Source organism: Methylobacterium komagatae (assembly GCF_042661665.1).
GTDB classification, from domain to species: Bacteria; Pseudomonadota; Alphaproteobacteria; order Rhizobiales; family Beijerinckiaceae; genus Methylobacterium; species Methylobacterium komagatae.
The window spans coordinates 4,825,001-4,882,671 of sequence record NZ_JBHSWN010000001.1 but is presented as its reverse complement, the minus strand read 5'-3'; the positions used below and the strand labels follow the sequence as shown (position 1 = coordinate 4,882,671).

Annotated in this window: 38 protein-coding genes and 9 pseudogenes (2 of these 47 running past the window's edge); 28 read left to right on the top strand and 19 right to left on the bottom strand. The window is 68.6% G+C overall.

Annotated features, from left to right (window positions below):
* Nucleotides 1–1,164, bottom strand: the 5' end (the start) of a protein-coding gene (gene uvrA / locus ACFQE0_RS24025) for an excinuclease ABC subunit UvrA (RefSeq protein WP_378974114.1). It extends 1,911 nt beyond the left edge of the window; 1,164 of the gene's 3,075 nt are visible here — the first part of the coding sequence; it begins with the start codon at nucleotides 1,162–1,164; its stop codon lies beyond the left edge, outside the window.
* A gap of 282 nt (nucleotides 1,165–1,446) precedes the next feature.
* On the opposite strand from uvrA, the gene ACFQE0_RS24020 reads away from it, so the two are divergent.
* Nucleotides 1,447–2,610, top strand: a complete 1,164-nt coding sequence (locus ACFQE0_RS24020) for an MFS transporter (RefSeq protein ID WP_378974112.1) — start codon at nucleotides 1,447–1,449, stop codon at nucleotides 2,608–2,610.
* Between the two features lie 3 nt (nucleotides 2,611–2,613).
* Here the strand turns inward: ACFQE0_RS24020 and ACFQE0_RS24015 are convergent.
* Both ACFQE0_RS24015 and ACFQE0_RS24010 read right to left on the bottom strand, forming a co-directional pair.
* Nucleotides 2,614–3,041, bottom strand: a pseudogene (locus ACFQE0_RS24015) (cupin domain-containing protein).
* Between the two features lie 10 nt (nucleotides 3,042–3,051).
* Nucleotides 3,052–4,071 carry a zinc-binding alcohol dehydrogenase family protein gene (locus tag ACFQE0_RS24010; RefSeq protein WP_378974109.1) on the bottom strand — a complete coding sequence of 340 codons (1,020 nt, stop codon included), beginning with the start codon at nucleotides 4,069–4,071 and terminating at the stop codon, nucleotides 3,052–3,054.
* A gap of 97 nt (nucleotides 4,072–4,168) precedes the next feature.
* On the opposite strand from ACFQE0_RS24010, the gene ACFQE0_RS24005 reads away from it, so the two are divergent.
* The 5 genes from ACFQE0_RS24005 to ACFQE0_RS23985 all read left to right on the top strand — a co-directional run bounded on the left by ACFQE0_RS24005 (nucleotide 4,169) and on the right by ACFQE0_RS23985 (nucleotide 13,661).
* Nucleotides 4,169–4,528, top strand: coding sequence for a winged helix-turn-helix transcriptional regulator (locus ACFQE0_RS24005; protein ID WP_378974107.1), 360 nt, complete (start codon nucleotides 4,169–4,171; stop codon nucleotides 4,526–4,528).
* 97 nt (nucleotides 4,529–4,625) lie between these two features.
* Complete coding sequence (locus ACFQE0_RS24000) at nucleotides 4,626–6,683, top strand: methyl-accepting chemotaxis protein (protein ID WP_378974106.1); 2,058 nt, start codon at nucleotides 4,626–4,628, stop codon at nucleotides 6,681–6,683.
* 268 nt (nucleotides 6,684–6,951) lie between these two features.
* The gene (locus ACFQE0_RS23995; RefSeq protein WP_378975670.1) at nucleotides 6,952–8,868 is read left to right on the top strand and encodes an autotransporter assembly complex protein TamA; all 1,917 of its coding nucleotides are present in this window, start codon (nucleotides 6,952–6,954) and stop codon (nucleotides 8,866–8,868) included.
* On the top strand, nucleotides 8,868–13,250 hold the full coding sequence (locus ACFQE0_RS23990) for a translocation/assembly module TamB domain-containing protein (RefSeq protein WP_465264083.1): 4,383 nt from the start codon (nucleotides 8,868–8,870) through the stop codon (nucleotides 13,248–13,250). Before ACFQE0_RS23995 ends, ACFQE0_RS23990 begins: the two co-directional genes overlap by 1 nt.
* Before the next feature lie 93 nt (nucleotides 13,251–13,343).
* Nucleotides 13,344–13,661 (top strand): HPr family phosphocarrier protein, encoded by a 318-nt coding sequence (locus ACFQE0_RS23985; RefSeq protein WP_378974104.1) that lies wholly within the window; start codon nucleotides 13,344–13,346, stop codon nucleotides 13,659–13,661.
* Nucleotides 13,662–13,664: 3 nt separating this feature from the next.
* Here ACFQE0_RS23985 and ACFQE0_RS23980 read toward each other — a convergent pair whose 3' ends face one another.
* The 5 genes from ACFQE0_RS23980 to ACFQE0_RS23960 form a co-directional block, all read right to left on the bottom strand.
* Entirely contained in the window at nucleotides 13,665–13,769 is a 105-nt protein-coding gene (locus tag ACFQE0_RS23980; RefSeq protein WP_378975666.1) for a hypothetical protein, read from the bottom strand.
* A 21-nt stretch (nucleotides 13,770–13,790) separates the two neighbouring features.
* Nucleotides 13,791–14,372 carry an endonuclease III domain-containing protein gene (locus tag ACFQE0_RS23975; RefSeq protein ID WP_378974102.1) on the bottom strand — a complete coding sequence of 194 codons (582 nt, stop codon included), beginning with the start codon at nucleotides 14,370–14,372 and terminating at the stop codon, nucleotides 13,791–13,793.
* 33 nt (nucleotides 14,373–14,405) lie between these two features.
* Nucleotides 14,406–14,642 (bottom strand): hypothetical protein, encoded by a 237-nt coding sequence (locus tag ACFQE0_RS23970; protein ID WP_378974100.1) that lies wholly within the window; start codon nucleotides 14,640–14,642, stop codon nucleotides 14,406–14,408.
* A 96-nt stretch (nucleotides 14,643–14,738) separates the two neighbouring features.
* Nucleotides 14,739–15,830, bottom strand: a complete 1,092-nt coding sequence (locus ACFQE0_RS23965; RefSeq protein ID WP_378974098.1) for a CobW family GTP-binding protein — start codon at nucleotides 15,828–15,830, stop codon at nucleotides 14,739–14,741.
* A gap of 18 nt (nucleotides 15,831–15,848) precedes the next feature.
* Nucleotides 15,849–17,357: a D-alanyl-D-alanine carboxypeptidase family protein gene (locus ACFQE0_RS23960; RefSeq protein WP_378974096.1), complete on the bottom strand. Its 1,509-nt coding sequence runs from the start codon at nucleotides 17,355–17,357 to the stop codon at nucleotides 15,849–15,851.
* 286 nt (nucleotides 17,358–17,643) lie between these two features.
* On the opposite strand from ACFQE0_RS23960, the pseudogene queE reads away from it, so the two are divergent.
* From queE to rfbA, 5 genes and pseudogenes are all read left to right on the top strand, one after another.
* Nucleotides 17,644–18,275, top strand: a pseudogene (queE, locus tag ACFQE0_RS23955) (7-carboxy-7-deazaguanine synthase).
* Nucleotides 18,276–18,411: 136 nt separating this feature from the next.
* Nucleotides 18,412–18,963, top strand: a complete 552-nt coding sequence (rfbC, locus tag ACFQE0_RS23950) for a dTDP-4-dehydrorhamnose 3,5-epimerase (RefSeq protein ID WP_378974094.1) — start codon at nucleotides 18,412–18,414, stop codon at nucleotides 18,961–18,963.
* A 135-nt stretch (nucleotides 18,964–19,098) separates the two neighbouring features.
* Nucleotides 19,099–20,148 (top strand): dTDP-glucose 4,6-dehydratase, encoded by a 1,050-nt coding sequence (gene rfbB / locus ACFQE0_RS23945; RefSeq protein WP_378974092.1) that lies wholly within the window; start codon nucleotides 19,099–19,101, stop codon nucleotides 20,146–20,148.
* Nucleotides 20,148–21,038 (top strand): dTDP-4-dehydrorhamnose reductase, encoded by an 891-nt coding sequence (gene rfbD / locus ACFQE0_RS23940; protein ID WP_378974090.1) that lies wholly within the window; start codon nucleotides 20,148–20,150, stop codon nucleotides 21,036–21,038. Before rfbB ends, rfbD begins: the two co-directional genes overlap by 1 nt.
* Nucleotides 21,039–21,063: 25 nt before the next feature.
* The gene (gene rfbA / locus ACFQE0_RS23935; protein WP_378974088.1) at nucleotides 21,064–21,960 is read left to right on the top strand and encodes a glucose-1-phosphate thymidylyltransferase RfbA; all 897 of its coding nucleotides are present in this window, start codon (nucleotides 21,064–21,066) and stop codon (nucleotides 21,958–21,960) included.
* A gap of 9 nt (nucleotides 21,961–21,969) precedes the next feature.
* Here the strand turns inward: rfbA and ACFQE0_RS23930 are convergent, their stop codons facing one another.
* Nucleotides 21,970–22,242, bottom strand: a complete 273-nt coding sequence (locus ACFQE0_RS23930) for a hypothetical protein (protein WP_378974086.1) — start codon at nucleotides 22,240–22,242, stop codon at nucleotides 21,970–21,972.
* 251 nt (nucleotides 22,243–22,493) lie between these two features.
* Here ACFQE0_RS23930 and ACFQE0_RS23925 point away from each other — a divergent pair, with 251 nt between their 5' ends.
* Both ACFQE0_RS23925 and ACFQE0_RS23920 read left to right on the top strand, forming a co-directional pair.
* A complete protein-coding gene (locus tag ACFQE0_RS23925) occupies nucleotides 22,494–23,588 on the top strand; it encodes an OpgC family protein (protein ID WP_378974084.1) in 1,095 nt (364 codons plus the stop codon).
* The gene (locus ACFQE0_RS23920) at nucleotides 23,585–24,400 is read left to right on the top strand and encodes an SGNH/GDSL hydrolase family protein (RefSeq protein WP_378974082.1); all 816 of its coding nucleotides are present in this window, start codon (nucleotides 23,585–23,587) and stop codon (nucleotides 24,398–24,400) included. The genes ACFQE0_RS23925 and ACFQE0_RS23920 overlap by 4 nt, the downstream gene beginning before the upstream one ends.
* 88 nt (nucleotides 24,401–24,488) lie before the next feature.
* On the opposite strand, the gene ACFQE0_RS23915 is transcribed toward ACFQE0_RS23920, so the two are convergent.
* Nucleotides 24,489–26,795: a PAS domain-containing sensor histidine kinase gene (locus ACFQE0_RS23915; protein WP_378974080.1), complete on the bottom strand. Its 2,307-nt coding sequence runs from the start codon at nucleotides 26,793–26,795 to the stop codon at nucleotides 24,489–24,491.
* 177 nt (nucleotides 26,796–26,972) lie between these two features.
* Nucleotides 26,973–29,579, bottom strand: coding sequence for an aminopeptidase N (pepN, locus tag ACFQE0_RS23910; RefSeq protein WP_378974078.1), 2,607 nt, complete (start codon nucleotides 29,577–29,579; stop codon nucleotides 26,973–26,975).
* Between the two features lie 152 nt (nucleotides 29,580–29,731).
* On the opposite strand from pepN, the pseudogene ACFQE0_RS23905 reads away from it, so the two are divergent.
* Nucleotides 29,732–33,014 (top strand): annotated as a pseudogene (locus ACFQE0_RS23905) (DEAD/DEAH box helicase).
* 13 nt (nucleotides 33,015–33,027) lie between these two features.
* Here the strand turns inward: ACFQE0_RS23905 and ACFQE0_RS23900 are convergent.
* The 5 genes and pseudogenes from ACFQE0_RS23900 to ACFQE0_RS23880 all read right to left on the bottom strand — a co-directional run bounded on the left by ACFQE0_RS23900 (nucleotide 33,028) and on the right by ACFQE0_RS23880 (nucleotide 38,257).
* Nucleotides 33,028–33,276, bottom strand: coding sequence for a PilZ domain-containing protein (locus ACFQE0_RS23900; RefSeq protein ID WP_378974076.1), 249 nt, complete (start codon nucleotides 33,274–33,276; stop codon nucleotides 33,028–33,030).
* Nucleotides 33,277–33,363: 87 nt separating this feature from the next.
* Nucleotides 33,364–34,706, bottom strand: a pseudogene (locus tag ACFQE0_RS23895) (ATP-binding response regulator).
* Between the two features lie 11 nt (nucleotides 34,707–34,717).
* Nucleotides 34,718–35,887 (bottom strand): FIST N-terminal domain-containing protein, encoded by a 1,170-nt coding sequence (locus tag ACFQE0_RS23890; protein WP_378974074.1) that lies wholly within the window; start codon nucleotides 35,885–35,887, stop codon nucleotides 34,718–34,720.
* A 134-nt stretch (nucleotides 35,888–36,021) separates the two neighbouring features.
* Nucleotides 36,022–37,029, bottom strand: coding sequence for a PQQ-dependent catabolism-associated beta-propeller protein (locus ACFQE0_RS23885; RefSeq protein WP_378974072.1), 1,008 nt, complete (start codon nucleotides 37,027–37,029; stop codon nucleotides 36,022–36,024).
* Nucleotide 37,030: 1 nt separating this feature from the next.
* Entirely contained in the window at nucleotides 37,031–38,257 is a 1,227-nt protein-coding gene (locus ACFQE0_RS23880) for an ABC transporter substrate-binding protein (protein WP_378974070.1), read from the bottom strand.
* A gap of 217 nt (nucleotides 38,258–38,474) precedes the next feature.
* Here ACFQE0_RS23880 and pedF point away from each other — a divergent pair, with 217 nt between their 5' ends.
* The 4 genes from pedF to ACFQE0_RS23860 all read left to right on the top strand — a co-directional run bounded on the left by pedF (nucleotide 38,475) and on the right by ACFQE0_RS23860 (nucleotide 42,804).
* Nucleotides 38,475–38,900: a cytochrome c-550 PedF gene (gene pedF, locus ACFQE0_RS23875; RefSeq protein ID WP_378974068.1), complete on the top strand. Its 426-nt coding sequence runs from the start codon at nucleotides 38,475–38,477 to the stop codon at nucleotides 38,898–38,900.
* A gap of 11 nt (nucleotides 38,901–38,911) precedes the next feature.
* Nucleotides 38,912–39,772: a substrate-binding periplasmic protein gene (locus ACFQE0_RS23870; RefSeq protein ID WP_378974066.1), complete on the top strand. Its 861-nt coding sequence runs from the start codon at nucleotides 38,912–38,914 to the stop codon at nucleotides 39,770–39,772.
* A 225-nt stretch (nucleotides 39,773–39,997) separates the two neighbouring features.
* Nucleotides 39,998–41,803: a PQQ-dependent methanol/ethanol family dehydrogenase gene (locus tag ACFQE0_RS23865; protein WP_378974065.1), complete on the top strand. Its 1,806-nt coding sequence runs from the start codon at nucleotides 39,998–40,000 to the stop codon at nucleotides 41,801–41,803.
* A 341-nt stretch (nucleotides 41,804–42,144) separates the two neighbouring features.
* On the top strand, nucleotides 42,145–42,804 hold the full coding sequence (locus tag ACFQE0_RS23860; protein ID WP_378975664.1) for a response regulator: 660 nt from the start codon (nucleotides 42,145–42,147) through the stop codon (nucleotides 42,802–42,804).
* A gap of 155 nt (nucleotides 42,805–42,959) precedes the next feature.
* Here the strand turns inward: ACFQE0_RS23860 and ACFQE0_RS23855 are convergent.
* A pseudogene (locus ACFQE0_RS23855) lies at nucleotides 42,960–44,578 on the bottom strand (porin).
* Between the two features lie 536 nt (nucleotides 44,579–45,114).
* On the opposite strand from ACFQE0_RS23855, the pseudogene ACFQE0_RS23850 reads away from it, so the two are divergent.
* The 3 pseudogenes from ACFQE0_RS23850 to ACFQE0_RS23840 all read left to right on the top strand — a co-directional run bounded on the left by ACFQE0_RS23850 (nucleotide 45,115) and on the right by ACFQE0_RS23840 (nucleotide 48,960).
* Nucleotides 45,115–47,237, top strand: a pseudogene (locus ACFQE0_RS23850) (4Fe-4S binding protein).
* Nucleotides 47,234–48,201 (top strand): annotated as a pseudogene (locus ACFQE0_RS23845) (FAD:protein FMN transferase). Before ACFQE0_RS23850 ends, ACFQE0_RS23845 begins: the two co-directional pseudogenes overlap by 4 nt.
* A pseudogene (locus ACFQE0_RS23840) lies at nucleotides 48,198–48,960 on the top strand (DUF1194 domain-containing protein). Before ACFQE0_RS23845 ends, ACFQE0_RS23840 begins: the two co-directional pseudogenes overlap by 4 nt.
* Before the next feature lie 7 nt (nucleotides 48,961–48,967).
* Here ACFQE0_RS23840 and ACFQE0_RS23835 read toward each other — a convergent pair.
* Nucleotides 48,968–50,872, bottom strand: coding sequence for a TRAP transporter large permease (locus tag ACFQE0_RS23835; protein WP_378974063.1), 1,905 nt, complete (start codon nucleotides 50,870–50,872; stop codon nucleotides 48,968–48,970).
* 126 nt (nucleotides 50,873–50,998) lie between these two features.
* The gene (locus ACFQE0_RS23830) at nucleotides 50,999–51,931 is read right to left on the bottom strand and encodes an AEC family transporter (protein WP_378974061.1); all 933 of its coding nucleotides are present in this window, start codon (nucleotides 51,929–51,931) and stop codon (nucleotides 50,999–51,001) included.
* Nucleotides 51,932–52,103: 172 nt separating this feature from the next.
* Here ACFQE0_RS23830 and ACFQE0_RS23825 point away from each other — a divergent pair, with 172 nt between their 5' ends.
* The 7 genes and pseudogenes from ACFQE0_RS23825 to ACFQE0_RS23795 all read left to right on the top strand — a co-directional run.
* Entirely contained in the window at nucleotides 52,104–53,309 is a 1,206-nt protein-coding gene (locus ACFQE0_RS23825) for an acyl-CoA dehydrogenase family protein (RefSeq protein WP_378974058.1), read from the top strand.
* Nucleotides 53,310–53,389: 80 nt separating this feature from the next.
* Nucleotides 53,390–54,568: a beta-ketothiolase BktB gene (bktB, locus tag ACFQE0_RS23820; protein ID WP_378974056.1), complete on the top strand. Its 1,179-nt coding sequence runs from the start codon at nucleotides 53,390–53,392 to the stop codon at nucleotides 54,566–54,568.
* Nucleotides 54,569–54,575: 7 nt separating this feature from the next.
* Nucleotides 54,576–55,342: pseudogene (locus ACFQE0_RS23815) on the top strand (SDR family NAD(P)-dependent oxidoreductase).
* 3 nt (nucleotides 55,343–55,345) lie between these two features.
* Nucleotides 55,346–56,362: a phosphotransferase family protein gene (locus ACFQE0_RS23810; RefSeq protein WP_378974053.1), complete on the top strand. Its 1,017-nt coding sequence runs from the start codon at nucleotides 55,346–55,348 to the stop codon at nucleotides 56,360–56,362.
* A 12-nt stretch (nucleotides 56,363–56,374) separates the two neighbouring features.
* Nucleotides 56,375–56,692 carry a DUF6285 domain-containing protein gene (locus ACFQE0_RS23805; protein ID WP_378974050.1) on the top strand — a complete coding sequence of 106 codons (318 nt, stop codon included), beginning with the start codon at nucleotides 56,375–56,377 and terminating at the stop codon, nucleotides 56,690–56,692.
* A gap of 122 nt (nucleotides 56,693–56,814) precedes the next feature.
* Nucleotides 56,815–57,552, top strand: a complete 738-nt coding sequence (locus ACFQE0_RS23800) for a Crp/Fnr family transcriptional regulator (protein ID WP_378974048.1) — start codon at nucleotides 56,815–56,817, stop codon at nucleotides 57,550–57,552.
* 56 nt (nucleotides 57,553–57,608) lie between these two features.
* Nucleotides 57,609–57,671: the 5' portion of an HWE histidine kinase domain-containing protein gene (locus ACFQE0_RS23795; protein WP_378974046.1), read on the top strand. It continues 684 nt past the right edge of the window; the window shows 63 of its 747 coding nt (coding positions 1–63); it begins with the start codon at nucleotides 57,609–57,611; the stop codon falls past the right edge of the window.

The following is a 57,671-nucleotide window of genomic DNA, read 5'->3' as shown; positions in this document are numbered from 1 at the left end:
GGCCGAGAGCGCATCGAGCGTCTGCCCGTAATAGGGCGAGGTCGACTTCGCCCAGGGCGCCACCGCCCCGCGCTTCAGGCTCAAGCCGGGATCGGAGATGACGAGTTCGGGATCGATCCGCATCTCATGGCCGATGCCGCTACAGGTGGGGCAGGCGCCGAACGGGTTGTTGAACGAGAACAGGCGCGGCTCGATCTCGGCGATGGTGAAGCCGGAGACGGGGCAGGCGAAGCGCGAGGAGAAGGTGATCGACTGCGCCTCCTCGCCCTCCGCGACATCGGCGAAGACGATCTCCGCGATGCCGTCCGCGAGGTCGAGGGCGGTTTCAAAGGAATCCGCGAGACGCGAGGCGATGTCGTCCCGCACCACGATGCGGTCCACTACCACGTCGATGTCGTGCTTCAGTTTCTTGTCGAGCTTGGGCGCATCGTCGATGGCGTAGAACTCGCCGTCGATCCGAAGACGCTGGAAGCCCTTCTTCTGGAACTCCGCGATCTCCTTGCGATATTCGCCCTTACGACCGCGGACCACCGGAGCGAGCAGATAGAGGCGGGTCTTCTCCGGCAGGGCGAGAACCCGGTCGACCATCTGGCTGACGGTCTGGCTCTCGATGGGCAGGCCCGTGGCGGGAGAGTAGGGGATGCCGACCCGCGCCCAGAGCAGACGCATGTAGTCGTAGATCTCGGTGACAGTGCCGACCGTCGAGCGCGGATTCTTCGAGGTGGTCTTCTGCTCGATGGAGATGGCCGGAGACAGCCCGTCGATCTGATCGACATCGGGCTTGGCCATCATCTCGAGGAACTGACGGGCATAGGCCGACAGCGACTCGACATAGCGGCGCTGCCCCTCGGCATAGATCGTGTCGAAGGCCAGCGACGACTTGCCCGAGCCGGACAGGCCCGTGAACACCACCAGCCGGTCCCGGGGGATCGTCAGGTCGACGTTCTTCAGGTTGTGCTCGCGGGCACCGCGCACGGAGATGACCCGTGAGTCCCGCGCCGCGGGCCCGGCCGAGTCGAACAGCTTCTCCAGCTTGGCGTCGATCGCCGCCTCGGCCTTCACCGACTCGCGGGGAGGCGCCTTCACCGTGCTCTTCCGCGCCGCAGGGCGGGAAGTGTCGGTTTCGGCGGCCTGCTTCTGGGCTCCGGCACGGGCTCTGGCCATGAGGGCGGCGGTCTTTCGAGGCGTCGACGCGGAAGGGGACAGCGTCCGGCGAACCGGCCGCGACACCGGCTCATGTCGATCCCCGCAGGCCGATGGCAAGGTGCGGCGTTCCGATGGCGGACCCGTCCCCGCGGGAGCTTGCTAGAACGAAAAGGGTACGCGGGCAACCGTGAAAGCCGCATTCGTCGGCACGCAAGGCAGACGGGCGCGTGCCCGCATTGCCGGGAGTTTGGCCACGGCCCACCTAGGCCGGGTCTCTCCGAATCGCGAAAAACGGTGCCGATGCCCGCTCTCTCCGCGACCGACGCCCCTCCCGCCCATGTCCATCGTCATCGCGCGGAAGTCTGGTCCACCCGCTTTCTCTTCCTGATCGTCGGACTCGGCACCGCCGCCTGGGCGCCACTGGTGCCTCATGTGAAGGCGCAGGCGGCGTTGGGCGAGGCGCAACTCGGCCTGCTGCTCCTCTGCCTCGGCATCGGCTCGATCGCGGCGATGCCGCTAGCCGGGGCGGCTGCGGCGAAGATCGGGCTGCGCCCGGTGCTGATGGCCGGAACGGCGGCGATCAGCCTCGCCCTGCCGGTGCTCGCGCATGCCAATTCCGTGGCTGTGCTCGCACCCGTCTTGCTGCTGTTCGGCGCCGGGATGGGAGCGATCGATTGCGGCATGAACCTCCAGGCCGTCGCCGTCGAGAAGGCGAGCGGACGTCCCATGATGTCGGGCTTCCACGGGCTCTACAGCCTCGGCAGCCTCGTCGGGGCGCTGGCGGCCGGGGCGCTGCTCTTCGCAGGCCTCGGCATCGACTTGACGACATGGCTCGCGGTCGCGGCCATCGCGCTCCTGTTCGCCGCCTCCTGGCCCGGCATCCTGGCACGCACCACGACGGCGGGTGGCCCGGCCTTCGCCCTTCCACGCGGGACGGTACTGGTCATCGGCATCCTGTGCTGCATCGTGTTCCTGACCGAGGGCTCCGTTCTCGACTGGAGCGCCGTGTTCCTGGCGCAGGATCGCGGGCTCGACCCGGCGCGGGCGACCCTCGGCTACGCGGCCTTCTCGGTGACGATGACGGCGGGACGGCTGGCGGGAGACTGGATCGTCGCCCGGCTCGGGCGCTCGCCCGTCGTCGTGCTCGGCGGGCTTTGCGCCGCCGCCGGGCTCGCGCTTTCCGTCCTCGTCCCGGCCTGGGAGGCGGCGCTTGCGGGCTACGCCCTGATCGGCGCGGGCTGCGCCAACATCGTGCCGGTGCTCTTCACCGCAGCCGGTCGGCAGGACGCGATGCCGGCGAGCGTCGCCGTGCCCGCCGTCACGACCTTCGGTTATGCGGGCGTGCTGGCCGGGCCGGCGCTGATCGGCTTCATCGCGCAAGCGACGAGCCTGCCCTTCGCGTTCCTGACGGTCGCCGTGCTGCTTGTGGGCGTGGCAGCGGCCGGGCGGGTGCTCCGTTTCTGAGCCTCACCCGTCGGCGTTGCGAGCCATGAAGGTCGCCGGGCTGCCATCCTCCTCGTTGACGAAGACAATGTCGGTCGGCTCCCGGCGGGGGTATCGATCGACAGGAATACGACTGGCTCACCGGGCTCGATCTCCGGCATGGCATGAACGGTGCCCTTCTCGAAGAACAGCAACTGCCCCGCCGCGAAGGGCGCGACCGCTGCCGGGTCGCGCATCCAGAACGTGCCCCGGCCGGAGAGGCAATACAGGTACTCGTCGCAGGTCCGGTGAAAATGCGGCGGGGTCGGCCGGTACACCCGGAAGACCCGCGCGCTCGCGGCGGGACGGTCGGTCAGGTAGGTGTCGACCAGCAGGGTCGCCGCGCTCGGCGGCAGGGCGGCAGCGATGGCTGCCACGTCGAAGATGCCGGTCCCGTCCGCCGCCTCACCCATCGGCCCCTCCCTACGCGCCGAAGCCTTCGAGGACGATCTTGCCCTTGGCCCGGCCCGACTCGATCAGTGCATGGGCCCGCTGGAGGTTCCGGGCGTCGATCTGTCCGTAATGCTCACCAAGCGTCGTGCGCAGGCGCCTGGCATCGACGAGGCGCGAGACCTCGTTGAGCAACCGCCCCTGCTCGGCGATGTCGGCGGTGCCGAACATCGAGCGCGTGAACATCAGTTCCCAGTGCAGGGACAGGCTCTTTCGCTTGAGGAGCGAGACATCGAGGCTGGCCGGGTCGTCGATCAGGGCGAGCCGGCCCTGAGGGGCGATCAACGCGACGATCTCAGGCAGGTGCAGGTCGGTGTTCGTCGTCGAGAAGACGAGGCCCGGCGCGCCGATCCCGAGGGCCGCCACCTCGGTGGAGAGCGGCTTCGCATGGTCCACCACATGATGGGCGCCGAGGTCACGGCACCATTGCGCCGTCTCCGGCCGCGAGGCCGTGGCGATCACGGTCAAGTCTGTGAGCTGGCGGGCGAGCTGGATCGCGATCGAGCCGACGCCTCCGGCACCGCCGACGATGAGCAGGGCTGGGGGAGCACCCGGGATGGGCTTGGCCACATCCAGACGGTCGAACAGGGTTTCCCAGGCCGTGATCGCCGTGAGAGGCAGGGCGGCGGATTGCGCCCAATCCAGGCTCTGCGGCTTGCGCCCGACGATGCGGGAATCGACACAGTGATATTCGGCATTCGTCCCTGCCCGGGTGATGTCGCCCGCGTAGAAGACAGCCTCCCCCACGGCGAACTCCGTCACCTCCGGCCCGATGGCGATCACGGACCCGGCCGCGTCCCAGCCCAGGATCTTGGCGCCGCCCGCCTCCGGCTCGGCTCTCCGCCGGACCTTCGTATCGACGGGGTTCACCGAGATCGCCTCGACCTTCACAAGCAGGTCGTGCGGGCCGGGCTCCGGCTGCGGCAGATCGAGATCGATCAGAGCCTCCGCATCGGTGATCGGCAGGGACTTGCGATATCCAACGGCGCGCATCGCGACCTCTCAAAACGAATGGCGATGTGATGCCGCTCGCCTTTCCCCCACGCAAGTACGCACATAAAAGGCTCATAGTGTCGAAAAGGATACCGTTATGCCCCGCACTCGCCGTCACCAGGGCAATTGCAGCCCCGGCTGCGCCGTCGAAGCGACGCTCCAGCTCATCGACGGCAAGTGGAAGGGCGTCATCCTTTATCACCTGCTCGAGGGAACACTGCGCTTCAACGAGATCCGGCGGCGGCTGACGAGCGTCACGCAACGTATGCTGACGACGCAGCTGCGTGAGCTGGAGTCGGATGGGCTCATCGCGCGGAAGGTTTACGCACAAGTCCCGCCCAAGGTGGAGTATAGTCTGACCGAGCGGGGACGCTCCCTGAAACCAGTCATTTCAGCCCTGAAGGCCTGGGGAGACTTGCACGCCGGTTCGGCCGATGATGTCGAGGTTGCCGCTTAATCAAGCAGTTTGCATAAACTACAGCCTGCCCTTCGCAACGGTATGTTTATCAACTTAAGTCAGCAATTAAGGCGCTGATCTTACTTGCGATTGCGCCATGGCTCTTCTTTCGACACTGCATTCCCGCATCCTCGCCGTTGCGCTCGCACCCTGTCTCGCTTTCGCGGGGGCGGCCGGTGTCATGGTCTCGGAACAATGGACACGCCGCGCCGAGATGGTGCGGGTCGAGGATCTCGTCGGGCTGGCCTCCCGGATCAGCGCCTTCGCTCACGAGGCACAACGGGAACGGGGCGCGTCGAGCCTCTTTCTTGCGGCCAAGGGCGCGCAGTTCGGGCCGGAATTGCAGGCACAGCGGTCGCGGACCGATGTCGCCCTGTCGGGCTTGAGCGATGCCGTCAGAGCCGGGGACTTCACCGCCATGGGCGGCACCGCTGCCTCTACCGCCAAAGACTTCATCGAACGGCTCGACGGGCTCAAAGCCCAACGCAAGGCGGTGGACGGCCTGTCCATCCCCGCACCCCAGGCGGCTGCCAGCTATACCGGCCTGATCGGCGCGGGTCTTAGCCTGGTGCGCGCCATGGGCGGCGCCATGGACGACGCCGCCATCGCATCCAAGGCGCGCTCCTACGCCAACTTCCTCATGATGAAGGAGGCGGCGGGCCAGGAGCGCGCAGCGGCCTCGGCGGTCTTCGCCTCCGGCCAATACGACCTCGCAGCAGCCAAGCGGATCACGACGCTGGCGGCGGACCAATCCACCTATGCGAAGCTGTTTCGAGCGTCTGCCACGCCCGAAATGAGTGGCGCCCTGGACGCGACCGAAACGAGCGCGCCCGCCCGCGACGTCGCCAAGCTGCGCGAGTCGATCCTGTCCCTCACACCCGGCGAGGCGCCCGCCTTCCGCGATGCACCGGTCTGGTTCAAGCTCGCGAGCCAGCGCATCGACGGGCTGAAGGGTGTCGAGGATCAGCTGACCGGCGAACTCACCGCGCAGGCGAGGAGCTTGCGCAGCGGGGCCGAGCGATTGCTCTGGTGGTGGATCGGCGGCGCGCTCGCGCTGCTGTCGCTTTCGGCCGGGATCGCCGTGGCCTTGGGCACCGCGATCAGCCGTCCGCTCACCCGCGTGGCGGGGGCGCTCACGGCCATCGGGCGGGGTGAGGCGGACGCGGAAACGGTGGTGCTGCCGGTCGGTGGCCCCCGCGAGTTGCGAGCGATCACCGGCGCGGCGATCGCCTTCCGCGAGAGTGTCGCCGAGCGCCGGACGGCGCGGGCTGCGCAGGAACGCATGGCCTCCGAACACGCCGCCGCTCAGCATGAGGCGGCACTCCTCCTTGCGGACGATTTCGAAGGCAAGGTCGGCGGGATCGTCGAGGCGGTGTCCGCCGCCGCGAGCCAGCTCGAATCCTCCGCCAACGGAATGGCGCAGGCCGCCCGCGACACGACCAACCTGACCCGCGCAGTCACCAACGCCTCCGCCTCGGCGGCCGGCACGGCGGATGCGGTCGCTGCCGCCACGGAGGAATTGTCGGTCTCGGTGCGCGAGATCGCCTCGCAGGTCGGCGCCTCGGCGGATCTCGCCGCCAAGGCGCAACGCAATGCGGACGGCGTGACCGAGGAGGTCCGCCGCCTCGCGGAAGCCGCCTCCAGCATCGGCGAGATCGTCGGCATGATCTCCAACGTCGCCTCCCAGACGAACCTGCTGGCACTCAATGCCACCATCGAGGCCGCACGCGCGGGCGAGGCGGGGCGGGGCTTCGCCGTGGTCGCGGCGGAGGTGAAGGAACTCGCTGCCCAAACCACCCGCGCCACCGAGGACATCACCGCCAAGGTCGCGGAGATCTCGAGCGCAACGGACGCCTCGGTGCGCTCCATCGGAGGGATCGCGGCCATGGTCCGCGACCTCGCGCGGATCGGCTCCGACATTGCCGCCATGGTGGAAGAGCAGGGCGCGGCGACCGCCGAGATCGCACGCACCACGGTGCAGACATCGCAGGATACCCGCGCGGTCTCGGGCCATGTGGCGGGCGTCGATGCCGCTGCTGCCACGGCGAGCCACGGCTCGGATCAGGTGCTCGCCGCCGCGGGGGATCTTTCGCGTCAGGCAGGTGCCCTGCGCGGAGCGGTCGCAGGGTTTCTTTCACAGGTACGAGCGGCCTGAAACCAAGCTTTGCCACAGAGTCGACTCATTTCGGGCATGGTCTGTACGGCCGGGGCCATGCCGATCGGCAAGGCCGTGGACAAAGGAACAGACGCGCCCCGGCGAGGCGCAGGCGAGACGTGGGGGGCGTCGAGCATGAACCGGACCGGACTTTGCCGCGCCAGCGGCCTTCGGGGCTGACGGCGCGATCCGCTTGCTGCACCCTTTCCGACTGCTTTCTCTTCCGCAGGGGATTGCCCGCGCGATCCTGATCGCCTGGGCGGCGGGCATGGCCGGCATCGCCCTGCCGGAGCCCGCCCGCGCCTTCGACTTTTTCGGGCTATTCGGCTCGGAGCCCGAGCCGCCCGCTCCGAGCGCGACGGCCGTGCCTTATACGGCCAAAATCACCGGCACCGACGATTCCGACGTCCTGACCGCGATCCAGGATGCCTCCGCCCTGTACCGCCTGCGCCAGGAAGCGCCGCCGGACGGGGAGGGGCTGGTCCGCCGGGCTGAGATCGATCTCGCCAAGCTCGCGGACGTGCTCTCCGGCTACGGCTATTACCAGGGCCGGGTCGAGGTGCGCGTCGATGGCGTGCCCGTAGCGCCGGGGCGGACCGCGCCTGCGGTGCGCGCAGCGGAGAACTGGCGCAATCGCGGCCTCGTGCCTGTGAAGATCGCGATCGATCTCGGGCCGCTCTACACCCTGCGCCGGATCACCGTGCGCGATCCCGCCGGGCGGCCCTTCCCAGAGGAGATCCTCCCGCCGCGCCTGACCCGCGTGGATGACGACGTGCCCGCCCGGTCCGCGACGGTGCTCGCCCGCGAGGCGGCGATCGTGGACCGTTTCCGCGCGGAGGGGCATCCCTTTGCCAAGGTTGTGAACCGCGATCCCGTCGTGGACGACACCGCCCATGTCATGGACGTCACCTTCACGCTGAACCCTGGCCCCAAGGCCGGGATCGGCGAAGTGAGCGTCCGTGGCGCAGAGGGCATGGACCCGGCGACCATCCGCTCCTTCATCTATGCCGAACCGGGTGACCCTTATTCCCCCCAGGCCGTCGCCGCGATCCGCCGTTCGGTGGCGCGGCTGGAGGGCATCGGCTCCGTGCGGGTCCGCGAGGGCACCGAACTCGACGCGGAGGGCAACCTGCCGCTCTTCGTGGAGGTCACGGAGCGCGAGAAGAACCTGATCGGCGTCTCGGCGCGCTATTCCACCGTCGATGGGCCGGGGGTGCGGGCCTACTACGCCAACCGCAACCTGTTCGGCGGCGGAGAGACCTTCCGGGTCGATGCCGACCTCTACTATCTCGGTCTCGGCTACGATCCCTTCGCCCAACAGCGCAAGCAGGCGGGCATCGGGACGAACGGCCTCGGCGGGCGCCTCTCGGCGACTTACGTGCAGCCCGCCCTCTGGGGCACGCGCAACGACTTCCTGGCCAATGTCTTCTTCGCCCGCGAGGTCCAGCAGAGCTACCTCGTGGACGGCGGCGGCATCTCAGGTGCGATCCGCCACCGCTTCTCGGACACGTTCTCGGCCCAGATCGGCCTCGACGCGCAGGCCGGCCGCTCGCAGGACGCGCTCGGCAGGTTGAATTACCGGCTGATCGGCGTGCCCGCCTCCGTCACCTACGACTCCACGGACAGCTTGCTCGACCCGACCAAGGGGTTCCGGGCCATCGCCTCCGTGGCGGCGTATCCGGGCGCCATCTCAGATCCGGGCATCGTAGTCGCGAAGGCGCAGGGCTCGACCTATTACTCCCTGGACGACGAATCCCGTTTCATCCTCGCGGGACGTATCGGCTTCGGCTCGGTTTCGGGGGCGAAGCTCGGGGAGATCCCGGACAATTTCCGCTTCTTCGCGGGTGGCGGCGGCTCGGTGCGCGGCTATCCCTACCGGACGCTCGGCCCCATCGGGCCGTTCAACCTGCCGATCGGCGGACGCAGCCTGCTCGAAGCCTCGATCGAGGCGCGGATCAAGGTCACGGACACGATCGGCGTGGTGCCGTTCTTCGACGCGGGCACGGCCTTCGCCTCGTCCTTGCCGAATTTCGACGAGACCATCCGCAAGTCGGTGGGCATCGGCCTGCGCTACTATACCGGCATCGGCCCAATCCGCGCCGATCTCGCCTTCCCCCTCGACGCCTACAAGGGCGGACACGTCCGCCCCGCCGTCCTGTATCTCAGCCTCGGGCAGGCGTTCTGATGATCCTGACCAGGGAAGCTTTGCACATCACGCCGTCATTGCGAGCGCAGCGAAGCAATGATGGGCGGGGCAGGGGCATTCGGGGTGTGGCCGCCCTGCTCGTCGCATTGCTCCTCATCACCCTTACCCCCGTCATACTTCGCGCCGACGACGCGGAGAAATCCGTGCTGGGCGGATTGCTGTCGAAGGCCCTGTCCACCCCTGCGTCTCGCGTCTCCATCGGCGCCGTGGATGGAGCCCTGTCGGCGGACGCAACGATCCGCGACGTGGCGGTGAGCGACCGCGCGGGAGTGTGGTTGAAGCTCGACAAGGCGCGGATCTCCTGGCGCCGTCTGGCGCTGCTCTCGGGGCGGCTCGAGGTCGACACCCTGGAGATCGGCCGTCTGGAGGTTCTGCGCCGCCCCCTGCCGGGACCGACACCGGCGGAAGCCAAGCCTGACGGCAAGTTGTTGCCCGACCTTCCGGTGAAGGTCGAGATCAAGAGCTTCACCCTCGCCGACCTCGTGCTTGGAGAGGAGATCGCAGGCCAGCCCGCCCGGCTCTCGGCCAAGGGCAGCGCGAAGCTCGGCGCAGCGAGCGAAGGTCTGGATCTGCGGGCCGAGGCCAAGCGTCTCGACGCGGCCGGGCTGTTCTCCCTGACGCTCGCCTACGTGCCGAAGGGTGACAAGCTCGAACTGAAGGCGAACCTGATGGAGGAGGCCGGCGGCCTCCTGTCCAAGGCGGCGTCGATCCCCGGCACGCCCCCCATCGCCTTCGATCTCGAGGGCACGGGGACCCTCGACGCCTGGAACGCCAAGCTCGACTTCATCGCCGGTCCCGAGATCGGCGCCAAGGGTGGCGCGCGCATCTCGCGCATCGGCGCCGAGCGGCGGCTGTCGCTCGATCTCGCCGCCCGCATCGAAGGGCTGGTTCCGGGCCCGGCCGCCTCCGTCTTCGCGGGTACGACCAAGCTCGACGGCGCCCTGGGCTTCGCCGACAGCGGCGCCTTCCGCATCGACCGCCTGGAACTCGCCTCGCGCACCGCGCGGCTCGCGGCTTTGGGCGGCATCACCGCCGACCGCGTCGCCGACCTGACCCTTCAGGCCCGCGCTCTTCCCACCGAGGGCGAGGTGACGAAGGCGGGTGACTCCGAGATCGCCAAGCTCGTCTTCGACGGCAGCTTGAAAGGCCCGCTCGCGACGCCGACCGTTCGCGGCACCCTCGACGCGGCGGGTATCCGCAGCCGCGGCACCGACCTCGACCGGGTGGCCGCAACGCTCTCCGTCGTGCCGGAGGGCGATCCGAAGGCCGGGCGCTTCGCGATCACCGCCGATGGCGATGCCCAGGGCTTGCGCCTCGCCGATCCGGGTCTAAGCCGAGCCATCGGCTCCGAGGCGAAGCTGAGCCTGCGCGCCAGCGCCGGGTCAGACGGGGTGATCGATGTCTCGCGCCTCACTGCCCATTCCGAGACGGCGCAGGCCTCCTATGCCGGAAAGGTCGGCCAGAACCTGCTCGCCGGCACACTGCAAGCCTCGCTGCCTGACCTCGCGGCCTTCTCCGGTCTCGCCGGGCGCGGCCTCGCGGGGAGCATAGAGGCCAGGGCTCGCCTTTCGGGCGATCCGGCGCGCAAGGCACTCGCGGCCGACCTCACCGTCACTAGTTCGGGCCTCGTCACCGGCATCGGCCCCGCCGACCGGTTGCTCGGCCGCACCCCGAGCCTCACCGGACAGGTCTCGCAGACCTATGACGGATACGGCTTCGACCGGCTGCGGCTGGAAGGGGCAGGCATGCTGGCTGCACTTCAAGGACAGGCGACGGCGAGCGCGGCCGACGTCACCGCCCGCATCGACATCAAGAGCCTCACCGACCTCGAATCCCGCTTTACCGGACGCGCCGCCCTCGACGCGCGCCTGACGGGTTCGCTCGAGAAGCCTGATCTGACGGCGACGCTCACTGCGCCCGCCGCCACTGCGGATGGTCGGCCGATCCGCAATCTTGCCGTCTCGGCTGCCCTGCGCGACGCGACCGGCGCGGCGGATGGCACGCTGAGGCTTGCGGGCGATGTCGGCGGCAAGCCGCTGGCGGGTGACGCCCATCTCGCCCGCGTCGCTCTCTCGACCGGGACCGATTGGGTGCTCGATCGCCTCGCCCTGAGCCTCGGTTCGGTGGCGGTGGAGGGCAACGCCGCGATCGCAGAGGCGACGCGCCTCGCCGCCGGGACGCTCAGCGTCCGGGCCGGCAATCTCGATGACCTCTCACCCCTGAGCCCGGAAAACCTAGCCGGCCGGCTTGACGCCACAGTGACGCTCACCCGCGAAGGCGGGCGCCAGGGCGCAGCGATCCGCGCCATGGGCGCCGGCCTCCGCTACGGCGAAACCGCGCTTGCGCGCCTCGACGCCGACCTGCGCGGCGCCGATCTGCTCGCCCGGCCGGTGCTCGACGGGCATCTCGACGCCGACCGGGTCGTGGCGGGCGGCCAGTCCATCGACAGCCTCAAACTCGCGGCTACCGGCAGCCCCGCCGCCAGCGACGTGGTGCTCACCGCCCGCGCGCGGGGTTTCGCCCTAGACGGTGCCGCACGTCTCATCCCCTCGGACGCGACGCGGATCGAGATCGCCCGGCTCTCCGCCGCGCGCGGCAGCGACCGCTTCGCCCTGACCGGCCCGGCGACGATCACCCTCGCTGAAGGCGGCGCGGTGATCGACGGGCTGTCGATCGCGGCCGGATCAGGCCGGGTGCAGGTCTCCGGCAAGGCCGGACGGGACCTTGACCTGCGGGTCGCGATCAGCAGCCTGCCGCTGTCGCTGGCCCGCATCGCGTCCCCGGACCTCGCCCTGTCCGGCACCCTCGATGGCGACGCGGACCTGCACGGTCCCGCGAACCGGCCCGAGGGACGCTACGCTTTGAAAGTGGCTCGCCTCGTCGCTCCGCAGACCCGCAGCGCCGGTCTGCCGCCGATCGAAGCCGAAGCGCGCGGCACCCTTTCCGACGGGCAGGCAAGCCTCGACGGACGCGTGAGCGCGGGTCGCGGCATGGCCCTGACCCTCTCGGGCACCCTGCCCGTGGAGCCCGGCGGTCCCCTCAACCTTCGCGGCAAGGGCACCCTCGACGCATCGCTCGCCAACTCGCTCCTCAGTGCCACCGGCCAGAGCGTCGGCGGCAAGGTCGCCATCGACGGCGGCGTCACCGGCACGCTGGCCGCGCCCCGCGCCGAAGGCGTCGCCGTGCTCTCCGGCGGCAGCTTCAGCGATCCGCTCAACGGCATCCGTCTGACCGCCATCGAAGGCCGGGTGACGGGTCGGGGCGACAGCCTCGTCGTGGAGCGGCTCACCGCCGCCACCCGCAATGGCGGGCGCATCGGTGCCTCGGGCAAGGTCAGCCTCGACCCGGCAGGCGGTTTCCCCGGCAATTTCCGCCTCACCGCCGAGCGGGCGGAGCTCGTCTCCAGTTCGCTGATGACGGCAGTGGCCGGGCTCGACCTGTCGCTTTCCGGTCCGCTCGCCCGCACGCCCCGGATCACCGGACGGGTCGATGTCGCCTCCATCGACGTCGCCGTGCCGGATCGCCTGCCCGCCACGGCGCGGCCCCTGCCGGGCGTGCGCCACATCAACACACCGCCGGAGGTTCGCGCCCGTCTCGCCAAGCGCGCGAACGCCACCGTGAAGGGACGCGGGCGCGGAAAGGCGGCGGCGCCTTTCGACGCCACCCTCGACGTCGCGGTGAACGCACCGAACCGCATCTTCGTGCGCGGCCGGGGGATCGACGCGGAACTCGGCGGGGAACTTCGGGTCACGGGCTCGTCGCAGGATCCACGCGCCAACGGCGAGTTCTCCCTGCGGAGGGGCCGCTTCGACCTCGTGGGTCAGCGTCTTGATTTCGACCGGGGCCGGATCACCTTCGCAGGCAGCCTGACGACGCCGGACCTCGACTTTTCGGCTCAGACCAAGGCGGGCGACGTCACCGCCCGGGTGGCGGTGAGCGGCCCGGCCGACGCGCCGCAATTCGCGCTCACCTCGGACCCGGCGCTGCCGCAGGACGAAGTTCTCTCGCGCTTGCTGTTCAAGAAGGCGGCCGGGGGCCTCTCGCCGTTCCAGGCGCTCCAACTCGCCCAGGCCGTGGCGCAGCTCTCCGGCGGGTCGGCCGGGCCGGACGTATTCGAAGAAGCACGCAAGGGCCTCGGCCTCGACAGCCTCGACGTCTCCACGGGGGCGAGCGGGGGCCCGGCGCTCGGCGCCTCGCGATATATCTCGGACCGCGTGAGCATCGGGGTGAAGGCGGGGGCGAAACCCGCCGACACAGCTGTCGGCGTGGATGTCGACGTCACCCGCCGGATCAAGTTGAAGGGCGAGGCGGGCAGCGACGGCCGCACCAGCCTCGGCGTCGGTGCGGAATACGAATGGTAGCCCTTCTCCCGGCAATTTGCCTGTTCCGGGATCGACTTGGCCAGTTCCTGGTCTAGTCTTACCGCCACGCTGCCCGCCGCCAAAGCGAGACCGATGGACGACCTCTACGAGAGCGACGACGATCCCCCCGTCCCGGAGGGTGGCTTCCTGCGGAAGCTGCCGATCATCAACCGGCGCGGGCTGCATGCGCGGGCCTCGGCTAAATTCGTGCAGACGGTCGAGCGGTTCGATTCCACCGTGACCGTCACCCGCGCGGGCGAGACCGTGGGTGGGCGATCGATCATGGGCCTGCTGACCCTCGGCGCGGCCATGGGCACCAGCATCGTCGTCACGGCGGTCGGCAGCGACGCCCAGGATTGCATGGACGCAATCGACGCGCTGCTCGCCAATAAGTTCGGCGAGGACGAGTAAGGTTCAGGCCGGCACACTCTTCTCAGGCCACGTGCACAGGTCTGAGACCACGCATCGCTCGCAGGCGGGCTTGCGCGCCGTGCAGGTGTCTCGCCCATGGCGGAACAGCCAGAGATGGGCGCTATCCTTCTAAGCCTCCGGCACCAGCACCGCGAGGCCGTCCGCCACCGCATCGGCCGTACGTCCCGGCGCCAGGGGGATGCGGTTCGAGACCCGGAAGATGTGGGTGTCGACCGCAATCACCTTCTCTCCGAAGGCAAAGTTCAACGTCACCTCGGCGGTTTTCCGGCCGATGCCCGGCAGACGCCGGAGTTCGGCGGCCGTACGCGGCACTTTTCCGTCGAACGTGTCGTCGAGGGCGGCGCAAAGCCTCAGTATGGAGCGCGTCTTGGACGGCCCGAGGCCGACCGGGCGAATGATGTCGAGAATGCCATCCTCGCCGAGGGCCAGGAGTGCCTTCGGCGTCGCCGCTCGCGCAAACAGCGCATCGGAGATGCGGGAGACGGTCGGCCCGGTGGATTGCGCCGACAGGAGCACCGTCACCAGCAGGCGGAACGGATCCTCGATGATGAGTCCGGCCTTCGGCTCGGGATCGACGGCGGCCAAGCGGGCCATCACCGCCGCGACCCGTTTCGGTGAGCCCTCGGCCGGAGCCTTCCGGGCGCGCCCGGCGCGGGTGTTCTTCAGCCCATGGATCGTGTCGCTCGCCATGGGGCGAAGGTAGGGCGGTGGTTGACCTCTCGCTCAGGCTGCGACGTCGGGGCTCCAGCCCTCGGGCCGAACGCCGAGAAAGGCGGCATCGGGGATCGCGCCGCGGATCGGTGCAGCGCGCTCCACGCGGAACGGCTGGCGCTCGTTCTTGAGGTCGGCAAGGCGGCGGCGCAGCACCATGGCGACCGCTTCGAGCCGCAGGGGGCTGGGCTTACCACCCGCGACCGAGCCCTCGCGACCGCCCTGGATCACCGTGAAACGCCGCGTCATCGCCTATCCCGCTTTGGCTCATCCCGTCCCCTTCCGGGACGGCTCGGCGGCTCGAAAGCGCCGTTCGACCTATGAGGTTCAAGGATGATGCCGCGATCAGCCGCCCGGAATGGCGAGGGGGTTGTCGGTCAACGCGGCGGCATCAGGCGCATCGATCCGCGGCCGCCCGAGGAAGGCATCCCAGAGCCGCTGCACGAAAGCCGGGTCGAGGTCGTTGAGGATCAGAACGAGGCGTGAGGTCCTGTCAGGATCGGGCCAGGACGGCAGGGCCACCGGCGCGTGGACGACATGCTGAACGCCGTGGATGACGAGGGGCCGCTCGGGATCGTCGGCCAGGGCCACAAGGCCCTTGAGCCGCAGGATCTTCGGCCCGTGGCCGGAGCGCAGGAGATCGAGGAACATCTCGAAGGCCGGGCGCGGGACCGGAGCCTCGCTCGTCAAGCAAATGGCCTGGATCGATGCGTCGTGCCGATTCACGTCCCGCCCGTCTTCGGGCTCGTCGGCCATCGCGTCGGCTCCGAGCCAAGCGCGCACATCCTCGCCCTTGCCGTCCAGCCCGAACAGGCCGCCGAGCAGTTGTTCCGCCGGCGTATCGGCAGGCAGGATCGGCGCCACCGGATTGAGGGCGGCGAGCCTCGCGCGCAAAGCCACCGTCTCCCGGGCGACGTCTTCCTTGGTGAGGACGAGCCGGTCGGCCACTGCCGCCTGCCGCAGCGCCTCCAGATGAGCGTCGAGGGTCGCGGCGCCATGGACGGCATCCACCACCGTCACCACCGATTGGAGGCGGTACCGCATCACCAGATACGGGTGGTAGATCAGTGCGTGCAGGATCGGCGCGGGATCCGCGAGGCCGGTCGTCTCGATGACGACCCGACGAAACGGCGTGATGCGGCCGTTGTCGCGCTGACGCAGCAGATCTTCCAGCGTCGCGATGAGGTCGCCGCGCACGGTGCAGCACAGGCAACCCGCCCCGAGCAGCACCATGTCCTCGTCCACCCGCTCGATGAGCAGGTGGTCGAGACCGATCTCGCCGAACTCGTTGACAATGACGACCGTGTCCGACAGCGCCGGATCACCGAGCCACCGGTTCAGCAACGTGGTTTTCCCCGCCCCCAGGAAACCCGTCAGCACGGTGAGCGGAATCGGCTCGGGGCGACGGGAATCGGGCGGCGGGGGCGGCTGAACCATCGGTCTGACGCTGGTCGGCTATTCGTCGCTCTTGGCGGCGGCCTTCTTGGCCGGCTTCGGCGCGGGCTTCGCCGCCACCGGCTTTGCGACAGGCTTAGCGGCCACAGGCTTGTGCGCAGCGGGCTTGGCCGCGTCCTTGGCCTTGGTCAGCCCCTTGCCGGGCTTCGCTTCGGGCATGCTCGCCGACTCGGACGACGTGTAGGCACTGGCCGAACGCGGCACGCCGCCAGAAGCCTTGGCGGCCGCCTTCGCGGCCTGCTTCTGCGCTGCAGCTTCCTTGGCGGCGGCCTGCACAGCCTGCCGCTTGGCCAGGACAGCCTCGCGCCGGGCCTTGGCGGCTTCCAGCCGGGCGGCCCGGACATTCGCGGCGGCGGCCTGCGCCTCGGCCGCCTGCTGCGCCAGGATCTGCTGGCCCTCGGCCGGGCTACGGCCGATCCAGACAGCAACGGGCTGGAGCGGAGCGCGCGGCGGCAAAGTGCGAGCGCGCATACCGGGACTGGAGAAGGCAGCGAGCGCCAGGGACGGGGACGACGCCGCCGCGCCGCCGACGAGTTGGGCGGCGGTGGTGGCGGAGGCCGACACGGCGCCGGGGCCCTCATCGATCGCGGGCACTTTCTTGCCGCCGCAGACATAGGGGCGCATGTCCGGCGGGGCGGCCGACGAGGAACCCGGCAGGGCATCGAGCCCCGGTCCGTTTCCGCCATCCTGGGCGAAACCGTAATCGAACAGATCGGCCGTCTTCACGTCGCGCTCGCGGGCGCTCGGCTGGCCCATCACGATGGCGACGATCCGGCGACCGCCCCGGGTCGCGGTCGCCACCACGTTGAAGCCGCCGGAGCAGATGAAGCCGGTCTTCATCCCGTCCGTGCCGGGATAGCGTCCGAGCAGGCCGTTATGGTTCGGGATCACCGCTCCGCCGAACTGGATCGCCGAGATCGAGAACAGATCGTGGTCGTCCGGGAAGTCACGGATCAGGGCGCGGGCGAGGATCGCCATATCGCGGGCCGAGGTCCATTGCTGCGGATCGGGAAGGCCGTTGGCGTTGGTCCAGCGGCTGTCGCGCATGCCGATCCGCCGGGCGGAATCGTTCATCATCGCGGCGAAATTGTCGATGGAGCCGCCCAGGCTCTCGCCGATGGCGAAGGCCACGTCGTTCGCCGATTTCACCATGATGATCTTGAGGGCATTGCCGAGCGTGAGCTGCGTACCCGGCTTGAAACCCATCTTCGAGGGCGGCTCGGCGGCGGCGTTCGGCGAAATGGTGATCAGCGTGTCCATCGAGGCCCGCCCCTGACGGACGAGGTCGAGGGCCACGTAGGTGGTCATCAGCTTGGTGATCGAGGCCGGAAACCAGGGATCGGTCGGCGCCTGGGAATAGATCACCCGGCCGGAATCCACGTCCGCCACGAGGATTGGAACCGTCACGGCGCTCGCCGCGCCGCCAAAGGCCCCGAGAAGGGCGGCAGCGCTGACGGCGCGGGCCAAAAGGCCGCCGAGCGAGAGACGGCCAATTATGTGATTGAGCATCGGACCTGTCTCGTCGTGAAGCGGCCGGGACCGCTCACACCGGAGGGAAACGCGCGTCGAGCATGCCTTCAACGCACGCTCCATGGCGATACGATGGCGGCCGGGCCCCCTGTGTGAACCGGGGGGAAGTCGACGCGGGCGGCGTGGGGTAGGAAGGTCGCCCCCGCGTCGAGCGGGGTTGCGTGCGCCCGTCGCCGTGGCGCAACACGGATCTGGCGCCCGAACGGCGCCTGTCAAATCGCCGGCCACGGTTCGGCACGGGATTCAGGGGTTCGAGGACTCAAGGGTGCCTTACGCGGTCAAGGAAATCTTCCACACGCTTCAGGGGGAGGGGGCGCAGGCAGGCCGCGCGGCGGTCTTCTGCCGTTTCGCCGGATGCAACCTGTGGTCTGGTCGCGAAGAGGATCGTGCCGCCGCCGCCTGCCGGTTCTGCGACACGGATTTCGTCGGCATGGACGGGGAGGGCGGTGGCCGGTTCTCCGATGCGATCGCCCTTGCCGGGGCCATCGCGGCCGCCTGGGAGGGGGAGAGCATAACCGTTACGTCGTATTCACGGGTGGCGAGCCTCTCCTCCAACTCGATGCCGCACTGATCGAGGCGGTCCATGGACAGGGGTTCGAGATTGCCATCGAGACGAATGGCACCCTTCCGGCCCCAGACGGGATCGACTGGATCTGCGTCAGCCCGAAGGGCGCGAACACCCTGGCGCAGACACGGGGCGATGAGTTGAAGCTCGTCTACCCCCAGGCCGACGCGCCGCCCGAGACTTTCGCGGACCTGCCCTTCCGGCACCGCTTCCTTCAGCCCATGGACGGGCCGGACGCGAAAGCGAATACCCAAGCGGCGATCGCCTATTGCCGGGCCGACGCGCGGTGGCGCCTCTCGTTGCAGACGCACAAGATGATCGGGATTCCGTAAGCATTCACCATTCCGCACCGCACCCATTTCTCGGGTGCAAGACTTGACTCCCACTGGATTTGTTCGGCATCGCCGCTTGAAACCGCGCGGCGATTGCAGCGACGCGGGCCCATGATCTGATACGCCGAGGTATCCCGTGGACGTCATCGAGACGCGAATCCCGGACGTGAAGCGCATCGTGCCGAAGCGCTTCGGCGATGCGCGGGGATGGTTCTCCGAGACGTTCCGGGCGGATGCGCTCGAACGTGCTGGGATCACGGCGCCGTTCGTGCAGGACAACCAATCCTTTTCGGCGCCGCAGGGCACGGTGCGCGGCCTTCACTTCCAGATCCCGCCCCAGCCGCAGGCCAAGCTGATCCGCGTGCTGTCTGGCGCCATCCTTGATGTCGCCGTCGACATCCGGCCCGATTCGCCGACCTACCGGCAATACGTCGCCGTGCGCCTCGATGCCGAGGGCGGCGAGCAATTGTTCATCCCGCACGGTTTCGCGCACGGCTTCTGTACGCTGACCCCGGATGTGATGGTCGCGTACAAGGTCGATTCCTACTACAGCCCTGCCCATGACCGGGGCATCCGCTGGAACGACCCCGAGATCGGGATCGAATGGCCCGTGAGCGAGGCCGAGGCGGTGCTGTCGGACAAGGACCGAAAGGCGCCCTGTCTGAGCGAGGCCGGCAAGCTGTTCTGACCGGCCCTCAGTAATCCTGCCGCGCGCCGTCCACGCGGCATCACTGACGTCGAAGCGGCATGGCGCTTGGATGTCGCGATCTGGCCATGCATTGTAGGTTGGATCCGGCACGGATTCAGTCCGAGAGGGGTTTTCATGCGGATCCTCGTTACCGGCGGTTGCGGCTTCATCGGCTCCGCCCTCGTCCTGCACCTCGTGCAGGATCTCGGACACGAGGTCCTCACCCTCGACGCCCTGACCTACGCGGCCAATCCCATCTCCCTGAAGCCGCTCGAGAGCAGCGGGCGCCACCGCCTCGTCGAGGCCGACATCTGCGACCGCGACGCGGTGCGCGCCGCCTTCGGCGAGTTCAAGCCGCAGGCGGTGATGCATCTGGCCGCCGAGAGCCATGTCGACCGCTCGATCACCGATCCGGGCGCCTTCGTGCGCACCAACGTCATCGGCACGCAGACCATGCTCGATGCCGCCCGCGAGCTGTACGAGGGCCTGACCGGTCCCGACCGCGAGGGCTTCCGCTTCCTCCACGTCTCGACCGACGAGGTCTACGGCTCGCTGCCGCCCGGCGGCTTCTTCACCGAGGAGAGCCGCTACGACCCGCGCTCGCCCTACTCCGCCTCGAAGGCCGCCTCCGATCACCTCGCCCGCGCGTGGCACGAGACCTACGGCCTGCCGGTGCTGGTGACGAACTGCTCGAACAATTACGGCCCGCGTCACTTCCCCGAGAAGCTGATCCCGCTGATGATCCTCAACGCCCTGGAGGGCAAGAACCTGCCGGTCTACGGCGACGGCCTGAACGAGCGCGACTGGATCCATGTCGAGGATCACGCCAAGGGCCTCGTCGCCGTGCTGGAGCGCGGTCGCATCGGCGAGACCTACCTGCTCGGCGGGCGCGCCGTGCGCAACAACCTCGCCGTGGTCCACGGCCTGTGCGCCGCCTTCGACCGGCTGCGCCCGGAAGCCGGGCCGCACGAGCGGCTGATCACCTTCGTCGCCGACCGTCCGGGCCATGACCGGCGCTACGCGATCGACTGCACCAAGGCCGAGCGTGAGCTCGGCTGGGCCCCGAAGAAGACCTTCGAGGCGGCGCTGGAGGAGACCGTGGCGTGGTACCTCGCCAACGAGGCGTGGTGGCGCCCGATCCGCGAGGGCCGCTACAAGGGCGACCGGCTCGGGCTCGCCGGCTGATGGACATCCTCGTTCTCGGCGGCGCCGGTCAGGTCGGCACCGAGCTGCAGGCCCATGCCTGGCCCGACGGCGTGCGCGTCCATGCGCCGACGCGGGAGGCCCTCGACATCACCGATCCCGCAGCCGTGGCCTCGGTCCTGGCCGAGCGCGATTACGCGGCGGTGATCAACACGGCCGCCTACACGGCGGTCGACAAGGCCGAAGCCGACGCAATCGCGGCCTGGCGCCTCAACGCTCTCGCCCCCGCGATCCTGGCCAACGAGACAAGGGCGCGTGATATCCCCCTCGTCCATGTCTCGACGGATTACGTCTTCGCCGGCACCAAGCCCGAGGGCGCCTATGCCCCCGACGAGCCGGTTGATCCGCAAAGCGTCTACGGCGCCAGCAAGGCGGCGGGCGAGTTCGCCGTGCGCACCGGCAACCCGCGCCACGCGATCCTGCGCACGGCCTGGGTGGTCAGCCCGCACCGGGGCAACTTCGTGAAGACGATGCTGCGGCTGGCCGCCGAGCGCGACAGGCTGACCGTGGTCGATGACCAGCACGGCTGCCCGACCAGCGCGACCGACCTCGCCGCCGCGCTCGCCACCGTCGCCCTGCGCATGGCCGAAGACCCCGCCGCGCCGACGGGCACGTTCCACTGCGTCAACGACGGATCGACCACGTGGTGCGGCTTCGCGAAGGCGATCGTGGCCGGCGGCGCCAAGCGCGGCGGCCGGGAAGTACCCGTGGAGGGCATCCCGACCTCGGCCTACCCGACGCCGGCACGGCGGCCGTCGAACTCGCGCCTGTCCACCGGCAGCCTGCGCGAGGCCTACGGCATCCTTCCGCGTCCCTGGCAGGACGCCCTCGACGACATCCTCGACACGCTGGCCGGACCGGTCCGGCCCTGAGCCGGAAGACAAAGGAACCCACCCGATGAAGGGCATCATCCTCGCCGGAGGTTCCGGCACGCGGCTGCACCCGGCGACGCTGTCGATCAACAAGCAGCTCCTGCCCGTCTACGACAAGCCGATGATCTACTACCCGGTCTCGGTGCTGATGCTGGCCGGCATCCGTGAGATCCTGATCATCTCGTCGCCGGAGCACTTGGACAACTACAAGCGCCTGTTCGGCACCGGCGAGCAGTTCGGCCTGTCCTTCACCTACGCGGTGCAGCCCAAGCCCGAGGGCCTCGCCCAGGCCTTCATCATCGGCCGCGAGTTCGTCGGCGACGACGACGTGGCGTTGATCCTGGGCGACAACCTGTTCTTCGGCGCCGGCATGGCCGAGTTGCTGAAGCGCGCGGTGGCGCGCAAGCAGGGGGCGACGGTGTTCGCCTACCATGTCGACAACCCGCAGGCCTACGGCGTTGTCAGCCTGGACGCGACCGGCAAGGCGACGAAGATCGTCGAGAAGCCTGAGCAGCCGGAATCGACCTGGGCGGTCACGGGCCTGTACTTCTACGACAATCAGGTGCTCGACATCGCCGCCGCCGTGACGCCCTCGCCCCGGGGCGAGTTGGAAATCACCAGCGTCAACGAGGCGTATCTCGAGCGGGGCGAACTCTTCGTCGAGAAGATGAGCCGGGGCTATGCGTGGCTCGACACCGGCACGCATGACAGCCTGCTCGAGGCCTCGGAGTTCGTGCGCACGATCCAGCACCGGCAGGGGCTTCAGGTCGCCTGCCTGGAGGAGATCGCCTACCTCCAGGGGTTCATCAACCGCGACCAGCTGGTCGCGCGCGGCAAGCTGTTCTCCAAGACCGCCTACGGCAAGAACCTGCTGCGCCTCGCCGACGAGCCGAGGGCCCGGGACGAGGTCGCAGACCTCTGAGGCGGGGCGCTACTTCGGCCCGCAGCCGATACAGATCCCCTTGGTGATCTTGTCATCGACCTTTTGCTCCTGGGTGCGGTGCTCGCGGTCGTTGGCCGTCGCCGCGCTCGCGTCGCCGCCCGCCGGGGGCATGGTGCGGCCTACCGAACTGGTGTTCGGCGCCGTCGCCGTGCTGCCGGGACCGCCCCCGGTGCCGGTCGTGGCCTGGGCAAAGGCCGGAGCCGAGGCGCCCGCCCAGAGGGCGAGAGAAACGAGGATGGGGGACAGGGCGGCGTGACGCATGCGGGGGCTCCTTCGCGTCGGTAACGCGATCGTCGTCGCCGGGTTCGCGGACGGGTGATGTTAAATCACGTTAGCCACCGTTCGCCGCATATCCCTGTCATCCCATGCATTCCGCGCTCCAGAGGCGGTCGTGCAGGTAGGAAATAGCCTGGCTTTGCCCGCTTCGGATGGGTTTGCAGCGGCGCCCGCGCGCCGTACAGAGGCTCCGAACCGATCCGTTTCGCCCGTTCAGCCCCGGAGCCGCCGCCCCCATGCGGGAGCCCAATGCGATCGACTTCTGGCGCGGCTTCGCCCTGATCACGATCTTCATCAATCACATCCCGGGCAACACGTTCGAGCGCTACACCTTCTCGCAATACGGCATCTCGGACGCGGCCGAGCTGTTCGTATTCCTGGCGGGGTGGTCGATCGGCATCGCCACCCGGACGCGCGACGGTGCACCCGAGCCGCGCTGGCGCAGCGTGGTGCGCATGCTGGCGCGCACGGTCGAGGTCTATCGCGCCCAGATCACGGTGATGCTGCTGGCGCTCTCGATCATCGCGGGCGCGGCCCTGCTCCTCGACAACCCGCTGATCCTCGAATGGCACAACGCGGGCAACTTCTTCGCGGACCCGATCCAGTCGGTCTGCGGGATGGCGCTGCTCACCTACCAACTCGGCTTCTTCAACATCCTGCCGCTCTATGTGGTGCTGATCGGCATCGCGCCGATCATCGTGCTGATCGCACGGGTGAGCCGGGTGCTGGCGCTCGGGTTGTCGGTCGCCCTCTACCTTTCAAGCCTGATTCTCGACTGGAACCTGCCGTCCTGGCCGGGTGAGGGGACGTGGTTCTTCGATCCGCTGTGCTGGCAGTTGCTGCTCGTCCTCGGCTTCGTGCTTCAGGATTGGAGCCGGACCTCGCCCGCCTTCGTGCGGTGGACGCGGCGGCTGATGCCGCTCGGCGTCGTCATCGTCCTGATCGGCGTGGTCCTGTCTGTCTTCGGCATCAGGCCGGACCCGCTCATGGTGCCGGAGCCGCGTTTGTTATTCACGTTCGAGAAAAGCTACCTGACCCCGGCCCGTGTGGTGCACTTCATCGGGGTATTGTTGGCATTTTCGCCAATCTACGCATTGATTGCGCCGCGAATCGGCTGGATCGTCGGATTCCTGTCGGGCCTGGGCAGGAACTCCCTGGCCGTCTTCTCGATGGGGTCGCTGCTGAGCCTGATCGGCCAGCTCGTTCGCTTCCAGACCGGGGGCGGCCTGCTGGTGGACATGGTGGTCGCCGGCATCGGCCTCGTCGCGTTGGGAATCACCGCATGGTTCGTCGAATGGCGTTCCCGCAGAGCCCCGCGTCCGCGCACATGAACCGCAGCGTCCTCATCCTGTGTTTCGGCAGCCTGCTCGCCAGCGGCCTTCCGGCCGCCGGGCAGGAGACGACCATGCCCGTACCCTCCGTCGAGTGTCAGGTACCCGGCTCGCAACTCTACACCGTCGCGGGCCTCGCCGCGTCGAAGTCGGCGCTGTTGGAACGGAAGGTGCTGCGCATCCTGGCAATCGGCGGTTCTTCGGCACCGGGAGCCTCGGCCTCCTACCCCGTAAAGCTCGAATCGGCCCTCGAACACGCCATGCCGCATGTCGACGTGGTGATCGATCATCGCGGCCTGCCGGGTGAAATCGCGTCCGGCGCCGCCGAGCGCCTGCGCACCCTCGTGGCCGATGCCGAGCCCGATCTCGTGGTCTGGCAGGTCGGCACGCATGATGCCATCGCGCGGGTCGATCCCGCCGCCTTCGTCGAGGCCCTCGACGAGTCGGTGACGTGGTTGAAATCCCACGGGATCGACGTGGTGCTGGTCGATCCCCTCTACACAGCGAGCGTCGCAGCCGATGCCGATTACAACCGCATCGTCGATGGCGTCCGCGACGTGGCCACCCGCGAGTCGGTGCCCCTGGTTCGGCGGTTCGAGGCCCTGCGCTACCTCGCCGGGCGCAACGAGAAGGGCGAGAGCCATATCCTCGGGCGGCAATTCCGCCTGAACGATCTCGGCCTGCGCTGCATGGCCGAACACGTCGCTTTGACGATTTCGGTCTCCCTGGCCCGCACGCCGACGCCACCAGCGGCGCCCGTGCCGCCGCGCGAGACTCCCGCACAAAGCGGGGCGCAGCGGACGCCGGGTTAGCGGAACGTCATCGTCTCGAAGGACTCACGCCTTCGATCCCTAGCCGTCCCACCGTCTCGAGGCCGGCGGGAAGCAGATCGTCGCGGTGTTAGGCCGCCTTGCGCCGCTGCACCTTGCCGGCGGCCTGGGCGATCCTTTCCAGGCGCTGCGGGGTCGGACCGGGCAGGCGAAGCATCACGATAGTGCCGACATTCTCCTCGGACCGGATGCGCAGGGCACCGCCGTGCAGTTCGGCCGTGGACCGGGCGATGGCGAGGCCGAGGCCCGAACCCTTGTGACGGCTGGTGATCTGCGTCTCGACCTTGGTGAATGGCTGGCCTAGCCGCGGGACGGCGGCACGCGGAATGCCGATGCCGCTATCGGCCACGAAGACGTGGACGTGATCCCCGGCGGGACGAACGCGCACTTCGATCCGGCCGCCGCTCTTGGTGAACTTCACGGCATTCTCGAGGATACCGAGAAGGATGCGGTGGATGCCGCGCACGTCGGCCAGGAGGTCGGTGCCAGGGCGGACATCGACATGGATGCGCAGGTCCTTGCGCGCGGCCTCGGTGGAGACCGTCTCGATGGCGTCGGCCACGACCCGCTCGGCCGGAAGACTGCGCGGCTCCAGGCGCACGCGCCGGGCCTCGAGCCGGGCCATGTCGAGGATGTCGTCGATCATGGCGAGCAAGTGGCCGCCGCTGAGGCGGATGTCGCGGGCATATTCGCTGTATCGCGGCAGGCCGATGGGGCCGAGAACCTCGTTCTCCATCACGTCCGCGAAGCCGATGATGGCGTTGAGCGGAGTGCGCAGTTCGTGGCTCATATTGGCCAGGAACTCGGATTTCGACTGATTGGCCGATTCGGCCACCGCCTTCTGGTCGAGGTAGCGCTCGGCGAGGTCGGCGAGCTGCTGCGTCTGGACTTCGAGGGTCCGCCGCGACCGCTTCAGGTCGGTGACCGTATCGATCGGCTCGCGCTCTGAAGCGACGAGTTGCTCCTGCTGGCGCTTGAGGCTTGTGATGTCGGTGCCGACGGAAACGTAGCCGCCGTCGCGCGTCCGGCGCTCGCTGATCTGCAGCCACCGCCCATCAGCCAGTTCCGCCTCGAAGGTCCGGGCGGTGGCCATGCCGACCTCCGGCGTCTCCCGGCGGATCTGGGGCAGGGCGCCACGGCTCATCACATCGATGTAGCGGCGGCCGGGCTGTGCATCCTCGGCGCTGAGCGCGTGGAGATGACGGAACTTGGAATTGCACAGGACGAGGCGGTTGCCCTGGTCCCACAGCACGAAGGCCTCGGAGATCGCCTCGACCGCATCGCGCAAACGCATGTCGTTGGCGGCGCTGGTCTCTTCCAGGGCGCGCTGCTGGCTGATGTCGACGGCGATGCCAACGAGGTGGCGCCCGCCATCGAACCCGTCCGTCACCACCTCGGCGCGCGCACGCAGCCACACATACGCGCCGTCCGCTCCTCGCACCCGGAAGGCATGGTCCACGTGGGTCTGGTTGGCAGCCACGGCGCGGGCGAGGCTGTAGAGATCGCCGTCATCCGGATGAACGAGCGCGTTGACGGTGCCGAAGGCAAGGTAGGGCTGCTCCCGGCGATAGCCGAGGAGGGTGTACATCGAGTCCGACCAGTAGATCCGGCCCCGCGCGATGTCCCAGTCCCACAGGCCGCAATCGCTGCGGCGGAGCGCCGTTTCGAGGCGCAGACGGATCTGCTCGCAGGCCCGGTCGGCCAGCGTCGCCTGCCGCGTCTGCAAACCATAGGCGACGCCGACGCCGACGATCACGAGGATCGCGGCCCCGACGAGGACGATCTGGTCGCGGGTCCGCGCGCCCCAGCCGACCATGAGCGGATCGACCGGCTGAAGCACGGCCAGTTGGCCCCGTCCGCCGGGAAGGTTGTGTACTGCCGCCAGCACCCGCTCGCCGCCGGGCAAGCTCAGGAGCACAGCCCCGGCACGCTCACCGAGCGCCGAGAGCGGCTCGCTCGCCCCGAGGATGTCGGGCAGCGTCTTCATCTCCGCAGGGAGGGGCGGATGCGCCTCCGCGATCTGGGAATTGGGGGTGAGGAGGACGAGGCGGCGGCCCGAATGTCGGGCATCCTCCGGCAGCAGCCGGTACAGGTCGGCCCGGCCGCCGTCGAAACGGCTCAGGGCATGGGCGGCAAGGCGAGCGAAGCCCTCCACCTCGGCCTCCGCGCCGGAGAGGATCTCCGCGCGCTGGCCACGGATGTGGATCGCCGCCAGCGCGACGAGGCAGGCCAGGAAAATGGAGAGCGCGCCGGGTACGGCATAGCGCAACCAGCGCTCCGCTCTCTGCAAACGTGGATCCCGGCTGCGGACGGGCCAAACCGCCGACAGAGTCGAGTCCGCACGCGCGGAGAGGGAAGCGGAAACCGCCTCCGGCATGGCCGAACCTCACCCCTCGGAAATCGATCCGGCCGGGGCGGTGGCGCCCTGCGAATCTCAGTGAATACAATCACCCGGACGGGGTGTTTGTCCACCGAATTTTTACCATTCCGCCTTGACTCTGAGAGGGCACTTCGCGACTCGCCGAAACCGCGTTTATGCAACCACGGCAAGTGGTTAGCCGTCTTTAAGAGTCCTGCCGAGAATGTCCGCGACGTCGCGGGACAAACCCGGAACGGCCTTGATACGGTTCAGCATTTCGGCGGCTGCAACACGGCGATTTTTTTCGAGCCGACGCCACGATCCGAAGGCCGTCAGCAGGCGCGCTGCAACCTGCGGATTGGTGGAATCGAGGGCCTTCACGACATCGGCGACGAGGGCGAAGCCTGCTCCGTCCGCCCGTGCGAACTGAGTGGGGTTCGCCATGCTGAAGCTCCCGACCAGCGCGCGGACGCGATTCGGGTTGGTCATGGAGAAGGCGGGGTGAGCCTTGAGCCGCGCGATACGGTCCAGGGTTTCGGGCTCGGCGATGGTGGCCTGGATGGCGAACCACTTGTCGAGGACGAGGGGCTCCTGCGCGTAACGCTCACCGAAGGCGGTCAGGGCGGCCTCCCGTGCCTCGCCTGGGATCTGCGCGATGGTGGCGAGCGCCGCGAGACGGTCGGTCATGTTGGTGGCGGCGTCGAGCCGCTGCGTGGCAAGCGCCGCACCTGCTTGGGGATCGCCCGCCGCGATCAGGTCGAGGGCGGCATTGCGGAGCGCCCGCCGGCCCGCCGAGGCGGCATCGGGGCTGTAGGCCTCCTTGCCCGAGGACAGGGAGGCGTCGATCCGTTCCAGGCGCGGGCGCAGGGCCCGGCCGAGCCGCGCCCGCAGATCCCGCCGTGCTTGGTGGATCGCATCGGGATCCACGTCGGAGGGAAGCGAATCGGCGGCCTCGCCCTCTGTCGGCAGGGCGAGGACGAGGGCGGCGAAGGCCGGATCGGCCAGAGCCTCCCCGTCGAGGAAGGTGCCGAGCGCTTCGGCGAAGGCCTCGGCGCGGGCGGGATCGGGATCGAGGATCAGCCGCATCGCGACGTCCTGCGCCGCCTGCCAGCGGTTGAACGGATCACTGTCGCGGGCGAGCAGACGCAGGCGTTGCTCGTCGGTGAGGGAAAGGTCGAGACGCACCGGCGCGGAGAAATCCCGTAAGAGGGACGGCACCGGCTCCTCGGCCACGTTCTCGAAGACGAGTTCCGCCTCGTCCCGGTCGAGGATGAACACCCCATCCGTCACCGCGGCGCATGTCACATCGGTCATCGGGCCCTTCGCGCCGACGAGACCCAGGGCCACGGGGATGACGAGGGGCGGCCCCTCTACGGTGAGAATCTGGGCGAGGCGAAGGGTGTAGGTGCGCGCGGCCGGATCGTAGCGACCACTCGCCGAGAGCTTCGGCGTACCGGGACGCTCGTACCAGCGAGCGAAAGCCGAGAGATCGCGCCCGGTGACGGTTGCGAAGGCGGCAAGGAAATCCTCGACCGTCGCGGCGGTCCCGTCATTATCGGCGAAGTAGCGGTCCATGCCTGCGCGGAAGGCCGCCCCGCCGATCAGCGTGCGCAGCATCCGCACGATCTCGGCGCCTTTGTCGTAGACCGTCGCCGTGTAGAAGTTGTTGATCTCGGCATAGGCGTTGGGCCGCACCGGGTGCTTGAGCGGCCCTGCATCCTCCGGAAACTGGCGGGCGCGCAGCGAGCGCACCTCCCCGATCCGGTGAACCGGCCGGGAGCGCATGTCGGAGGAGAATTCCTGATCGCGGAAGACCGTCAGGCCCTCCTTCAGGCAAAGCTGGAACCAATCCCGGCAAGTGACGCGATTGCCTGACCAATTGTGGAAATACTCGTGGGCGATGATCGCCTCGATGGCGGCATAGTCGGCGTCCGTCGCCGTATCCGGCACGGCGAGCACGTATTTGTCGTTGAAGATGTTGAGGCCCTTGTTCTCCATGGCCCCCATGTTGAAGGCCGAGACGGCGACGACGTTGAACACGTCGAGGTCGTAGGCGCGGCCAAACGCGCGCTCGTCCCACTCCATCGAGCGGATCACGGCGTCGAGGGCGTAGCCCGCGCGGTCCTCGCGGCCGGGCTCGACATAGACGGCGCAGGTGACGTCGCGGCCCTCCATCGTGCGGAACGTCGTCTCAACCTTGCCGAGGCGCCCGCCGACGATGGCGAAGAGATAGGCGGGCTTGGGGTGCGGATCGTGCCAGACCGCATAGTGCCGATCCTCGCCCACCGGCCCCGCTTCCACCGGGTTACCGTTGCCGAGCAGGACCGGCGCCTCCTCGCGGTTCGCCTCGATCCGCGTGGTGTAGACCGACATCACGTCCGGCCGGTCGAGGAAGTAGGTGATGCGGCGGAAGCCATCCGCCTCGCACTGCGTGCAGTAGACGCCGTCCGTCCGGTACAGCCCCATCAGCTTGGTGTTGGCGGTAGGATCGACCTGCGTCACGAGGCGCAGGACGAAGGGACGCCGGGGCGGATTGCGCAGGGTCAGGCCGGAGGGCTCGACCGTAAGATCACCCGGCGCCACGCCAGCGCCGTCGAGGTCGATCGCGACCAGCGTCAGGTCGTCGCCGTCGAGATGGAGCGGGGCATCCGCATCGCCTTCCGGATTGGGCCGCAGGGCGAGTTCGGCCGTTATGCGGGCGGCATGGGGATCAAGCCGGATGTCGAGGTCGACGCGGTCGATCAGGAAGGCGCTCGGGCGGTAATCCTCCAGGCGGATCAGCGGCGGCGTCTCTGTTCGCATACGGGCTCTCCGGGCATCGACAGGCCCCCGTTCTGGCGCCTTGCAAGCCCCGGCGCAACGCATCACCGCGACGCCGCAGCCTGTGGATGGCGAGGGACCCGGAGGCGCCGTGCGGCGTTGCTGGGCCAAAGGGTACGAGTGCGGGACGGTTCATGGCAGGCTCACGGGTGCGGCGCCGGGCGAGTGTGGCGGAGCGCGGACAAGAGGATGTGCCCCTTGTTCCGACCGGCGCCCTCGCGGTCGCGCTGATCGATCTGGCGGAGGAGGGAGCCCCCTCGTCCATGTCGCCCGCGATGGGCGGCGCCTCGATGAACTCGCCGCGACCCTGCGGACGCTTCAGCCCGGCCTCGCGGTCGGTCTCTTCCCGGAATGGGATTGCCTGCCCTTCGATCACGCCTCGCCGTCGCGGGCGATGATGGGCGCCCGCACCGCGCTGCTGCGCTGGCTCACCGATGCACAGGCACGCCCCTCCATCGTCCTCACCACCGGCCCGGCCCTCGCCCAGCGCGTGCCCCCACCCGAGACGTGGTCGGGCGCGCGGGTCACTTTCGCCGTGGGCGATACGATCGACGTCGCCGCCGTCACCGTGGAACTGCAGCGGCTCGGCTACGTCCTCGATGAGCGGGTGGACGAACCGGGCGAGGTCGCCATGCGCGGGCGGACGCTCGAAGTGTTCCCCGCCGCCGCGCCGCTGCCCTGCCGGGTGGAGCACGAAAAGGGCCGCGTCACTGCGATTCGTTCGTACGATCCGATTTCGCAACGCTCCGTGGCGGAGAGCAACGACCTGCTGGTCGATCCGGCGACCGAGATCCTGTTGAAGCCGGGCTCCGAGGAGCGGCTGATGCCGTTCACCGGCCAGGAGCACGGCCTTCCGCGCTTCTACAAGTCGCTCGTGACGCTGCTCGATTACCTGCCCGACGCACGGCTCGTGGTGGAGGAGGGGACGGAGAGCCGCCTCCACGCCTTCTTCGAACAGGTCGATGAGGGGCGCGAGGCCGCGATGAAGGGCCGCCGCCCCGCCAAGGCTGCGGATGGCCTCTATCTCACGCCAAAGGAATGGACGGCCCTCACCAAGAGCCGCGCCTTAACCGGCGCCACCGAGGATGCCGCCGACAACGCGGCGATTCCGGTCTTCGCCCACGACAAACGCCCCGGCGCGGCCATGGCGAAGTTCCTGCGCGAGCGGCTGAAGGTGGGCGACCGCATCGTCCTCGCCGGACCGAAGTCACCCCTGCGCCGCCTCGTTCGCCGGGCCGCCGAGCCGGCCGGGCGGCCGATCCGCCTGATCGATGCCTGGAATGAGGCGGAGACGGCCGAGCCCGGCGCAGTCCTCGCCTTCGAGGCGCCACTGGCGGCGGGCTTCCGCCTGCCGGGGCTGACGGTCATCACGGCGGCCGATCTTCTGGGTCCGTCCGCCGCGCCGGTTGGCACGGCGGGGCCGACGCTGCCGCTCGGCGATGTCGAGTTGCGCCCTGGCGACGTGGCGGTGGATCGCGACCGGGGGCTCTGCGTCTTCGAGGGGCTGGAGCCGGTCTCGGCGACGGATGCGACGGAAGCCCTGCGGCTTCGCTTCGCGGACGATGCTGTGCTGATGGTGCCGGTGGATCAGGCCGAGCGGATCTGGCGCTATGGGTCGGAGCCCGAGGCGGTGACTCTCGACAAGCTCGACGGCAACACCTGGGCCCGCCGCCGCCTCGAAGCGGAAGCGACGCTCGCCCGCACCGCCCGCACCCTGCTCGACGCCGCCAAGGTCCGGCGCGAGGCGGGCGCCGCGAAGCTCGTGCCGCCGGCCCGCGATCTGGAGCGGTTTGCGGCGGGCTTCGGCTTCTCGCCCACGCCGGATCAGGCGCAGGCGGTCGATGCCATCCTCGCTGACCTCGCCTCGGGCGAGCCCATGGACCGGCTGGTCTGCGGCGATGTCGGCTTCGGCAAGACCGAGATCGCCCTGCGGGCGCTCGCCGCCGCGATCTTCGCGGGCAAGCAGGCGGTGCTGATCGCCCCGACTACCGTCCTCGCCCGGCAGCACGCCGCGACCCTGGAACGGCGCTTCGCCCGGTTCGGCATCGCGGTCGGCCACCTTTCGCGTCTCGTCTCACCAAGCGAGGCGAAACGCGTGAAACAGGGGCTGAAGGACGGCTCGATCCGCCTCGCGGTCGGGACTCATGCGCTCGCGGGCAAGGGCGTCGCCTATGCCGATCTCGGCCTCACGGTGATCGATGAGGAGCAGCGCTTCGGCGCCAAGATGAAGGCCGACCTGCGCCGCCTTGCGGCCGGAGGCCACGTGCTGACGCTCACCGCGACGCCGATCCCGCGCACGCTACAATCCGCCCTGGTTGGGCTGCAAAGTCTCAGCGTGCTGGCGACCCCGCCCGCCTTGCGCCAGCCGGTGCGCACCATCGTCACCGCCTTCGAGGACGAGACCCTGCGCGAGGCCCTGGTCCGGGAGCACCGCCGGGGCGGCCAGAGCTTCGTCGTATGCCCGCGCATCGAGGACATCACCCCCTCAAGGAGCGTCTCGCCAAGCTCGTGCCGGATCTCGACATCGCCGTCGCGCATGGCGAGTTGAAGGCCGCTGAGATGGACGAGACCATGGTCCGGTTCGCGGACGGCTCGGGCGACGTGCTCCTCGCCACGGCGATCATCGAGAGCGGGCTGGATGTGCCCCGCGCCAATACGATGCTCGTCTGGGATGCCGCCCGGTTCGGACTGTCGCAGCTTCATCAGTTGCGCGGGCGGGTCGGGCGGGGCCAGCGGCGTGGTGTGGTCTATCTCCTGAGCGATCCGGCGGCGCCGCCGAGCCCGGCGGCCGAGCAGCGCCTGCGTGCGCTCGAAGCCATGGACCGCCTCGGCGCGGGCTTTGCCATCAGCGCTCGCGACCTCGACCTGCGCGGAGCGGGAGATCTCGTCGGAGAGGATCAGGCGGGCCATGCCAAGCTCGTCGGGCTCGGCCTGTATCGCCATCTACTCGAACTGGCGCTGATGCAGGCCAAGGGTCTGCCGGCCGAGGATTGGACGCCGGAGATCGCTCTTGGGCTCGCCGCGATCATCCCGGATTCCTACGTGCCGGAGCCGGAAATCCGGCTCGATCTCTACACCCGGGTCCTGCGCCTGCGCGAGGCGGAGGCCATCGAGGCCCTGGCTGCAGAGGTGGAAGATCGCTTCGGGGCCATGCCGGAGGCGGTGGCCGCCCTGTTCACCCTGGGTCGGCTGCGCGCTGCCTGTCGTCAACTCGGCATCGCCAAGCTCGGCGGCGGCCCACAGGGCATCGCGGCGGACTTCCGCCCCGGTTGTCGGCCGGGGCCGATGCAAGCGGCGGACGATCTCGTCCTCAAGGACAGCCGCATCGTCCTGCGCCGTGCGACGGACCATCCGGCGACCCGCGCGGAAGCGGCAGTCGAGTTGCTCGACCGCATCCGCGAGGCTCGGGAGCGGTGAGGATGTCCGCTCCTCACGCCGCCTGAAGCTGCGCGCCGATCTCCTCGCCCTTCCGCCAGACGAGGCGGCAGATGTAGACGACGGGCATCTCCGCGATCTCCAGAACGAAGGTCTCGGGGATCAGGTCGGCCTGCGGAAGCGTGACGCGCACGCCCTCCTCCGACCGGTCGTAGACCAGGCAGGACAAGGAGTGGTGTTCATCAAGGCAGATGCGCCCCGGGACATCCATCCTGGTGCGGCTTTGAGCGCGACGTTCGATCATGGGGGATCTCGACTGACGGGCTCACTCTCTCACGCGTGAATGCAAAACGCGTAATGCGATTGCCTCGAATTGTCCGTATCGGACCGTTCAGGCCAGCATGTAGGCGAGGAGGGCGCGTAACTGCGCCGGCTTCACGGGCTTGAGCATCAGTTCCGCCTCGGCCTCCACCACCCGGCGTCCGACCTCGACGCTGTAATCGGCGGTGGCGACGATGACCGGGGTGAACCAGCCCCGTTCCCGCCGGAGATGATCGACCACATCGAGGCCGCAGGCGCCGTCGGAGAGGTGGTAATCGATCACCATCACGTCGGGGCGCTTCATCCCGGCGCGCAGCGAGGCCTCCACGCCGGACAAAGCGCGGTGGCTCTCGACCTCGGCGTCCCACCCGCGCAGCAGCCGTTCCAGTGCCTCTGCGGTCGAGGCGTCGTTCTCGATCACCAGAACCCGCGCGCCGGTCAGCGTCGTGGCGACCGGCACAGGATGGGACGGCGCGTCCGGAACGGCCCCCGCCAGCGGGATCTCGATGCTCATCCGCGTACCGCGGCCGAGCCGCGAGTGCAGCCGGATCGGATGCCCCATTGCCGAGGCCATGCGCTGGACGATGGAGAGACCGAGGCCGAGGCCCGGCCCCCGGCATCCTCGCCGTCGCCGGTCCCGCGATAGAATTCCTCGAAGACGAGATCGCGCTCCTCCTCCGGGATGCCCCGACCGCTATCGACCACGTCGATCCGGCAGACCCCGCCCCGGCGTCGCACACCGATCAGCACGCCGCCCGCTTCCGTGTAGCGCACAGCATTGGAGACGAGGTTCTGCAGGATGCGCTGCATCAGCGTGACGTCGGTGGCCACCATGAGGTCGGCGACGCGGGTGATCAGGCGCAAACCCTTGCGCTCGGCGAAGGGCCTGAAGCTCGTCTCGATATGGGCGACGAGATCGGCGAGCCGCACCGGCTTGATGACCGGCCGCACGGCGCCCGCATCGAGCTTCGAGATGTCGATGAGGGCCTTGATCAGGTCCTCGATCGTCTGCAACCCCCGCTCGACTTGGCCCGCGACGGTCTGAGCCTCCGGACCGGGGGCGAGGTCGGCGAGTGCCGAAAGGGAGAGCCGTGCCGCGTTCAGCGGCTGGAGGAGGTCGTGGCTCGCGGCGGCGAGGAAGCGGGTCTTCGAGCGATTGGCGGTCTCGGCCTCGTCCTTCGCCGCCTGGAGGGCGGCGTTGGAGGTCTCCAGACTCTTCATGAGCGTGGTGAGTTCCTCCGTCCGGGACCGGACCCGGCCTTCGAGCATGATCGCCGTCTGGAACAGGGCGTAGGCCCCGCCCTGCTGGTCCATGGTGCGTTCGACATGGGCCATGAGCGACGCATTGATGCGCTCGAGCTTCTCGACGCGCCGCGCCAAGGCCTCCCGGCTCTCACCGTCCTCCGCGACCATGACCATTCCGCTCACGCCGGATGATTCCGGCCGATCGCGATGCCGGTGAAGGTCTGGTTCAGATGCATCGAGCGGTATTGCTCGCCATAGGTTTCGAACCCGACCACACCGTAGCGGCTGTAGAGGTCCGAGATGCGATGGCGGACCTGTCGGCTCTCGGCATCGAGGCGCCGCAGCACGCAATCGAAGCCGATCACGAGATCGAGCCCGCCGAGCGTGGCGTCGAGGCCAGACAATTCGGCCCGCGTCGCCTCGACGATGTCGTGCGGCTCCGCGAGTGTCAGCACCGCCCCCTCGCTGATGGCGCAGAACAGGGTCAGCGACCCATCTGCCTCCACCCGGCTGATCGAGCGGCAATAATATTCGCCGCCGACCTTCACCGCGAGGGGATAGGCCGCGAAGCTCATCGGCGTCAGGTGCTCGGGATCGAGCCCGACCGCCTTGGCGTATTCCCGCGCGGCGGGCTCGGCGTTCAACTCGTGGACCCGGCGGGTCTCCTCGCAGGCGGCCGTCACCACGAACTTGCGCTGCGTCGGCGCGAAGTTGTCGCTCTTGAAGATGCGGATCGGGAAATCGGTCTCGACGAGGATCAGTACCGCCGCATTGGTGTGGATCGCCCCGTCATGGATCAACACCGTGCCCGCGAAGGCGAGATCATCGCCCGCCGAGCCGCCGACCAGGGGAATGCCGTCGAGCGCCCAGGCCACGGCGGAAACCACGGTCTCTTCCGCGTTGGCGAGCGCATCGATGAGCGACAAGGCGAACTGGCTGCCGGGGATGGGCTCCGGCCGGATCTGGTCGAGGTTCCGACGCAGGCTGCGGACGGCGGCAGCCGTGCTGCCGACATCGAGTCGGTCGATCCGCGTGAGGACGTCGCTCACGATGCGGAACCCCTGGCGGGGGAAAGCGAGGGCCACGAGCCCCCGGTCGATGGCGCCCGCCGGACTGATCCCGCCCGATGAACTGCACCCCAGAAGCGTCACGCCGGGGAAATGCTCGCCCACCGCCGCGACGAGTTCGCGCGCGTCGTAGGAGGGAGAGAAGAAGACGAGCAGATGCCCGATCCGCTCGCGGTCGAGCAGGGACGCCACGGCCGAGACCGCGGCGCGCACATCGCTCGCCTCGGTCCAGGCCGACTGGATCCCGCACAGATGCGAACGCATCCGCGTTCCATCGATCACGGCGTTACTCCCGCTCGGAGCTGCTCTGTTGCGGCGGCCCTCGTAGCCGGAACTATATGTCCGGCCGATTGGTTTGCGCAAATCGTACATGGTGTTGAAGCGCAGGCTCCCCCGGCGAATTTCGTCTGTCCGCTCTACTTGCCCGCCACGGCTCCGGCGGCCGGGCGGATGGCCGCGCCCCAGGGGAAGCGGCCCACCTTCACGGTCTTGATCGCCTTCAGCGCAGGCACGTCGATGATGGTCACGTCACCGGAGACGCCATTCGTGGTGATCAGCCGGTCCTGCTCGGGCGTCAGTACGGTATGCCAGACCCGGCGGCCGACGAGGATGTAGCTCTTCACCTCGAAGGTCCTGGCATCCACCACCGCCACGCGATCCGAGGGGCCGAGCGCCACGAAGGCCATGCGGCCGTCATCGGTGAGGCTGATCCCCACCGGCTGGATCCGGTCCGAGGCCACGCCCTTGATCTCGAAGGCGATGGTCTTCACCACCTTGCGGGTCGCCACGTCGATCACCGCTACCGTGCCACCGATCTCCGACGAGACCCATAAACTCTTGCCGTCTTTAGAGAATTCCGCGTGACGCGGGCGCTGATCGACTTGCGTCGCATCGACGGCCGTGAGCGTCGCGACGTCGATCCAGTGGACCATGTTCGTGGTTTCGGAGGTCGTCACCGCGATGGTCCCGTCCGGGCTCACGGCCATGCCTTCCGGTTCAATGCCGACGTCGATCTGAGCCTTCACGTGCTTGGTATCGACATCGACCACCGTCGTGGTGGCGTTGTTTTCGTTGGCGATGAACAGGGTGCGCCCGTCCGGGGACAGGGCAAACTGCTCAGGATCCTCACCTGACGGAAGATCGGTGATGAGCGTGCCGGTCTCCGGATCGATCACCTGCACGGAATCGGAATCGCTTGCGCAGACGAAGAGCCGTCGCCCGTCCTTCGAGAACACGACCCCGCGCGGGCGGCGCCCTACGCCGAAGGTCCGCGTGACGGTGTAGGTCGCCGAATCGATGACCGAGACCGTGTTGTCGCGCTCATTGGTCACGTAGATCTCCGCGGCCCGTGCGGGCGCAGCGGAGAGGGCGACCATCGTCATCGCGAGCGCAGCGAAGCAATGCCAAGGCGGATGGCCGATCATCTCATCCTCCGAAGGCTTTGCAGGCGCTCTCGGGCCGGTCGAGGCCCAGCGTATCGAGCTCGGTGGCACGGTGCAGGAAGCCCTCGACGGGCGCCGTGCCGACCACGGCCCCCGGCCAGAGCAGATAGAGCGGTTGGCGCAACTGCCCGTTCCAGGCCCGGAAGCTGAGAGCTCGCCCCTTGAAACCGCCGACTTCGAAGGCCGGATCGAGCAGGAGTTTTGAGATCGGCTCGGGGTCGGCGGATTTCAACTTCACCGCCGCCTCACCCACAGCGTGAACAGCCATCCAGCCTGCCCAGTCGACCGGGTCCATGGTCCGGTTGGCGAGCTTCCTGAAACGTTGCTGCAACTGCGCCGCAGCCCAGGCTTCGACCGCGCGGCCCCAGGCGGCCGGGGAGAGGCCCTGCGTGCCCACCACCGGGCGCGGCGACTCGGTGTTGTAGACGAGGTTGGTGCCGAACTCGCCCAACTCGTCGGCTACGGCCACCACGTCGTGCTCGGGCCCCCGCGTGGCCAGCGCGAATTCCCGTAACGCACTGTCGCGCAGGTCGGCGCCACGGGCATCGAACGTCGTCTCGGCGACGATGCGCGCTCCGAACTTCCGCGCACTCCGCCGCAGGGACTCGGCGTAGAGCCCGTCCGCCTGATCGGGACCCGAGACCAGCAGAATCCGCGTCCAGCGCTTGAACACGAGAAGCTGTACCAGCGCATCGGTGAGCATGGCGCGCGAGGGGGCGACATGCAGCACCCGCTTACGGCACTGGGCATCGCGCAGGGCGGTATCCGTGGCGCCGATATTGAGGAAGACCGTCTCCTTCGCTTCCGGCGCGTCCGCCAGCGCCAGAAGGTCGGCGGCAGGGGCGTTCACCACCACGAAGCGCGGGTGCCCTTTGCCGGCGAGGAGTTCGGACAGGGCCGCGCGGATATCGGCGCCCGGCTCCACCACCTTGCTCGTGAGATCGAGGGACACACCCACGAACCGGCCCGTCGCGTTGGAATCGCGCAGGCCGAGTTCAGCGCCCTTCCGCCCCTGGTCGGCGGGCACGGGGTCCTCATTGTTCAGGGGGTTCGGCCGCTCGATCCGCCGCTCGATATAGGCGATCGCAACGGGCTCGGCCGCCTTGGCCGAGACGCTCGACAGGAGCGGCAGAAGGCAGGCCGCCAGGAACCCGGCGCTCAGGCGCGCGCCTCGCCGTCCCCGGCCGTTCCGCTCGGTAGCCGTCCGCATCCGGCTGGTCTCGTTTCCGCCCGTCAGATCGTTGTTGCCCTCTGGAATAGGGCGAGCACCCACCCCGGGATATTGGACCAAGGTGCGAATACGGGGCGTTCCGGCCGGTCCATACCAAAGCACAATGGGTTCGGGGCGGCCCGCTTGCTAGCCTTCCTTCAACCGGCCGCCCGAATGGACGGCGAATGACGGCCCACGGCCGCTGCGGAGGAAGACGATGTCCAGAAGGCTTGCGTTCGCAGGCAGCGTTCTCGCTGCGCTCGTTGTGTCCAGTGGTGCGGTGTTCGGCCACGGGGACGTGCAGCCCCAGCCCGTGAACACCGATGGCCTGCCGGGCCTCGGCGACACGTGGCGCGACGAGAACCCCTATCGCGGCAATGAGCACGCGGTGAAGATCGGAGCCTCGGCCTACAACCAGAACTGCGCACGCTGCCATGGTCTGGAGGTCATTTCCGGCGGCCTCGCCCCCGACCTGCGCTACCTCGAGAAGGGCAAGGAAGGCGACGAGTGGTTCAAGGAGCGCGTCACCCACGGCGCGATCGTCGATGGCATGACCAAGATGCCGGTCTTCGCCGGTGTGATCTCGCAGGAGGGCCTGTGGGCCATCCGCAGCTACATCGAAGCCCAGCACGTCGACAATTGAGCGCGGCGCGGATGACCCTCTCGCTGCGACGGCGCTCCCTCCTGCTGGCGGCCTCCCTGCTGATGGCTGCGGGCCCGGCCCTGTCCCGCCCCCTCGACGCCGTGCGTGCCGACGGCACGTTGCGCGTCGCCCTCTATGAGGACAACTTCCCCTTCTCCGGCCTGAAGGACGGCAAGCCCGCCGGGATCGAGGTCGATCTCGCCCAGGCCGTCGCGGACGCGCTGAAGGTGAAGCTCGACCTGCGCCTCGTGGATGCGGGGGAGAACTCCGACGGCGACCTTCGCCTCGCCCTCTGGCGCGGTGATCTCGCCGGGTCGGCGCTTTCGGACGTGATGCTGCACGTGCCCGCCGACCGAATCTTCGCCCAGCGTAACGAGCAGATCTTCACGACGCGCCCCTATCTCCAGCAGCGGCTCGCCCTGGCCTGGAAGCGAGGCGCGACGGAGGATTTCGAGACGCTCGGGGATATCGGCGACACGCCCATCGCCGTGGAGGGCAACAGCGCCTCCGATGCCATGCTGCTGACCGCCAATGGCGGCAAGCTGCGGGGCAACCTCAAGCATTTCAAGAGCTTCGATGAGGCGGCTAAGGCGTTCACGGGCGGCGAGGCCCCGGTCCTGGCGGGCACTCTGTCCGAGATCGAGGGCGCGCTGACGGCCTCCAAGACGCCGCGCGACGGCATCGGCATCACGCAGGTCAAACTCGCCGGGCCGATCAAGACCTCATGGGAACTCTGCGGAGCCGTGAAGAGCGACTCGCGTGATCTCGGCTACGCGGTTGGCGACACGATCACGTCGCTGATCGACAACGGTACGATGAAGGCCATCTTCGCCAAGCACGGCGTGAGTTACGACCCCCCAACCGGCTACTGATCCGCCGGGGCCTTCAAGAAAGACAGATCCCGCCGCGCCAACGCGGCGGGACGATGGCGTTTATACTTGTAAGTCCGCCTTAATTTCCTAAGCAAACCGCCATAAGATTGGACTTATGGCCAATAACCCGGCCCCGAGACTCGTCATACTCTGACCCTCGCGGAAGGCCGTCTGCTCAAAGGGGCTCGAACCCCATCGGCCAGGGAATTCACCGGAGGAGATGTCATGAGAATGCGCACGCAGTTTCTCGCGGCGGTGGGGCTTGCCGCCCTGGCCGCAGGCGCGACGAGCCTGTCCGCCTCGGCCAAGGAGCCCGAGAAGACCGCAGCCGCCACGGGCGGCGGGGTGACCGAGCAGGACATCATCAACGACGCCAAGACCCCCGGCGACGTCGTGACCTACGGGCTCGGTCCACAGGGCCAGCGCTACAGCCCGCTCAAGACCATCGACAAGGAGAGCGTGAAGTCCCTCGTCCCGGCCTGGTCCTTCTCCTTCGGTGGCGAGAAGCAGCGCGGCCAGGAGAGCCAGGCGCTCGTGAAGGACGGCACGCTCTACGTGACCGGTTCCTATTCGCGCCTCTATGCGATCGACTCGCGCACCGGTGAAAAGAAGTGGGAATACAATGCCCGCCTTCCGGAAGGCATCCTCCCGTGCTGTGACGTGGTGAACCGCGGCGCCGCCCTGTACAAGGACAACATCTACTTCGGCACCCTCGACGCCAAGCTGGTGGCGCTCAACGCCAAGACCGGCAAGGTCGCGTGGCGCAAGGACATCGACGACTTCAAGTCCGGCTACAGCTACACCGCCGCGCCGATGATCGTGAAGGGCAAGATCATCACCGGCGTGTCGGGCGGCGAGTTCGGCGTGGTCGGCCGGGTCGAGGCCCGCGATGCCGAGACCGGCGAGATCGTGTGGAAGCGCCCCGTCATCGAGGGCCATATGGGCGAGCTGAACGGCAAGCCCTCCACCATGACGGGCAAGACCAACGAGACTTGGCCCGGCGACATGTGGAAGTTCGGCGGCGGCGCCACCTGGCTCGGCGGCACCTACGATCCCGAACTCAACATGATCTATGTCGGCACCGGCAATCCGGGCCCGTGGAACTCCTGGCTGCGTCCGGGCGACAACAAGTGGTCGGCCTCCCGCCTCGCGATCAACCCCGACAATGGCGAGATCGTGTGGGGCTTCCAGACCACCCCGCATGACGGCTGGGACTTCGACGGCGTGAACGAGTTCGTGCCGTTCGACATGCAGAAGGACGGCAAGACCGTGAAGGCCGGCGCCACGGCCGACCGCAACGGCTTCTTCTACGTGCTCGACCGGACGAACGGGAAGTTCATCTCGGCCACGCCCTTCGTGAACAAGATCAACTGGGCGAGCGGCATCGATAAGGACGGCCGCCCGATCTACATCAACGAGAACCGCCCCGGCGATCCGAGCCAAGCCACCGGCGATGAGAAGAAGGGCAAGTCCGTCTTCGCCGTGCCGGGCTTCCTCGGCGGCAAGAACTGGAACCCGATCGGCTACAGCCCCGACACCAAGCTGTTCTACATCCCCTCCAACGAGTGGGGCATGGACATCTGGAACGAGCCGGTGAACTACAAGAAGGGCGCCGCTTATCTCGGCGCGGGCTTCACCATCAAGCCCACCTTCGAGGACCATATCGGCTCGCTCAAGGCCATCGATCCGGCCACTGGCAAGGTCGCGTGGGAATACAAGAATAAGGCTCCGCTCTGGGCCGGCATCCTCACCACCGGCGGCGGCCTCGTCTTCACCGGCACGCCCGAGGGCTTCCTGAAGGCCTTCGACGCCAAGACCGGCGAGGAACTGTGGAAGTTCCAGGTCGGCACGGGCGTCGTCTCCTCCCCGATCACCTGGGAGCAGGACGGCGAGCAATGGGTCGGCGTCACCGCCGGCTGGGGCGGCGCGGTGCCGCTGTGGGGCGGCGAAGTCGCCAAGACCACGGCGGGCATCAACCAGGGCGGAAGCTTCTGGGCGTTCAAGCTGCCGAAGAAGGTTGCGGCGCGCTAATGCATCGATCCAGACAAAAGCGTCAGCTGAGTCCGGAAAAATTGATGCAAAGACAATGAGCTAGGGCAGGGACGCAGGAACGAGGTGAGTGCGTCCCTACCCTAAGACCGCAGCATGGCGGGATTGCTCTGCAGTCCCGCCAAACTCGAACCGCCCCCGGTCGCTCGGCGAACGGGGGCGGCGTCCGGGGCCCATCTCCTCCGCGAGCCGGCATGAGCGCGACCCATTCCATGCTGACATCTGTGCCGGAGACCGGGCTCGCCACCCCTTCTGTCCAGGGTGCCGGGGAGGCTATGATCCTGGCACGACATGCCGACGGGCCGGAGGCGGGGGTAGCCGGGATGCAATTGCTGATCGTCGACGATCATCCGCTCTTCCGTGAGGCGCTGGCGAGCGCCATCACCCTGGCCTTTCCCGATGCCGTGCTGCACGAAGCGGACGGGATCCGCAGCGCCTGCGACGTGCTGGGCCGCGAGACCGGTATCGATCTGACCCTCCTCGACCTGTCCATGCAGGGCGTGTCCGGCTTCGACGGGCTCGTCACCATCCGCGCCCGCTTCCCGCGTGTCCCCGTGCTGATCGTGTCGGGACTCGAAGATCCGCGCATCATGCGCGAGGCGCTTCAGCGCGGCGCGTCCGGCTTCGTACCGAAGGCGGTCGACAAGGCCACGCTCACCCGCGCCATCTCGGAGGTGATGAACGGCGCGCTGTTCACCCCGCCCGATCTCGCGAGCGCGCCGGAACCGACGCCGAGCCGCAAATCACCGCTGGCCGAGCGTGTCTCCCGCCTGACGCCGCAGCAAATGCGCGTGTTGATGATGATTCGCCAGGGCAAGCTGAACAAGCAGATCGCCCACGAATTGCAGGTCGGTGACTCGACCGTGAAGGCCCATGTGTCCGAAATCCTTCGCAAGCTCGAAGTGATCAGCCGGACGCAGATTGTGATTGAGACCGCCTATCTCGATTTCGACAAGAGCAATGGCGGCTTCCCAGCGGCGTAACGCGTCGATCTTTCAATTCGGGACAATGAAACAGCTCGTGGTCACTACGTCTCCGTTCAGACGTTACGCCCCGAAGATGTGACCGTGCTGCTTATTGGTGTTTGGTGCTGCCCCGCCCCTTCTTGGAAAGAGGGGCGGGGCGACTATCGTCGGGATTAGAAGTCGCGCTGGACGCGGAGGCGGATCTGCTGGACGGAGTCCGCGCTCGTCGTGCGCACGGCCCCCCGGCGTTGATGGCGCCGACGCGCGAGTAGGCGGTCGGATCCTTGTCGAGGTCGATGACGCGGCCGCTCTTCACGCCGATCTGGGTGTAGAAGCCCTCGACGCCGATATCGAGATCCTTGACGGGCGACCAGATGATGTTGGCGCCGGCCGTGAACTGGTAGGTGTCACGGAGAGCTTGGCTCAGCTGGAAGAAGCGGGTGCCCGGGGCGCCCACAGCGTTGGAGCCGCCCGGAGTACCGAGCAGACCGGAGGCGAGGCCCTGCGCGTTGCGGGCGTTGGCGCTGTAGCTCATCTCACCGTAGCTGCCGAACACAGCCGAACGCCACTCAGGCGCCCAGTAGTGCAGGTAGGCGGCGGCGACCGTGAAGCTGTCCGACTTCTCGAGACGGCCGGTGAAGGGGTTCACCGTCGCATCGTTGAAGAACTGGCTGAACTTCTGGCCCTGGATGGTCGCGGCGGTCTGGTTGTAGCAGCCCGAGTAAGCGCAGTAGCCGGTGTACATCTGGGCGCCGTTGCCATACGCGCCCTGCAGGTAGAGGGCATCGCCGGCGGCGATCATCGGCAGGTTGACCTTGATGCCACCCTGGACGGCGTAGCCGTACTCGTTGGACGGACGGGCCGGAGCGACGGCGTTCAGCGGCGTGGTGAGCGCGAGGTTGCCGACGTTCAGCTCGTGCGACGCGGCGGAGACCTGAGCCGAACCCCAGGCGGCGTCGTAGCGCAGCACGCCGACGAAGTCGGGCAGACGGTTGCGCTGGATGACGTCGACCGAGGTGCTGCCGATGACACCGTTCACCGTCGTGATGATCGGGGCCTGGATGTTGGTCACGCCGAACGAGGTGATCGCGCCGTTGGTGACGGTGGCGGTCGGGGCGACCGGCGAGTAGATGGCCGAGCGGCGAGCGGTCGGGTCTTCCACCGACAGCGTGGCGGAGAAGCCGTTGCCGAGGGTCGCGGTGTAGGCGAACAGGTTGGTCGACGCGATGTCCGAACCACCGGTGGCGGCGGCGAACTCGAAGTCGTGGGCGTAGAAGTCGAAGAACGAGGAGGCGCGACCGGCGGTGAGGCCAGCGAACTGCACGAAGGCCTTGTCGGCGTTCACGTAGGTCTGGGCGCGGCCGAACTGATCCGGGCCGAGGGCGGCGAAGGCGTTGCCGATGCGCTGCTGGGTACCGGAGGTGCCACCAGCGTACGGACCGCCGGTGCGGGAGGCGACTTCGACGCGCAGGAAGGCGCGCAGGGTGCCGTAGCCGGTCTGGGCGCGGGCATCGAGGTTGATGCGGGCGAGGCCGCGGTAGCCGGCGGTGTCACCGTTGCCGTTCGTGCGCGAGAAGGTGGTCTGGTAGCCACCCTCGAAGCGGGCGCGGCCCGACAGGCGCAGGCAGGTGTCGGTGCCGGGGATGTAGAAGAAGCCCGCGCCGTAGGCGGAGCAGACACGGACGAATTCGACCGGGACGGCCTTCTTCGTCGTGAGGTCGGCGGCCTGTGCAGCGCCGACCGTGGCCAGTGCTGCGGCAGAACCGAGCAGCCAAGTCTTCATAGATCTCATCGCTTTCTCCAATAACGCTGCCTTCGAAAGCTTCGACCTGCCGTGCTGCGCACGTCCTTCGAAAACTTTCCTCGGCCATGACTGCGGATGCTGAACACCTCGACGCGTCTGCCCCCTGAGAGCGGACCTCCGCGAATGCCGCTGCCGGAACACCGCCTCGCTTTTGCATCGACAAGTCGGTGGATGTCCGGCTGCCCAAAGCTAAGCGCATAGAGTTCCGATTCTAAAACCGAAAATCTCGCCTTTTGGCCCTAACTACGCAGCTGTTGCATAATTAAAACATCAATTTACTGAGCTGTAGTTGGATTATATTTTCGCCAACAACCGAAGATTGCATGTTTCGACGAATGAAATGCTTCCGCATGCTTCAGGCAAGGTTCAAACGGCGAGGCAATCCTTAGACCCACTCTGTGCGAGGCGTCCCGACGCCCTGGCCTTTGGTCCAATATCGGGCTCCGCCGCGGGGGCCCTATCGTGGCGGTAACGATCGAGGAAACGCGGGGGGCGGCGCGGCGCTGTCCCGGAGACGGCTGCGGATGCGAGTATCCGGCGTACTGCGCACCGGATGGGTGGCCATGCTCGTGGCTCTCCTCACCCTCGCGCGGCTGTCTCCCGCCGTCGCGGGCGAGTTGAACCGCGAGGGGATCGCCCGCTATTTCCCGCCGCCCCTGGTCGTCGGCGAGAAGGACGACGCCCTTCCGGTCTGGCCGATCCTCAAGCAGCAGGCAGGCTCCTACGAGGTCTTCGCCTACGCGTTCGAATCCATCGATTTCGCGCCGTTGCCCGGCTTCGGCGGCACACCCGCCGATCTCCTGATCGCCCTCGCACCGGACGGCACGTTCCGGGACGTGAAGGTGCTCTCGCACCGCGAGCCGGTCTTCCTGGAAGGACTCGGCTCGGAGCCGCTCTTCGCCTTCGTCGAGCAATATGTCGGCCTGTCGGCGCGCCAGCCGATCCGGGTGGGGCGGCCGAATGCCCGGGCCTCGGGGGCGGCCCCCAGACCACCGTCGATGGCATCGCCATGGCCACCGCCTCGACGCGCACGATCAACCAATCCGTGCTGGCCTCCGCCCTTGCGGTGGCGCGGGGCAAGCTCGGCTTCGGCGCGACCAATGTCGGCCTCAGCGTCGAGGCCAAGCCCGACCTGTTCGAGCCCCTCAGCCTGGAGGCGCTGATGGCGCGCGGCTTGGTCCGTCGCCTCACCGTCACCCGGGCGGAGGCCACCCGTGCCTTCCGCGGCACGGGCGTCGAGGAGGCGGGGGAGGGCGCGCCGGAGGACGTGCTCAGCGATTTGTACGTCGCCCTGCTCGACGTGCCCTTGATCGGCCGCAACCTCCTGGGACCGAAGCGGTTCGAGGCGCTGACCCGCGAACTCGGCCCAGGCGGGCACGCCCTGATGGTGCTGAACGCGGGCCCGGTCGACGCGCCCGAGAACCCGCTCGGCGACACATTCATCCTCGGCGCGGTGCCCGACCGGATCTCGGTCGCGCAGGGCGGCCTCGTCGTAAATGCCCGCGACATGGCCGTGGAGCGGCGGGGCGCGGGCCTGACGGAGGGCCTGCCCCCCGGCGATTGGACCATCCTGCGCATCGATTCCGCCGCCGGGTTCGATCCGTCTGCGCCGTTCACCGTGGTGCAGAAGATCGTGCGCGAGCGCGGCCAGATCCTCTCGGAGAAGATCGCCCGCGATTTCACCGTGGAGACCAAGCTGCCGGGCGACCTGTTCGTGCGTGTCGCGGCGCAGGACGGGCCGGACTGGACGGAATCCTGGCGCGCGCGCATCCCGACGCTCGCCGGAATCGGCGCCATGCTGGCGCTCCTCGTGCCGGTGCTGGCGCGGCAGAAGGGGCTGGTCGCGGATGCGCGCCGGTTTCCGGTCTTCCGGCTCGCCTTCCTCGCCGTCACGGTCGGCTTCATCGGCTACGTGGCGCAGGCGCAGCTCTCGATCGTCACCCTGATGGGGCTGGTACGGGCGGTCCTGCGCACGCACGATTTTGCGTTCCTGCTCTACGATCCGCCCTCGCTGGTGCTCTGGGCCTTCGTGCTGGTCAGCCTCGTCCTGTGGGGCCGGGGCACGTTCTGCGGCTGGCTCTGCCCGTTCGGGGCGATGCAAGAACTTGTCGCGTGGCTCGCGCGCCCCCTGCGCATCCGGCAGATCACCGTGCCGCCCGCCCTCGACGGTCCGCTGCGCAAGCTGAAATATGGGGTGCTCGCGGGCCTCCTTGCGGCCACCGCCGCAGGGCTGCCCGCCGCCGATGCCATGGCCGAGATCGAGCCGTTCAAGACGGCCATCACCCTGTCTTTCGTGCGAAGCTGGCCCTTCGTCGCCTACGCGATCGGGCTGCTGGTGCTCAACCTGTTCGTCTACAAGGGTTTCTGCCGCTACCTGTGCCCCCTGGGCGCGGCGCTCGCGGTGGCCGGGCGCTTGCGGATCCTGAACTGGATTCCTCGCCGGGCCGAGTGCGGCACACCCTGTCAGCTGTGCAAGGTCCGCTGCCGCTACGGTGCCATCGCGCAGAGCGGTAAGGTCGATTACCCCGAGTGCTTCCAGTGCATGGATTGCGTGACGATCATTCACGATCCCGGCCAGTGTGTGCCGCAGGTGGTGGCCCGGCGCCACGCCAAGCGGATCGTGCCGCGCCCGGCGGCGGTCCGATGAGCGCCAGGCCGACACGCCGCCGGGCCGTGCTCGGGGCCTGCGGCCTTGCCGCCACAACGGCCGGGCTCGGCGCCTTCCATGCCCTCGCCACCGGCCGAGGCTTGCTGGCGCGCAGCCGGGTCGGGCTTGCTTTCGGCACGACGATCTCCCTCACCGTCGCCGGAACGGATCCGGAGGCGATGGAAGCTGCCCTGACCGAGGGCGTGGCCGCGATGCGGGCCGTTGAACACGAGGCGAGCCTGTTCCGGACGGACAGCGCGCTCGCCCGCCTCAATCGGGAAGGGCGGCTCGACGCGCCCCCGGCCATCTCACCGCTTTGTTGGCCTTCGCCCTCGATCTCGCTTCCAAGACCGATGGGGCGTTCGATCCCACGGTTCAGCCGCTTTGGCCCGTCTGGTCGCGCGCGGCTGAGGCGGGAGGGCGACCCGGCGATGCGGTTCTGCGGGACTGCCTGACCCGGATCGGCTGGCGAAAGGTGCGGGCGTCGCCGGATGCGATCCTGCTGGAGGCGGGCACGGAGGTGACGCTGAACGCCGTCGTGCAGGGCTATGCGGCTGATGTGGTGATGGCCGCGCTCACACGCCGGGGCATCGCGGATGCCTTCGTCGACACGGGCGAGTTCGGTGCCCTCGGCACCCATCCCGATGGCTCGCCCTGGCGCCTCGGCATCGCCGATCCGCGCCACAAGGGCGAGGTCGCGGCAGTGATCGCCCCGTTCACCGGCTTCGCGGCCACCTCGGGCGACTACAACATGGCTTTCTCACCGGACTACGCCGACCATCACATCTTCGATCCGGCCACGGGGCATTCGCCGCGAGGCTTGTCTTCGGTGACGGTGACGGCTCCGTCCGGACTCCTGGCCGATGGCCTGTCCACGGCCTGCATGGTGCTCGGGCGGGAGCGGGGCGGAGCGCTCGTCGCGGGGCATCCAGGCTGTACCGTGCGCTTCGCGGAGAAGGCATGATCCGGCATCTCTCTGTGGCGGCCTGCGCCGGTCTCCTCGCGACCGCCCTGCCTGCGGCGGCGGCGGACTCCGTCGCCACGGCTCTGATCGTGTCGGTGGACGTGTCACAATCGGTCGATGACGCACGGTTCAAGCTACAGATGGAGGGCATCGCGGAGGCCCTTGAGGATCAAGGCGTGCTCGCGGCGATCACCGGCAACCCCGGCGGCATCCTGTTCGCGATGGTGACCTGGGCCGACCGGGCCGGGATGCCGGTGCCGTGGCGGCGCATCGCCAACAAGGCCGACGCCGAGGCCGCAGCGGCGGCCGTGCGCGCCACGCCGCGGCAAGCAGGGGAATTCACCTGCATCGGGCAGATGTTCCGCACCGTTGCCTCGAGCGTCATCCCCGCCATGCCGATGGCGGCAGACCGGATCGTCGTGGACGTGTCGGGGGACGGGATCGACAATTGCACCGATCCCGACGCCATGGAGGCCGAGCGCAACGACGTCCTCGCCCTCGGGGCGACGATCAACAGGGTTGCCGATCCTCGTTCCGGGGGAAAACGACGTGGTCGGCGCGGGGGCCTATCGCGCGCCCGGCTACGGCCTGCGCCCGACCCCGCTTCCGCAGGACCGGACCAGTTTGGAGCAATGGTATCGCGCCCATGTGGTCGGCGGGCCGACCTCGTTCCTCCTCGCCGCAGCGGGCTACGGCGATTTCTCACGGGCGATGCGGCGCAAGTTCGTCATCGAGATCAGTGCGCTGACGGCGCGCTGACCGGCCCCTACAGGAACCCGATCGAGAACCAGGGGACGAGGATGATGGCGAGCAGGCCGACGAGCAGGGCGAGCATGTAGCCCACGATCGGCCGCATCCCCGCATCCGGGTGGATCCGGCTGATCGCGCAGGCCGCATAGTATCCGACGCCGAACGGCGGGGCGAACAGGCCGACGCCCATCGCCAGGATCACCACCATCGCGTAGTGCACCTCGTGCACGCCCACCGACCGCGCGATCGGGAACAGCAGCGGCCCGAACAGCACCACCGCCGGGATGCCCTCCAGCACCGAGCCGAGGATCACGAACGCCACCGCCGAGACCAGCAGGAACCCGAGCGGCCCGCCCGGCAGGCTCTTCATCGCCACCGCCAGCGTCTGCGAGAAGCCGGACTGAGTCAGCGCCCAGGCCATGCCGGTCGCCGCCCCGATGATCAGCAGGATCGCCCCCGACAGGGCCGCCGTCGTCACCAGCATCGGGTACAGACGCGCCCAGGCGAAGCAGCGGTAGATCAGCAGGCCCGCCAGCACCGAGTAGACGATACCGATGGTCGAGACTTCGGTCGCCGTCGCGATGCCTTCGACCACCGCGTAGCGGATCACGAAGGGGAGCGCGAGCGCGGGCAGGGCCACGAGGAAGGCCCGCCCGATCACCGCGCGCGAGGGCCGGGCGACGTGGCTCAGGTCCTCGTGCCGGTAGCGCCACCACACCAGGGCGCAGAGCGTCACTGCCAGCACGAGCCCCGGCAGCAGGCCGCCGGTGAACAGGGCGGTGATCGACACGCCGGTCACCGAGCCGATCGTGATCAGCACGATCGAGGGCGGGATCGTCTCGGTCTGCGCACCGGTCGCGGCGAGCAGGGCCACGAGGTCGCCCTCCTTGGCACCGCGCGCCTTCATCTCCGGGAACAGCACGGGGGCGACGGCGGCCATGTCGGCGGCCTTCGAGCCCGAAATGCCGGAGACGAGGTACATCGCGCCCACCAGCACGAAATGCAGGCCGCCACGCACGTGGCCGAGCAGGCTCGCCAGGAAGCCGACCATGGCCTTGGCCATGCCGGTCATCTCGATGAGCAGGCCAAGGAACACGAAGAGCGGCACCGCGAGCAGGATGAGGTGGCTCATGCCCTCGTCCATGCGGCCGACCACGACCATGGCCGGCGCGTCGGTGGTCAGCGTCACGTAGGCGAAGGTCGAAAGGCCGAAGGCGAAGGCGATCGGCACGCCGGAGAAGACCAGCATCCCGACGCCGAGCACGAAGAACAGCAGCAGGTTGACGTTGCCGAGCCCGGCCAGGAACGGCTGCAGGGCCACGAGCCCTCCGGCCAGGGCCGCGCCGGTGGCGAGCGCGGCGAGGGTGATCTTCCAGTCGGCCGTTTCGAGCAGACGGATCAGTGCGATGACGAGCATCAGCCCGAAGCCGATCGGCAGGGCGGCGGCGCGCCACGCGTTGTTCAGCTCCAGCGCGGGCGTCTGGACGAAGACCTCTTCGCTGGCGAACTCGTAGGCCGGGTGCAGGACAAGACTGACGAAGACGAGGCCCGCGACGAGGGCCAGCGTTTCGAGGAAGGCGCGGGCGCGCGGTCCCGCCATGGCGACGATGGCGGTCATGCGCATGTGCTCGGCGCGGCGGAAGGCGACGACCGATCCGAGCATGGCGAGCCAGAGGAACAGGATACCGGCGAGTTCGTCGGTCCAGATCAGCGGTTGATGGAAGACGTAGCGGCTGACGACGCCCGACAGGAGAACGCCGATCTCGGCGAGCACGAGCAGGGCGGCGGGGATCTCGACCAGCCAGCCGATGGCGTTGTCGAGGACCTTCAGCCAGCCACGGCTCCGCAGGGGCGGGCCATCGAGACCGATCCCGTGAGCGCCCGCGCCCGCAGCTTCCACCGCCGCGATGTCCATCGCCATCCTCCCAAAAGCCCTAACCGGGGCCGGCGCCGGGTTATCCCGGTCTCCGCGCGAACACATTCCATACTTGCGACGGCCCTGCCAGTGAACCGGCCGACGCGGATATCCAGCCTCGTCGCGTCAGGCTCAGCCGAGCCACGCCACCAGAGCGGAGACGGTGACGACCGAGACGAGGTGCGAGACGAGGATCGCCCCCGACGTGACACCCGCCTGGAGGCCGTAGAGCTTGGCGAGGGTGAAAGGGCCGGAGCCGATGGGCAACGCGCTGAGCAGCACCGCCGCCCGCGCCCAGAGCGGCGGTACGGGGAAGACATAGAAGACGAGGAGGGCCGTCACCGCCGGGTGGACGACGAGCTTCAGCCCAACGAGGAGCCAGATCAGGCGCCGGTCCCCAGCCACTCCGCTCTCCTGCGCCAGGAACAGTCCGATGCAGATCAACGCGCAGGGCGAGGCCGCACCGCCGAGGAGCTTCGCGGCGGTGTCGAGGGGGAGGGGCACGGCCAAGCCGGTGAGCCCCACCGCGAGACCGGCGATGGGGGCGAGGAAGAGTGGATTGCGCAGCAGGGAGAGCAGCACCCGTTTCACGGTACTGCGCCGGTCGACGCCCCGCCTCAGGTCGAACTCCACCATCACGATGGCCGTGAGGAACAGCACGCAGGCGGTGAACAGGGTGGCGATCACGGCCGCCGGCAGCCCCTCGGGCCCGAAGACCAGCAGGCAGAGCGGAATGCCCATGAAGCCGACATTGCTGTAGCCGGCATCCAGCCCCTCGATGCTCGCATCCGCTACGGAGCCGCCGCGGCGCCGCCCGAGGCCGTAGGCCAGGGTGAAGGTCGCGGCGATGCCGAGGCCGAAGGCCGCCGAGAACCCCACCTGCCCGATCTCGGCCGGGGTGATCCGCGCCATGGTGGTGAAGATCAGTGCCGGGAGCGCGAGGTAGATCGCGAAGCGGTTGATGTTGTCGGTCGCCTCCCGCGTGAAGACCCCGAACCGTCCGCAGAGAAAGCCGACGAGGATCAGCGCGAAGATCGGCAGCGCCGCGTTCAGGACCGCCTGCATGCCGTGTCCGATGAGGAAGGAAGTGCCCCGGCCGGGGACGAAGGAGGCGAGACCCCTACACGATCCCGCGTATCACCGGAAACCGCGCCGCTTCGATCTGTCAGGCTCCGGCTCTTCCCAATGTGGCATACGCCCCACATCATACGGGCACGGGCCTCACAACGGGACCATCATGGATTTCACGATTTCCCCGCGCGTCGAGGAGTACCGCGCGCGCATCGCGGCCTTTGTCGACACGCACATCATCCCGGTGGAGCGGGATCCGGCCGCCTATGACGGGCACGGCAACATTTCCCTGCCCGAACTGGAGCGCCTGCGCGGCCTCGCTCGCGCCGAGGGGCTGTGGTGCCTCCAACTCAAGCCGGAGACTGGGGGAGCGGGCCTCGACAAGATTGGCATGGCGGTCTGCTATGAGGCGATGAACCGCTCGATCTTCGGGCCCGTGGTGTTCAACTCGGCCGCCCCCGACGATGGCAACATGATGGTGTTGGAAAAGGTCGCGACGCCCGAGCAGAAGGCGCGCTGGCTCGATCCGATCGTGCGCGGCGAGGTTCGCTCGGCCTTCGCCATGACGGAGCCCCATCCCGGTGGCGGCTCCGATCCTGGCATGATCCAGACCCGCGCCGAGCGGCGGGGCGATACCTACGTCGTGACCGGCCGCAAGTGGTTCATCACCGGCGCCGAGGATGCAGCCCATTTCATCCTGATGGCGCGGACGTCGGACGACGCCCGCAAGGGCCTCACCGCCTTTCTGTTCCACCGGGACAGCCCCGGCTGGCACATCGTCCGCCGCATCGGGATCATGGGTCCCGAGGAGCATGGCGGCCATTGCGAGATCGCGTTCGAGGGACTCGAAATCCCCGCGAGCGACGTGCTGATGAAGGAAGGCGACGGGCTCAAGCTCACGCAGATCCGCCTCGGTCCGGCGCGGCTCACGCACTGCATGCGCTGGCTCGGATTGTCGAAGCGCTGCGTCGAGATCGCCCGCCATTATGCGGCCGAGCGCCAGGGCTTCGGCGTTCGCCTCGCCGACCGGGAAAGCATCCAGTTGATGCTCGGCGACCTCGCCATGCGCATTGAGATCGGCCGCCTTCTCGTGGCCAAGGCCGCCTGGGCGCTCGACCAGGGCAGCTTCGCACGCAAGGAGGTGTCCATGGCCAAGGTCCACGTGGCCAACCTTCTGCACGCGGCGGCCGATACGGCGATCCAGATCAACGGCGCGCGGGGCTACTCCACCGATACGCCGCTCGAATGGATCTACCGCTACGCCCGTCAGGCCCGGCTCGTGGACGGGGCGGACGAGGTCCACAAGATGGTGCTGAACCGCAACCTCGAGGCGGAGGGCGACGCGTTCTGGACCTGGGACGTGGGGGAATAGGGGTGTGAGCCCGTCCTCTCCCCACAGGTGGTGAGAGAAGAATGCGCACCGTCGCGCGAGAAGAAAAGGAAACAGAATCCATGACGGACGTGGTCATCACCGGCGCCGTGCGGACGGCCATCGGCACCTTCGGCGGCGCGCTCGCCGCGATCCCCCCGGCCGAACTCGCCGCAAAATGCGTGGCCGAGGCGCTGTCGCGCTCCGGGACCAAGGGGGAGGAGATCGGCCACGTCATCTTTGGTCACGTGATCCCGACCACGCCGCGCGACGCCTATATCGCCCGCGTCGCGGCGATGGAGGGCGGCATCCCGCAGGAGGTGCCCGCCCTGACCGTCAACCGCCTCTGCGGCAGCGGCCTGCAGGCCATCGTCTCGGCGGCGCAGGCCGTGATGCTCGGCGATGCCGAGGCCGCCGTCGCGGGTGGCGCCGAGAGCATGAGCCGTTCGCCGCATCTGCTGTCAGCAGCCCGGTTCGGTCAGAAGATGGGCGATATCAGCGGTGTCGATTACATGATCGGCGTGCTCTCCGATCCGTTCGGCCACGGCCATATGGGCGTCACCGCCGAGAATATCGCGAGCCGCTACGGCATTTCCCGCGAGGATCAGGACGCCTTCGCAGCGCTGAGCCAAGCGCGGGCCGCCAAGGCCATCGCCGAGGGCCGGTTCCGCGATCAGATCCTGCCGATCCCGGTTCAGCGCAAGCGTGAGACCGTGCCCTTCGAGACCGACGAGCACCCCAAGGCCACCAGTGCCGAGGATCTGGCGAAGCTCCGCCCGGCCTTCGCGAAGACCGGCAGCGTCACGGCGGGCAACGCTTCTGGCCTCAACGACGGCGCCGCCGCCCTGGTGCTGATGAGCGCCGAGAAGGCGGCCCGCGAAGGCGCCAAGCCGCTGGCCCGCATCGTCGGCTACGCCCATGCGGGCGTCGATCCGTCCGAGATGGGCATGGGGCCCGTCCCCGCCGTGCGCCGCCTGTTCGAGCGCACCGGCCTGCGCGCCTCCGATTTCGACGTGATCGAATCGAACGAGGCCTTCGCGGCGCAGGCCTGCGCGGTCTCGCGCTCCCTCGACCTCGACCCGGACAGGGTGAACCCCAACGGCGGTGCCATCGCGCTGGGTCACCCGATCGGCGCGAGCGGGGCGATCATCGCGGTGAAGACGCTCTATGAGCTCGCCCGGACCGGCGGTCGCTACGGCCTCGCCACCATGTGCATCGGCGGCGGCCAGGGCATCGCGGTCGCCTTCGAACGCGCGCAGTGAGGCATCCATGAGCGGCATCTTCGATCTCACGGGCCGTCATGTGCTGGTGACCGGCGCGTCGAGCGGGCTCGGGCGCCATTTCGCGGGCCTTCTGGCGAAGTCGGGGGCAAGGCTTTCCCTCGCCGCCCGCCGGGCGGGGGCGCTCGCCGAGACCGTGGCCACCGTCGAGGCTTTGGGCGGGCAGGCGCAGGCCCTCGTGATGGACGTGACCGACCGCGCCAGCATCGAGGTGGCCCTCGATCAGGCGCAGGAGCGGTTCGGCCCCGTGGCGGTGCTCGTGAACAATGCGGGCGTCACGGCGACGACCCCGGCCCTCGACCTCTCGGAGAGCGAGTGGGACGGGGTGCTCGACACCAACCTGAAGGGCGTGTTCCTCGTCGCCCAGGCGACCGCCAAGCGCATGGTCGCGGCGGGGCAGGGGGCAGCATCATCAACGTCGCCTCGATCCTCGGCCTGCGGGTCGCCGGGGGTCTTGCCCCCTACGCCGCCTCTAAGGCCGCCGTGATCCAGCTGACCAAGAGCCTCGCCCTCGAATGGGCGCGCCACGGCATCCGCGTGAACGCCCTCGCGCCGGGCTACGTGCGCACCGAACTGAACGCGGAGTTCTTCGATTCCGAGGCGGGCAAGGCGCTGATCAAGCGGGTGCCCCAGCGGCGCCTCGGCGAGGCCCACGAACTCGACGGTGCGCTCCTGTTGTTTGCCTCAGATGCCGGATCGTACATGACCGGCTCGGTCCTCGCCGCCGATGGTGGCCACCTCGTTTCGGGGCTCTAGACCATGGACGAGACGCGGCTCAGCGCCTGGATTGCCACGCATCTCGGGGTACCCAGCGTCACGATCGAAGAGAGCCGCGCCCTGGGCGGCGGGTCGATCCAGGAAAACCGGCTGATCCGCTGCCGGATCGGGGAGGGGACGCGCGAATTCGTCCTCCGCCGGGATGCGCCCGCGACCATCGCTTCCAGCCGATCCCGGCGCGAGGAATTCCGCCTGCTCGAAGCCGCCCACGCGGCGGGGGTGCGCGTGCCGGAGCCGGTCGGCTTCTGTGAGGACGCGTCGGTGATCGGCGCGCCCTTTGCCCTGATGGGGCTGGTGGCGGGCGTCGGTCTCGGGCCGCGTATCGCCAAGGATCTGACCCTCGGTGGCGACCGTGAGAAGCTGGCGGAAGACCTCGGACGCGAACTCGCGACGATCCACGCGGTGCTCGACCCCCACCGGGATCCGCCGCCGGCCCTCGCCTTCCTCGGCCCGCCCGAGCCGGAGCCGGCCAGGGCCGAGATTGCACGCCTCCGCGAAAGTCTCGACGGGATCGGCGCCAAGCGGCCCGCCATCGAATGGGGCCTGCGCTGGGCCGAGGTATGCGCGCCCGCCTGCCCGGCACCGTCCCTCGTCCACCGGGACTTCCGCACCGGCAACTACATGGTCGATGAGACCGGCCTGACCGCCATCCTCGATTGGGAATTTTCCGGGTGGGGCGACCCGGCCCAGGATCTCGGCTGGTTCTGTGCCGCCTGCTGGCGCTTCGGCCGTCTCGACAAGGAAGCGGGCGGCATCGGATCGCGCGAGGCCTTCGAGCGCGGCTATCGCGAGGGCGGCGGCCGACCAGTCGAGCGCGAGCGGGTCGCCTACTGGGAGGTGATGGCGCATCTGCGCTGGGCGGTGATCGCCCTGGAGCAGGGCGCGCGCCACGTTTCGGGCCGCGAATTCTCCCTCGAACTCGCCCTGACCGGCCGCATGGTGCCGGAACTGGAACAGGCGATCCTCGCCGCCACCGCCCCCGCCGCCTGGCCGCGATAACGGAGCCTTCCGATGCGTGATGATCCCTCCGGCGCCGACCTGATCGAAGCCGCCCGGAAAGCCCTCACCGACGAGGTCTTACCCGGTCTCACCGGCCGCCCGCGCTACGTGGCGCTGATGGTGGCCAACGCCCTCGGCATCGCCGCGCGCGAGATTGGGGATGCCCACGACCTCGCGGCGGCGGGCGCCGATCTCATCGGCCCCGATGACCCGGCCGGACTCGTCATGTCCATCCGGGAGGGACGGCGCGACGCCGCTCCCGACCTTCATGCGGCCCTCACCGTTCACGCCGATATCGCCTCGCGCATTTGGAGACCACGAAAAGCGTGAGGGGCACGCGCGGTATCAATTCGGTCTTTGAGAGTGAGGAGAAGCTTACGACTGATCCATTTGAGTGTGCCGAACATCGGATCGGGTATGATCCTGCTTGAATTTGGACGCACCGGGATTCGATGCACGATCCGCTCGCGGCAAAGCTGGCGCGCTACGTTCCGCTTTCGGTTGCCGACCGGATGTGGCTTTCGGAGGCGCTTGGGCCGGCCCGGAGCATCGCCGCCCGCACCGACATCATCGATGAGGGCGAGGATCCACACGCGGTCAACGTCATCCTGGAAGGCTGGGCCTGCCGGTCTCGGCAACTCGTGGATGGGCGCCGCCAGATCGTCTCGCTTCTTCTCCCGGGGGACCCGTGCGACCCCCATGTCTTCCTTCTCGATCAGATGGACCATGCGATCAGTGCGCTGACCCCCGTGGTCTACGCGCAGATTCCCGGACCGGTGCTGCAGGAATTGACCGCGCGCAGCGCCGCTCTCGACCGGGCCTTCCAACGCGAAGCTCTCGCCACTGCGGCGATCCAGCGGGAATGGACCGTCAGCCTTGGGTGCCGCTCGGGCATCGAACGCCTCGCCCACCTATTCTGTGAACTGCCTACGCGGCTATCCGCCATCGGCCTCGCGACGCGCACCAGCTGCCCGCTCCCGCTGACGCAGCACGATCTCGCCCATTCGCTCGGGCAGACCAGCGTGCACATCAACCGGACGCTTCAGGAACTGCGCGCCCAAGGCCTCATCACCCTTCGCAGCCGCCGCCTGACGATCCACGATCCGGCGCGGTTGGCGGAGCTGGCGCATTTCGATGCGTCTTACCTGCATTTTACGGTGGGATCGGATCCGCCGCCTGTCGAGGCATGAAGAAAATGGGGCGCCCGCGAGTTGCCCAAGAGGTTGATGATGCCGAGAGACGGCGGATGACGATCCCGGGAGACGTGTACGATCGGCTTGCGGCGGTGGAAGCAGACAATGCCCGCCTC

What these genes read in the sequence shown, in the direction of transcription:
- ACFQE0_RS24020 (WP_378974112.1), top strand. Translation starts at nt 1,447, where the DNA reads ATGCCCGCTCTCTCCGCGACCGACGCCCCTCCCGCCCATGTCCATCGT.
- ACFQE0_RS24010 (WP_378974109.1), bottom strand. Translation starts at nt 4,071, where the DNA reads ATGCGCGCCGTTGGATATCGCAAGTCCCTGCCGATCACCGATGCGGAG.
- ACFQE0_RS24005 (WP_378974107.1), top strand. Translation starts at nt 4,169, where the DNA reads ATGCCCCGCACTCGCCGTCACCAGGGCAATTGCAGCCCCGGCTGCGCC.
- ACFQE0_RS24000 (WP_378974106.1), top strand. Translation starts at nt 4,626, where the DNA reads ATGGCTCTTCTTTCGACACTGCATTCCCGCATCCTCGCCGTTGCGCTC.
- ACFQE0_RS23995 (WP_378975670.1), top strand. Translation starts at nt 6,952, where the DNA reads ATGGCCGGCATCGCCCTGCCGGAGCCCGCCCGCGCCTTCGACTTTTTC.
- ACFQE0_RS23990 (WP_465264083.1), top strand. Translation starts at nt 8,868, where the DNA reads ATGATCCTGACCAGGGAAGCTTTGCACATCACGCCGTCATTGCGAGCG.
- ACFQE0_RS23985 (WP_378974104.1), top strand. Translation starts at nt 13,344, where the DNA reads ATGGACGACCTCTACGAGAGCGACGACGATCCCCCCGTCCCGGAGGGT.
- ACFQE0_RS23975 (WP_378974102.1), bottom strand. Translation starts at nt 14,372, where the DNA reads ATGGCGAGCGACACGATCCATGGGCTGAAGAACACCCGCGCCGGGCGC.
- ACFQE0_RS23970 (WP_378974100.1), bottom strand. Translation starts at nt 14,642, where the DNA reads ATGACGCGGCGTTTCACGGTGATCCAGGGCGGTCGCGAGGGCTCGGTC.
- ACFQE0_RS23965 (WP_378974098.1), bottom strand. Translation starts at nt 15,830, where the DNA reads ATGGTTCAGCCGCCCCCGCCGCCCGATTCCCGTCGCCCCGAGCCGATT.
- ACFQE0_RS23960 (WP_378974096.1), bottom strand. Translation starts at nt 17,357, where the DNA reads ATGCTCAATCACATAATTGGCCGTCTCTCGCTCGGCGGCCTTTTGGCC.
- rfbB (WP_378974092.1), top strand. Translation starts at nt 19,099, where the DNA reads ATGCGGATCCTCGTTACCGGCGGTTGCGGCTTCATCGGCTCCGCCCTC.
- rfbD (WP_378974090.1), top strand. Translation starts at nt 20,148, where the DNA reads ATGGACATCCTCGTTCTCGGCGGCGCCGGTCAGGTCGGCACCGAGCTG.
- rfbA (WP_378974088.1), top strand. Translation starts at nt 21,064, where the DNA reads ATGAAGGGCATCATCCTCGCCGGAGGTTCCGGCACGCGGCTGCACCCG.
- ACFQE0_RS23930 (WP_378974086.1), bottom strand. Translation starts at nt 22,242, where the DNA reads ATGCGTCACGCCGCCCTGTCCCCCATCCTCGTTTCTCTCGCCCTCTGG.
- ACFQE0_RS23925 (WP_378974084.1), top strand. Translation starts at nt 22,494, where the DNA reads ATGCGGGAGCCCAATGCGATCGACTTCTGGCGCGGCTTCGCCCTGATC.
- ACFQE0_RS23920 (WP_378974082.1), top strand. Translation starts at nt 23,585, where the DNA reads ATGAACCGCAGCGTCCTCATCCTGTGTTTCGGCAGCCTGCTCGCCAGC.
- ACFQE0_RS23915 (WP_378974080.1), bottom strand. Translation starts at nt 26,795, where the DNA reads ATGCCGGAGGCGGTTTCCGCTTCCCTCTCCGCGCGTGCGGACTCGACT.
- pepN (WP_378974078.1), bottom strand. Translation starts at nt 29,579, where the DNA reads ATGCGAACAGAGACGCCGCCGCTGATCCGCCTGGAGGATTACCGCCCG.
- ACFQE0_RS23900 (WP_378974076.1), bottom strand. Translation starts at nt 33,276, where the DNA reads ATGATCGAACGTCGCGCTCAAAGCCGCACCAGGATGGATGTCCCGGGG.
- ACFQE0_RS23885 (WP_378974072.1), bottom strand. Translation starts at nt 37,029, where the DNA reads ATGATCGGCCATCCGCCTTGGCATTGCTTCGCTGCGCTCGCGATGACG.
- ACFQE0_RS23880 (WP_378974070.1), bottom strand. Translation starts at nt 38,257, where the DNA reads ATGCGGACGGCTACCGAGCGGAACGGCCGGGGACGGCGAGGCGCGCGC.
- pedF (WP_378974068.1), top strand. Translation starts at nt 38,475, where the DNA reads ATGTCCAGAAGGCTTGCGTTCGCAGGCAGCGTTCTCGCTGCGCTCGTT.
- ACFQE0_RS23870 (WP_378974066.1), top strand. Translation starts at nt 38,912, where the DNA reads ATGACCCTCTCGCTGCGACGGCGCTCCCTCCTGCTGGCGGCCTCCCTG.
- ACFQE0_RS23865 (WP_378974065.1), top strand. Translation starts at nt 39,998, where the DNA reads ATGAGAATGCGCACGCAGTTTCTCGCGGCGGTGGGGCTTGCCGCCCTG.
- ACFQE0_RS23860 (WP_378975664.1), top strand. Translation starts at nt 42,145, where the DNA reads ATGCAATTGCTGATCGTCGACGATCATCCGCTCTTCCGTGAGGCGCTG.
- ACFQE0_RS23835 (WP_378974063.1), bottom strand. Translation starts at nt 50,872, where the DNA reads ATGGCGATGGACATCGCGGCGGTGGAAGCTGCGGGCGCGGGCGCTCAC.
- ACFQE0_RS23830 (WP_378974061.1), bottom strand. Translation starts at nt 51,931, where the DNA reads ATGCAGGCGGTCCTGAACGCGGCGCTGCCGATCTTCGCGCTGATCCTC.
- ACFQE0_RS23825 (WP_378974058.1), top strand. Translation starts at nt 52,104, where the DNA reads ATGGATTTCACGATTTCCCCGCGCGTCGAGGAGTACCGCGCGCGCATC.
- bktB (WP_378974056.1), top strand. Translation starts at nt 53,390, where the DNA reads ATGACGGACGTGGTCATCACCGGCGCCGTGCGGACGGCCATCGGCACC.
- ACFQE0_RS23810 (WP_378974053.1), top strand. Translation starts at nt 55,346, where the DNA reads ATGGACGAGACGCGGCTCAGCGCCTGGATTGCCACGCATCTCGGGGTA.
- ACFQE0_RS23805 (WP_378974050.1), top strand. Translation starts at nt 56,375, where the DNA reads ATGCGTGATGATCCCTCCGGCGCCGACCTGATCGAAGCCGCCCGGAAA.
- ACFQE0_RS23800 (WP_378974048.1), top strand. Translation starts at nt 56,815, where the DNA reads ATGCACGATCCGCTCGCGGCAAAGCTGGCGCGCTACGTTCCGCTTTCG.